Here is a 56,842-nt window from a genome sequence, read left to right as displayed (position 1 = left end):
TTTCGGCATCGCCTCTACCGGCTTCAACCTCGGTGGCATCGTCTCACCGCTGCTGTTCGGCTGGATCATGGATCAAAGCGCGCCGCACTGGGTGTTCGGCGCGTCCGTGATCTTCATGGTGGCGACGGTGGTGCTGTCGCCGTTCACGGAGCGCCGGCCGGCGAAAGCAAATTGAGCCGTCGGCATCGACACAAATTCAACTGTCGTTCCTGCGAAGGCTAACGAGGCAGCCGCTTACCCTCCCCTGGAGGGGTCCGGGACGAGCGTAGCTCGCCCGTGGTCGATCGCGCGCAGCGCGAGCGGGGTGGGGTGATCTCTCCTCTCGGGCACTGCTGGATGGGGAAACACCGTCACCCCACCCCGCTACGCATTCCGCTTCGCTACATGCGCAGCGACCCTCCCCCTCCAGGGGACGGTAAGAGAGAGCCGCGACTTACGTCGGCGACACTGCGCCCTTCAGCGCCGTGCCCTGCGCCGCCGCACCACGTGTCAGCCTGGCTTTCTCCGTGTTCGGCCACAACAGCAGCAGGCCAATGACGCCGGAGCCGATCATGACCACCGCGTTGATGGTGAAGCCCGTCAGGTAGCCATCGAGCATGCTGCTGGCGCGCTGGATCACGGTGCCCATCACGCTCGGCGCGATGATGCCTGAAAGCGTGTAGAGCGCGCCGTAGATCGCGAGCACTGCACCGCGCTGCGAGGCCGGCGTGAACTCGCCGAGCATCGGCGGGCAGACCACGTAGATCGCGCCGCAGAGTCCGGAGCCGAGGACGAGCAGCGCGATCTGCAGGCCGGCGCCCTCGACATGCGCCATCGCGGTGAGGATCAGGCCGCCGACGATGAGCGGCACCGAGCCGAGCACGCCGCGCGAGACGCGCGTGGTGTAGCCGCGGGCCATCATCACCTGCGAGATCCAGCCGGTGAGGAGAACGATGGTGGCGCCGAATACCCAGGGCAGGATCGAGATGAAGCCGGCCTGGCTCTGCGAGAAGCCGAGCCCCTTGACGATGAACGGCGTGAACCAGGTGAGGCCGAGCGACAGCGCCCAATAAGCGCCGAAGGTCGCGATCACGCAGCCGAGGAAGGTGCGCGAGGTCAGCAGCTGCACGTACGGAATCTTCGGCTCGGTGACGGCCAGGACCTCGGTATCCTCCAGCGGGCCTTCCTTGCCGAGCGCGAGCCAGGCTGCGACCCAGATCAGGCCGACGACCCCGAGCGCGCCGAAGGCGTAGTGCCAGGAATGGTTGACGATGATCCAGTTCAGCGCCGGCACCGCCAAGATGACGCCGAAGGCCGAGCCCTGTGACAGGATCGCGGTCGGCAGCGTGCGCTTCTCGTCGGGAAACCATTTGTAGATGGCGTGCGCGGCGACCGAGAAGGCCGGCCCTTCGCCCGCCCCCAAGACGATTCGGCAGATCAAGAGCGTGGTGAAGGAGACTGTGCCGACCATCGGGAACTGCGACACCGCCCAGATCACCGCCAGCGTCAACAACACCCAGCGCGTCGGCACCTTGTTGACGATGAAGCCGACCACGATGGCCGAGATCGAGAACAGGAAGAAGAACGAGGACCCGAGCAGGCCGAACTGCTCGGCGCTGAGCTTCATGTCGGTCATGATCGGCACGCCGGCGAGACCGACCACGATCTTGTCGGCGAAGTTCACCACCATGAAAAGAAAGAGGAGAAATGTAACAGTCCAGGCGCCCTTTGGCGTTTTGGTCGTCTTGGCCGCCACATTCGGCGTTTCCTGAGCGCTCATCATTCTCCCCGCATGTCGTTTCGGCACTTTCTTGATTTGGCCGTTTTGGAAGCTAACAGCGGCTTCAGGGCCAACGCAACCCCGGCATTTCCGCATCAGGTGTGCTAGGCAGCAATTCCGTTAATTCCGTCCGGCGCCGTCATCGTGCTGAGCATCCGAAACCTCTCAAAGACCTTCTCTTCGGCCGGCGAGCCCGTCCATATTCTGCGCGGCGTCGACCTCGATCTCGGGGCTGGCGAGCGCGTCGCGCTGACCGGTGAATCCGGCAGCGGCAAGAGCACCCTGCTGCACCTGATCGCCGGCCTCGACGCCGCCGATGGCGGCTCGATCCGGCTGGGTGACGCCGAGGTCACCACGCTATCGGATGCCGGACGCGCCAGCTTGCGGCGGAATCGCGTTGGCCTGGTCTTTCAGCAGTTCAACCTGATCCCGAGCCTCTCCGTCGCGGACAATCTCGCCTTCCAGGCGCGGATCGCCGGCCGGCATGATGCGGCCTGGACGAAAGAGCTTGTCGAGCGCCTCGGACTCGGCAGCCTGCTCAAACGGTATCCAGAGCAAATATCAGGCGGCCAGCAGCAGCGGGTCGCGATCGGCCGGGCGCTGGCGACAAAGCCCGCGCTGCTGCTGGCGGACGAGCCGACCGGCAATCTCGACGAAGCTACCGCCGAGGAGGTGCTGGCGCTGGCGCGCGACCTCGTCGCGCGCACCGGCTGCGGCTTCCTGATGGTGACGCACAGCCTGCATCTCGCCGCCACGCTCGACCGTCATCTCACGTTGCATGCGGGGCGCATTTCATGAAGCGCGCGCTCTGGGTTCTCGCCGTGCTGCTCAGCCATTGGCGGCGCCACAAGATGCAGTTCGCGACGCTGCTGATTGGCCTGATTGCGGCGACCGCGCTGTGGAGCGGGGTGCAGGCCATCAATCAGCAGGCCCGCAATGCCTATGACCGCGCTGCAGCGACATTCGGCGGCGTGCGCACCGCGATGCTGGTCGCTCCCAATGCGGCGACTTTCCCGCAGGAGCTGTTCATAAAGCTCCGCCGCGCCGGCTGGCCGGTGTCGCCGGTGCTGGAGGGGCGCGTCCAGATCAACGGGCATTCGGTGCGGCTGCTCGGCATCGAGCCGGTCACGCTGCCGGTCGATGTCGGCAACGCGCCACGCCTGGGTGCCACGGATCTCAGCAGCTTCGTTGCTCCGCCCGGCCAGACATTGGTGGCCCGGGAGACGTTGAGGGGCTTGCAGCAAGCAGAAGGCGCGGCCCCGGCGATCAGCAGCGGCGCAAGGCTGCCGCCGCTGCGGGTCCAGCCGCAGCTCGCACCCGATGTGCTCGTGGTCGATATCGGCGTGGCACAGCGGCTGCTGAGCAAGCCCGACCAGGTCTCGCGGCTGCTGATCGGCAAGCCGAGGGGCAAGCCCGCACCGCTCGCGAGCGTGGTCGGCGAGCAGCTAGAGCGAGTCGAGCCCAATGCGGAGACGGAGCTCGAGCGTCTCACCGACAGTTTTCATCTCAACCTCACCGCCTTCGGCCTGCTGTCGTTCTTCGTCGGCCTGTTCATCGTCAATTCGGCCGTCGGCCTTGCGTTCGAGCAGCGGCTGCCAATGCTGCGCACTTTGCGGGCCTGTGGCGCCTCGGCGCGGCTAGTCAATACGGTGCTGGTGGTCGAGCTGGTGGCGCTGGCGCTGGTCGCAGGCCTGATCGGGCTCGCGTGCGGCTATTTCATCGCAGCCGCCCTGCTGCCCGATGTCGCGGCCTCGCTGCGCGGACTCTATGGCGCGCAGATCCCTGGGCAGCTCAGCCTGCGGCCCGAATGGTGGCTCGCCGGCATCGGGATCAGCGTGGCGGGTGCGCTTGTGGCGGCGGCGACCAGCCTGATCAAGGCGATCAGGATGCCGGTGCTGGCGACGGCGCAGCCGGGCGCCTGGCAGCAGCGGCAACGCCGCTGGCTGATCCTGCAGAGCTGTGCGGCCTGCGGCGCGTTCGCCGTCGCGCTGCTGCTGCTCCACTACGGGCAATCACTGATCGCAGGGTTCGGCGTGCTGGCCGCGCTGATGTTCGGTGCGGCACTGATCCTGCCGGCCTTCCTCGACATCATCCTGCTCGTAGGCCAGCGCTTCGCGCGAGGCCCGCTCGTGCTGTGGTTCTGGGCGGACAGCCGGCAGCAGCTCTCCGGATTGTCGCTGGCGCTAATGGCGCTTTTGCTCGCGCTTGCCGTCAACGTCGGGGTCTCCACCATGGTGGAGACCTTCAGCCGCACCTTCATCGGCTGGCTCAACGGGCGGCTCGCCGCCGACGTCTACGTCAGCGCGTCCGACAATGCGCAAGGCGTCGCGATCCGGAACTGGCTGAAGGATCGCAGCGATGTTCAGGCGATCCTCTCGGGCGGGCGCGCGGAGGCGCAGGTTCAGGGCCAGCCGGTCGAGTTGCTCGGCCTGCCCGATCACGCGCTCTATCGCGAGCGCTGGCCGCTACTCGAGACCGCGCCGCGCGCCTGGACCCGCCTGGTACCGGGCAATGCCGCCTTCATCAGCGAGCAATTGAGCCGGCGGCTGAACGTGCAGATCGGCGACGTCGTCGAGGTGCCGGCGCCGGGCGGGACCTGGGAGCTCGACATCGTCGGCATCTATGCCGATTACGGCAACCCCAAGGGGCAGCTCACTGTGAACGTCGCCGCATTGATCCGGCAGTTTCCGCAGACGCCGCAGACGCGGATCGGCCTGATCGTCGCGAGAGAGAATATCCCCGGCCTGATTGCGGCTTTGCAGAAGCAGTTCGGGCTCGACGACCGCAGAATCGCCGACCAGGCGACGGTGAAGGCGGAATCGATCCGCATCTTCAACCGCACCTTTGCGGTGACGTCGGCGCTGAACGCCTTCACGCTCGGCGTCGCCGGAATCGCATTGCTCACGAGCCTGCTGACCCTGGCGAACTCCCGACTGCCGCAGCTTGCGCCGCTGTGGGCGATCGGCCTGACCCGGCCACGCCTTGCCGCAATCGAGCTGACCAAGACGCTCTCGGTCGCGCTGTTCACGGCACTGCTGGCCGTGCCGCTCGGACTGCTGGTCGCGTGGTGCCTGATTGCAATCGTGAACGTGAAAGCTTTCGGCTGGCGGCTGCCGTTCCACGTCTTTCCGTTGCATCTGGTGGAGCTGGTCGCGGTGGCGCTCTTCGCCTCGCTGCTTGCAGCGCTGCTCCCGATGGTGCGGCTGGCGCGGATGCAGCCGGCGAATCTCGTCAAGGTGTTTGCCAATGAGCGCTGAAGCCATCACGCGGCGCGCCTTCGCCGGTGGCATCGTCGCCCTCGCCCTCCCGCGCCGCGCCGGCGCGCAGGGCTATGCCGGACTCGCCGAGACCGCCGATGGGTTTACAAAGGTAACGCCGGGAAAGACATTCACCTTCCCCGAAGATCACGGACCGCATCCGCAGTTTCGTATCGAGTGGTGGTATCTCACGGCAAACCTCGTCGACGCGCGCGGCGCGGCGTGCGGCCTGCAATGGACGCTGTTCCGCCAGGCGGCGCAGCCAGGTCCGCAAGGCGAGGGCTGGGCCAATCAACAGGTGTGGATGGCGCATGCCGCGGTGACGCGCGCCGACACTCACCGCTTCTCTGAAACGTTTTCACGGGGTGGCGTCGGGCAAGCCGGCGTGACGGCAAAACCGTTCGATGCCTGGATTGACGATTGGGAGATGAAGAGTTTTGACCGCACCGATGACCGCGCTTTGGCGCCGCTGTCGCTGAAGGCAGCTGGCGCCGATTTCAGCTACGCACTGACGCTCGAGGCCGACCGGCCGGTCGTGCTGCAGGGCGATCGCGGCTTCAGCCGAAAGTCGGAGCGTGGGCAGGCCTCGTACTACTACAGCCAGCCGTTCTACCGCGCGCGCGGTACGCTCAGCATCGACGACAAGCCGGTCGATGTCTCGGGCCAGGCCTGGATGGACCGGGAATGGAGCAGCCAGCCACTCGACGCCGACCAGACCGGCTGGGACTGGCTGTCGCTGCATCTGTCATCCGGAGACAAGCTGATGCTGTACCGGCTGCGGCAGAAGGACGCCAGAAATTATCCGTTCGGCAATTGGATCAGCGCGGCCGGCGAGACGCAGATGATTGCAGGCAGCGACATCCAGATGATGCCGAAGGCGACGGCTGAGGTCGCGGGACGCAAGCTGCCGGTGCAATGGCAGATCGCGATCCCCGCTCGATCATTCTCGATCCTCTGCAAGCCGCTCAATCCGAACGCCTGGATGGGGACCGGCTTCTCGTACTGGGAAGGGCCGATCAGCTTTGCCGGCACACATGACGGCGTTGGCTATCTCGAGCTGACCGGCTATTGAGGCGCGATCTCTTCGAAGGAACGACGATGTATCATCTCACCGCCCTCGTCACGCTGCTGGCGATCGCGTTTTATTTCTTCACCTCCATCAACGTCTCGCGCTCTCGCACCAAGACCGGCGTGAAGGTACCTGCGATGTCGGGGCATCCGGATTTCGAACGGGCCTTCCGCATCCAGATGAACACGTTGGAATGGATGCCGATCTTCTTGCCGGCCCTTTGGCTGTTCGCGATCTATATCAGCGACGCCATCGCGGCGGCGATTGGCGCGATCTGGATCATCGGCCGGATCGTCTATTTCATCGGCTATTCGCAAGCCGTGGCCAAGCGCGGCACCGGCTTTGCGATCCAGGCGCTCGCCGCAATGGCGCTGTGGGTCGGGGCGCTCGGGGCGGTGGTGCTGCGGTTGGTGTGAGGCAATCCGTCGCCACACATTCCGCTGTCGTCCCGGACAAGCGTAAGCGCCGATCCGGGACCCATAACCACAGGAAGATGTCGTGATGCGAGCTGATCACTCCGAGTCCCCGTAACCACGCGTGCCTGTGGTTATGGGTCCATGATCGGCGCGCGCTTGAGGCGCGCTTGTCCGGGACGACAGCGAGGGTGTGGCGCTCGCTGTGCCACTTCCCTACTTCGTCAGCAGACAGCCGCTCTCCTTGGCGGTGAAGAAGGCCTTGTCGCCGGGGACGGTGGCGAGCAGCTTGTAATAATCCCAGGGCTTCTTCGATTCCGAGGGCTTCTTGACCTCGAACAGATACATGTCGTGGATCATGCGGCCATTCTCGAGCACCTTGCCGCCTTGCGCGAAGTCGTCGTCGACCGGCAGCTCCTTCAGCTTCTTGGCGACGGCATCCGGATCCTTGGTGCCGGCAGCCTTGACGGCCTTGAGATAGCTCAGCGTCGCCGAATAGGTACCGGCGTGGATCATGCTCGGCATCCGCCCGGTGCGCTTGAGGAAGCGCTCGCCGAGATTGCGCGTCCTGTCGTTGAGATCCCAGTAATAACCTTCGGTCAGCACCAGGCCTTGCGCGGCCTGCAAGCCGAGGCCGTTCACCTCGGCAAGCGTCATCAGGAGGCCCGCGAGCTTCTGGCCACTCGCGACGATGCCGAACTCGGACGCCTGCTTGATCGAATTGGTGGTGTCGAGGCCGGCGTTGGCGAGGCCGACGATCTTCGCCTTCGAGCTCTGCGCCTGCAGCAGGAAGGAGGAGAAGTCCGACGAATTGAGCGGAACGCGCACCGAGCCGAGCACCTTGCCGCCATTGGCGGTGACGATCTCGCTGGTGTCCTTCTCCAGCGCGTAGCCGAAGGCGTAGTCCGCGGTGAGGAAGAACCAGGTGTCGCCGCCGGCTTTGGTCAGCGCGCCGCCGGTGCCGACGCCGAGCGCGCGGGTGTCGTAGGCCCAGTGGAAGCCGTAGGGCTGGCAGGCATCGCCGGTGAGGCGCGATGTCGCGGCGCCGACGACGATGTCGATCTTCTTCTTTTCCTTGGAGAGCTCGTGGATCGCGAGCGCGACCGAGGAGGTCGTCAGCTCCGTGATCATGTCGACGTTCTCGACGTCATACCAGCGCCGCGCGATCGAGCTTGCGAGGTCAGGCTTGTTCTGGTGGTCTGCAGTGACGAGCTCGATCTTCTGGCCGAGTACTTCGCCGCCGAAATCCTCGATCGCCATCCTGGCCGCTTCGACCGACCATTTGCCGCCGTAATCGGCATAGACGCCGGACTGGTCGTTGAGGATGCCGATCTTGACTCCTTGCGCGGAGGCGGGAACCGCAATCAAAAGGGCCGAGGCCGCTGCGGCCCAAAGTGCTGATTTCATATGTTTAACTCCCGGCATTCTTCTGTGAAATCGCGCGGATAGTAGTGAAGAACCCCGCGCGCGCCCATCCATTTCATGTTGGTCGTTAGTATGGGATTCTGCGTGCCACATTCTCCACCGTCGTCCCGGGGCGTGCGCAGCGCGAGCCCGGGACCCATAACCACAGGATGGTGTTTGGCGAAGACTCGCCGCTGTCGCGCTAAACTCCTCCCTGTGGTTATGGATCCCCGCGTTCGCGAGGATGACAGCGGAGGATGTGGCGGAGTCTTTGGCCATCGAGAGAGACGTCAGGCCATCGCCTCCGGCTTCTTGTCGCGCCGCCCTTCCGCCAGGTTCCGCACCACGACGTAGAAGATCGGTGTGAACAGAAGGCCGAACAGGGTGACGCCGATCATGCCGAAGAACACGGCGACGCCGACGGCCTGGCGCATCTCCGAGCCAGAGCCGCTCGAGATCACCAGCGGCAAGACGCCGAGGATGAACGCGAACGAGGTCATCAGGATCGGCCGCAAGCGCAGGCGGCAGGCATCGATGACGGCCTCCAGCCGCGGCTTGCCTTCGTTCTCGATATCGCGCGCGAATTCGACGATTAGGATCGCGTTCTTCGCCGCCAGTCCCACCAGCACGACGAAGCCAATCTGGGTCAGAATGTTGACGTCCTGGCCCATGACGCGAACGCCGATGGTGGCGGCGAGCAGGCACATCGGCACGATCAGAATCACCGCGAACGGCAGCGTCCAGCTGCCATATTGCGCGGCGAGGACGAGATAGACGAACAGCACGCAGATCGGAAATACGTAGAGACCGGCATTGCCGCCGGTGACCTGCTGATAGGACAGGTCGGTCCATTCGAAGGTGAAGCCGCTCGGTAAAGTATCGTTCGCGAGCTGCTTGATGGCGTTGAGCGCGGTGGTCGAGCTCGTGCCCGGCGCCGGCTCGCCCTGGAGTTCGGACGCCGCATAGAGATTGTAGCGCGCGACGCGGTCGGGTCCCGAGACGTCCTTGAACTCGACCACGCTGCCGAGCATCACCATGTCGCCGGAAGCGTTGCGCGTGCGCAGGCGCGCAAGGTCGCTCGGTTCTTTCCGGAAAGGGAAGTCGGCCTGCGCGGTGACGTGGTAGGTGCGGCCAAACAGGTTGAAGTCGTTGACATAGGTCGACCCGAAATAGGTCTGGATCGTCTCGTTGATGTTGGAGATGGGCACGCCCAGCTTCTGCGCCTTGGTGCGGTCGATGTCGACGAAGAGCTGCGGCGTGTTGGCCGTGAACGGCGAGAACACCGAGGGGGCGAGCAGCGAGGGCGATTTGCGCGCGGCGGCGACAAGCTCGTCGGTGGCGGCTGCGAGCATTTCAGGCCCGCGGCCCTGGCGGTCCTGGATGCGGATGGCAAAGCCGCCGCCGGTGCCGATGCCGGGCACGGCCGGCGGCGGAATCACGATGATGAAAGCGCCCTGGATCGCGGACAGGCGCTTGCGCAGCTCGGCGGTGATGGCATTCGCGGACAGGCCCTTCTTCAGCCGCGCCTCGGGCTCGTCGAACACCGGGAACAGCGCCGCCGCATTGCCGGCCTGCGTGCGGGTGGCGCCGGAGAAACCGGCAAAGGCGGCGACTCGAACGATGCCCGGCGTTTCCAGCGAGATCCGCTCGATCTCGCGAACGACCTCGGTGGTACGCGCCAGCGACGCCGCGCCCGGCAATTGCACGGATATGATGACGTAGCCGCGATCCTGCGCCGGGATGAAGCCCTGCGGCGTGGTCACGATCAACCAGCCGGCGCCGCCGATCAGCACGACGTAGATCAGCAGCATCACCACCGAATGGCGAATCGCGAAATTGGCGAGGCCGGCATAGCCATGCGCCAGCCGGTCGAACACGCGATTGAACACGCCGGTGAACGCATTCCAGCCGCGCGCGATGATGTTCCAGGCGGCCGGCGGCCGCTTTTCTTCGTGTGGTGTGAGGATCTGCGAGGCCAGCGCGGGCGAGAGCGTCAGCGAGCAGAAGCAGGAGATCGCCGTCGCAACGGCGATGGTGACGGCGAATTGCTGGAAGAACTGCCCGGAGATGCCGCCGAGGAACGCGGTCGGGACGAACACCGCGCATAGCACCAGGGCGATCGAGACCAGTGCGCCGCCGACCTCCTCCATTGTCTTCAGCGCGGCATCGCGACGACTGAGGCCGTGCTCGAGATGGCGTTCGACATTCTCGACCACGACGATGGCGTCGTCGACCACGATGCCGACCGCGAGGACGAGCCCGAACAGGGTGAGATTGTTGATGGAGAAGCCGAGCGCCGCCATCACCGCGAACGTGCCGACCAGCGAGACCGGAATCGCGATGATCGGAATGATCGCGGGCCGCCATCCCTGCAGGAACACCAGCACGACGACGACCACGAGCAGCATGGCCTCGTAAATGGTCTTGATCAGCTCGTGGACCGACTGGGCGATGAACTCGGTCGGGTTGTAGCCGATATTGAAGTCGAGCCCCCTGGGAAAGCTCTCCTTGAGCCTCGTCATGGTGTCGGAGATGTTCTTTGCGGTCGCGAGCGCGTTCGAGCCCGGCCGCTGCGTCACCAGCATCGCGACCGCCGACTTGCGCAGCAGGAAGCTGTTGGTGCTGTAGGCCAGCGCCCCGAGCTCGATGCGGGCGACGTCGCGCAGCCGCACCGTGCGGCCGTCAGGGCCGGCCTTGATCAAGATATCCTCGAACTGCTTCTGGTCCTTCAAACGTCCGGTGAAGGTGAGATTGGGCTGGAAGGCCCGATCGGTGATCGGCGGCTCGGCGATCTGGCCGCCGGCGATCTGCACGTTCTGGGCGCGGATGGCCGCGAGCACCTCGGCCGAGGTCAGGCCGAGATTGGCGATTCTGTCAGGATCGAGCCACAGCCGCATCGAATAGTCGCGGGCGCCGAAGATCTGGATGTCGCCGACGCCGTCGATGCGCAAGAGCTGGTCGCGGACCTGGAGCAGCGCATAATTGGAGATGTAGAGCTGGTCGAACGTGTCGTCCGGCGACAGCATGAACACGACCATTAGGATGTCGGGCGAGTTCTTGCGGGTGGTGACGCCGTTGCGCTGCACTTCCTCTGGAAGGCGCGGCTGCGCGATGGCGACGCGATTCTGCACCAGCACCTGGGCCTTGTCGAGATCGGTGCCGAGCTTGAAGGTGACGGTGATGGTGAGCTGGCCGTTCGAGGTCGCCTGGCTGTAGAGATACAGCATGTCCTCGACGCCGTTGATCTCCTGCTCGATGGGAGCTGCGACCGTGTCGGACACGGTCTGGGCGGAGGCGCCGGGATATTGCGTCGTGACGACGACGGTCGGCGGCACCACTTGCGGATATTCGGAGACCGGCAGCGTGGTGTAGGCGAGTGCACCGACGATCAGGAGCACGATCGACAGCACCATCGCCAAAATGGGCTGGTTGATGGAGAGGCGGCCAAGATTCATGACTTGCCACCGGCCGGCGCTTGCGCGGTCTGGGGAGCGACCTTGGCGCCGACGCGGGCGCGCTGGATGCCGTTGACGATGACGCGATCGTCCGGCTTCAGCCCTTCACGGATCACGCGCAGGCCGTCGTCGAGCGGACCGAGCACGACGGGGCGTGCCTCGACCGTATCATCAGGCTTGACCACGAACACGATCTTGCGGGACTGGTCGGTTGCGATCGCAGCGTCCGGAATCAGCAGCGCCTCGTAAGGCGCGCTGCCGATCAGGCGGACGCGGCCGAACTGGCCGGGCAGGATCGAAAGATCCGTGTTCTTCACCACCGCGCGGCTGCGCAGCGTGCCGGTCGACACGTCCAGCCGATTGTCGAGGAAATTGACGGTGCCCTCGCGCGAGGGCTTGGTCTCGCCGGCCAGCGTCACTTGCACCGGGTTCGCGGTATCGCGCGAACTTGGCCGCCGTCCTTCGAACCACAATTTGCTGTATTTGATGAACGTCGCCTCATCCATGTCGAAATAGATGTAGATCGGATCGAGCGCGACGATCGAAGTCAGCAGCGTCGAGGTGCCGGTGTCGCTGCCCTGCACGAGATTGCCGGGGCTGACGAGATGGCGGCTGACGCGGCCGGTCAAGGGCGCTGCCACATGCGTGAACTCGATGTTGAGCTTGGCGGCCTTCAGCGCGCCCTCGGCCTGCATCTCGGCGGCGTGCGCAGCCTGCAAGGCCTGGCGGCGCTGATCGACGACCTGTTCGGAGACCGCGCTGGTCTGCACGAGGCTGAGACCACGGTCGAGCTCGCGCTTGGCGAGCTCCACTCGCGCCCGTGCGTCTGACAGCTGGCCCTCCGCCTGAGTGGCCACCGCCTCGAACGGGCGCGGATCGATCACGTAGAGCAGGTCACCCTGACGCACGATGGCGCCGTCCTGGAATTCGACCGAGTTGACGAAGCCGCCGACCCGCGGCCGCACCTGGACCTCCTCCACCGCCTCGAAGCGGCCGGTGAACTCGTCCCAATCGGTGACTGTGCGCTTGACCGGCTGGGCGACCGTCACCGCCGGCGCCGGCGGAGCCGCAGCCTGCGATGCCGGCTTGTCGCAGCCGGACAGGGCGAACGCGGCGGCGAGAAGCCCGGCGATTGCGCTGACCTGAACGAAATCGTGCTTTTTGATCAACTGCCTGCTTCCGTCCGGTCCGCTCATCCCCAGGTCCTCGCATCAAAGCCGCAGAAGATGCAGGGTACGCCTCTACCTGCGGGCGCCACAAGATGTGTTGCAAAGATGAACTCTTCAAGACCAATGCGCGCGCAATGCTCCGAACGGCGCCCTGACCGGATGACGGGTTGACAGAGAGAGAGAGAGAGAGACGGTGCCGGGCAAGGCAGTTGCGGCAAGCCGAACCCTGCCGTGAACGACGGGCACTCGGAATTGCGAGCTTTTCCCGGCGGCTGTCCTTCGAGACGCCCGCTTCAGGCGGGCCCATCCTGACAAAGAGAGCTACTTACGCAGCCTGGCCTTGGCGCCGGCGACGATCTGCATGGTGACGCCGGCAATCCAGCCGACCAAGACGAGCCAGGTCCAGGCCATGTGCGGATCGAGCCGGAGCACGATCACGGCGACCGAGGCGAAGGCGGTGAGCGTAGCGGAGAGCGTGCCGGCGGCGCTCATGAGCTCGGCGGCGTCGATCTGGCTGTGCGCATCGTCGAAAGGCATCTGCGGCGTGTCGATGCCGAGATAGAAGCCGATGCCGCCGAGCAGCATCATCAGCAGCAGGAAGCCCTGCGTGGTGAGGGTGGGGATCGCCGAGCCGACATAGGCGCCGACGAACAATCCGCACGCGGCCCCCGCCATGGCAAGGCCAACGCGCTCGAACACATGGGCAGTTTTACGAAAACGAAAGCGCATGGCCAGCCTCCGCGAGGCGTTGAGTATGGAGAGGTTAGGCCAGTTTTGGGGGGCATGGAAGGTGAGGAGGTTTACGGATGCGTGAGGGATCTAACTCCCTCTCCCCGTTCTTACGGGGAGAGGGTTGGGGTGAGGGGCTTCTCTCCACACATGAGATTTTCGCCGCACCTGTACCCCCTCACCCGGATTGCGCTCGCGCGCAATCCGACCTCTCCCCGCAAGCGGGAAGAGGTGAAGAGAGTCACCTCGCCCCGAACGTGGTCTTGCCGAACAGCGCCTTTTGCGTGGACGGCTGCGAGCGCCAGTATTGCGGCGGCGCCTCGACCACGCCGCCGAGCTCGGCGGCAGCGTGCCAGCCCCAGCGCGGATCGTAGAGCAGGCCGCGGGCGAGCGCGACCATGTCGGCCTTGCCCGACGCGACGATCTCCTCCGCGTGCTTCGACTCGGTGATCAGGCCGACGGCGATGGTGGGCAGGCCGGTCTCGCGCTTGATCGCCTCTGCAAACTGCACCTGATAGCCGGGGCCGAGCGGAATCTTCTGCAGCGGCGAGACGCCGCCGGACGATGCATCGATCCAGTCGACGCCGCGCGCCTTCAGCGCGTTCGCGAATTCGATGGTCTGTGCCAGATCCCAGCCGCCCTCGACCCAATCGGTCGACGACACCCGCATGCCGACCGGCTTGTCGGCGGGGAACGCGGCGCGCACCACGTCGAACACCTCCAGCGGAAAGCGCATGCGGTTCGCGAGGCTACCGCCATATTCGTCGGTGCGCTTGTTGGAGATCGGCGACAGGAATTGATGCAAGAGATAACCATGCGCGCCATGGACCTCGATGGCGTCGATACCGAGCCGCGCGGCGCGCTCGGTCGAATGGACGAAGGCCTCGCGGATGCGCTTCAGGCCTGCCGCATCCAGCGCCAGCGGGGCGGCCTCGCCCTCCTTGTGCGGCACCGCCGACGGCCCGACCGTCTGCCAGCCGCCCTGCCCTTCCGGAATCAATTGGCCGCCGTCCCAGGGGCGCGCGCTCGAGGCCTTGCGGCCGGCATGGGCGAGTTGCATCGCGATCGCGGTGGAGGAATGCTTGCGCACCGAATGCAGGATCGGCTTCAGCGCGGCCTCGCAGGCGTCGCTGTAGAGCCCGAGGCAGCCCGGCGTGATACGGCCGATCGCCTCGACATGCGTCGCCTCGATGCAGAACATCGCCGCGCCCGACAGGCTGAGATTGTTGATGTGGGTGAAGTGCCAGTCGGTGGCGACGCCGTCATCGGCCGAATATTGGCACATCGGCGACACCACGAGGCGGTTCTTCAACGTCAGGCCGCGCAGCTTGATCGGGGAAAACAGGGCGCTCATGCGAGGGTCCGGGGCTGGAGAAATGGAAGCGATTGCATGAAGTTTAGTGGGTGGGCGGCGAATTGCCAGCCGCACGGGCAGCATGGCGACCAGCAGCGGCATGCATTGCGCTGGAGATGCCGCGGCGAACATGTCTCCCTATTGTCGTCCCGGATCCGCGCTTCGCTTGTCCGGGACGATGGAGGAATGCGGGCGTAACCCGCCCCTACGGCTTGATGCCGGCGGCCTTGATCAGCTCCTGATTGGCCGCCAGCTCGCGCTTGACGAGGTCGTCCATCTCGGCGGGCTTCATCGGCCTCGGTTCGAGCCCGAGCTTTGTCAGGCTCACCTGCGTCGCCGACGTGGCCAGGACTTTCTCGGCGGCCGCGTGCAGCTTGTCGACGACCTCGCGCGGGGTCTTCGCCGGCACGAACACGCCGAACCAGATCTCGCTGTCGGCGTCCTTCAAGCCGATCTCGGCCGGCGTCGGCACATCGGGCAGCTCGGCAACGCGCTTCGATGTCGAGACCACCAGCGCGCGCACTTGGCCCTCGCGGATCAGCGGCAACGCGGTCGCCAGCGGGCAGAAATACAGATCGATGCGCCCACCGAGAATGTCGGCGATCACTTCCGGGCCGGCGCGATACGGCACATGAATAGCCTCGATGCCGGCGGCGTAGCGGAACTTCTCGCTCGAGATGTGCACGGCGCTGCCGATGCCGACCGAGCCGAACGAGATCGAACCGGGCTTTGCCTTGGCAGCGGCGATGAAGTCCTGGATGGTTCTCCAAGGGCGCTCCTTCGGCACGATCATCACATTGGCACCGGATCCGATCATGAACACCGAGGCGAGATCGCGGCTGGGGTCGAAGCTCGCATTCGGGAACATCAGGGGCGCAATGGTCAGCGCCGACGACTGGGCGAGCAGGCTGTAACCATCGGGATCGGACTTCGCGACCGCCGCCGAACCGACCACACCGCCGCCGCCGGCGCGGTTTTCGATCACGATCGGCTGACCGAGTTCGGCGGAGAGATGCTCGAACACCAGCCGCGGCACCACGTCCGCCGCGCTGCCCGGACCGAACGGAATGGTCGCCTTGATCAGTCGCGCCGGCCAGTCTTGTGCCTGGACTTGTGTTGCAGCGGCGATCCAGAAGGACGCATATAGACAAAACACGCGAAGGAACCTGGTCATCGAAATCTCCGGTCGACTCTCGCGATCGCTGCAAGAACCGTTCCGGCGCGATCTCTACTCCGCCAGCGTGAATTGCAGCAGCAAAGTCCGCTGCAGCATCGAGAAATTGTCGTCGGAGATCAGGGTCAGCACCGTCTCGCCGTCGGCGGTGACGTGGGCGTCGATGCCTTCCATGTTGTCGATCTCGTGGCCGAGATCGGCGGCGAACAGCGTCAGGCCGTCGACGACGGCGCCCGGCGCGATTCCCTTCAGCGGGATCGCGCGGATGCGGATGTTGACGCCGGTGAACCAGGAAAATTTACGTTCGAGGATGAGCAGATCGCCCGAGGGCAGCAGCACCGCGTCGCTGATGTCGAAATTCTCCGAGCGCCGCACGCTGAATTGGCCGGGCGTCGAGCCGCCGATCAGGAAAGCGAGGAGGTTGCCGTCGGCATCGAGCCCGCGCTCGGAAAAGGCAATCAGCGTGCCCGCGAGCGGCTGGGCCTGGCTCTTGCCCGCTCCCTGCGCTTTGGGCACGACGACCATCGCCTCCAGCCCCTTGTTGTAGGGCAGCTTGCGCAGGGCCGGTGGGACGGCGATCACTTCGCCGCGGGCGCCCGTGGCGCCCTTGGCGAAATCATAACGCAGGATCTGATTGACGCGTTCGAGCCCGACATAGACGAGGTTGCCGTCGCGCGCGAGCGACTCGGTATCGTACCAGAGCCGCTTCTCGGTGATCGGCCGCCCGTCGGCGCCCAGCACCGGCGCGGCCTCGACGTCGGCGAGCCCAATCATCTCACGGCCGGAATAGCGGATGCTGCCGGTGAACCAGCCGCCCTGATCGGAGATCGCGAGAAAGCGCTCGCCCTTGCCGTCGAGGAAGCGGAGGCCCGACAGCCCGCCGAAGCCGCGATAGGGCGAGGTCAGCACCAGGCCGCTGCGAAAATCCAGCGAGCCGAAGCGCGTGCGCGAGCGGTCGCGCGGCTCGAAATTGGGGATGGTGCGCGCGTTGACCTCGACGCTGACCGGCGCGGTGACGGCATGCTCGAGCTGGAGCGCGCGCGGCGGCGGCTCGGTCTTGGGCTGCAGCTGCGCCTGCGCCAAGCGCGGCAGCGCGAGAGTGGAAAATCCCGCCGCCGCGAGGCTGACGAAGCTGCGGCGGGATGGATGCGTGCTCACGAATGCAATTTGCGTCGCGGGCGACCGGCCGCTTGCGTTGGCGCCGTGTTGGTCTCGCTGAAGAGCTCGGCAAGCTTTTCGGTGATCGCGCCGCCGAGTTCTTCCGCGTCCACGATCGTTACCGCGCGGCGATAATAGCGCGTCACGTCATGGCCGATGCCGATCGCGATCAGCTCGACCGGCGAGCGGGTCTCGATCTCCTCGATGATGTGGCGCAGATGCCGCTCGAGGTAATTGCCGGGATTAACCGACAGCGTGGAATCGTCGACCGGCGCGCCGTCCGAGATCATCATCAGGATCTTGCGCTGCTCGGGCCGGCCGAGCAGGCGCTTGTGCGCCCAGTCCAGCGCCTCGCCGTCGATGTTCTCCTTCAAGAGGCCCTCGCGCATCATCAGGCCCAAGTTTTTCCGCGCACGACGCCACGGGGCGTCGGCAGACTTGTAGATGATGTGGCGGAGATCGTTGAGGCGGCCGGGATTGGCCGGCTTGCCGGCGGCAAGCCATGCCTCGCGCGATTGCCCGCCCTTCCAGGCCCGCGTGGTGAAGCCGAGAATCTCGACCTTAACGCCGCAACGCTCCAGCGTGCGCGCGAGGATGTCGGCACAGGTCGCGGCGACCGTGATCGGGCGGCCGCGCATGGAGCCGGAATTGTCGAGCAGCAGCGTCACTACGGTGTCGCGGAACGTCGCCTCCTTCTCGTGCATGAAGGACAGCGGGTGATAGGGATCGGTGACGACGCGCGACAGCCGCGCAGGGTCGAGGATGCCCTCCTCGAGATCGAACTCCCAGGCGCGATTCTGCTGCGCCATCAGGCGGCGCTGCAGCCGGTTGGCGAGACGGGCGACGATGCCCTGCAGATGTGCGAGCTGCTTGTCGAGATAGGCGCGCAGCCGCTCCAGCTCGTCATGGTCGCAGAGATCCTCGGCGGCGATGACCTCATCGAACTTGGGCGCGAAGGCGTGATATTCCGGCCCACGCGGCTCGTTCCTGCCGTGCTGGTTCGGGCGCGTCGCCTCGCCCGGCGTCTCGTCATCACCGAGCTCGCCATCGTCGAAGGTGTCGGAGGTGGAGGCCTGCGCGCTTTCCATCGCGCTCTCGCTCATCTCCTCGCTGGTTGCCTGCGCCTGGTCGGCGCTCATTTCCTGCGCGGCGTCGGAATCGGGCGAGCCTTCGGCGCCGGACTGGTCGTTGTCGCCGTCCTGGTTCTCCTCGTTCTCGTCATTGTCTTCGCTGTCGGCGTTGCGCTCGTCGCCGAGCTCGAGTGCCGACAGCAGGTCATGCACGGCATCGCCGAACTTGGTCTGATCCTCGAGCACGCCGTCGAGCCGATCGAGCCGCTTGCCGATCTTGTCTTCGAGGATCGGTCGCCAGAGATCGACCATCTTCTTGGCCGCCGTCGGCGGCGCCATGCCGGTGAGGCGCTCGCGCACCAGCATCGCCAGCGCGTCCGCCAGCGGCGCGTCGGCGCGGTCGGTGATCTCGTCGAACTTGCCGCGGTGGAAATGGTCGTCGAGCATCGCGGTGAGGTTCTTGGCAACGCCCGCCATGCGGCGCGCGCCGATCGCCTCGACGCGGGCCTGCTCCACCGCCTCGAACACGCCGCGCGCCTGCGGATTGCCGGGCATCAGCTTGCGGTGAACCTTGGGATCGTGACAGGCGATCTTGAGCGCGATGGAATCGGCATGGCCGCGCACGATCGCGGCGTCACGCTTCGTCATCTTGCGCGCGGGCTCGGGCAGCCGCGCCTTGCCGGGCGCAAGTCCCGGGCGCTCGGCCGCGAAGGAGACGTCGAGCTCGGGCGCCTTTGCGATCGCCTTCAGACAGGAGGCGACCGAGCGCTTGAACGGCTCGGTCGGTGCTTCCTTGTTGCTGCGGAATTTGGAGTTGGAGGTGGTCATCTGACCCTATCTGTCGTCCCGGCGAAGGCCGGGACCCATAACCACCGGCCGCTCTTGTGTCAGGAAACTATCAGCGTCGCTTCAATCGAGACATCACGCGGTATGGGTCCCGGCCTTCGCCGGGACGACACACCGTGAGAGATCAGCTCAGCGCGACGTTGACTGCCGATTCCGGCAGCTCCGCATTGAAGCAGCGCTGGTAGAACTCGGCGACCAAGGGCCGTTCGAGCTCGTCGCATTTGTTGAGGAAGGTGACGCGGAACGCAAAGCCGATATCGCCGAAGATGTCGGAGTTTTCCGCCCAGGTGATCACCGTGCGCGGGCTCATCACCGTCGACAGATCGCCATTGGCGAAGGCGTTGCGGGTGAGATCGGCGAGGCGCACCATCTTGTTGACGATGTCGCGGCCCTCCTGCGTGCGATAGTGCTTGGCCTTGGCCAGCACGATCTCGACTTCCTCGTCGTGGCTGAGATAGTTCAGCGTGGTGACGATCGACCAGCGGTCCATCTGGCCCTGGTTGATCTGCTGGGTGCCGTGATAGAGGCCCGAGGTGTCGCCGAGGCCGACGGTGTTGGCGGTGGCGAACAGCCGGAACGCCGGATGCGGCTTGATCACCTTGTTCTGGTCCAAGAGCGTCAGGCGGCCCGAAACCTCCAGCACGCGCTGGATCACGAACATCACGTCCGGGCGGCCGGCATCGTATTCGTCGAACACCAGCGCGACGTTGTTCTGCAGCGCCCAGGGCAGGATGCCGTCGCGAAATTCAGTGACCTGCTTGCCGTCGCGGACCACGATGGAGTCCTTGCCGACGAGGTCAATACGGCTGATGTGGCTGTCGAGGTTGACGCGCACGCAGGGCCAGTTCAGGCGTGCCGCGACCTGCTCGATATGGGTGGATTTGCCGGTGCCGTGATAGCCGGTCACCATCACGCGGCGGTTCCTGGCAAAGCCCGCGAGAATGGCCAGCGTGGTGGCGCGGTCGAAGCGGTAATCGGAATCCACTTCGGGAACATGAGGATCGACTTCGGAATAGGCCGGGACTTCGAGATCGCTGTCGATCCCGAACACCTGGCGCACCGACACCTTCATGTCGGGCAGGCCGGAAACTTCCTCAACTTTGGACAGGGCGGCGGTCGTCATCAATCCTCCGAGGTCCCGGGCGGTCCCGAAACCGGTTATTCGCACGTTGGCTGCGGCTGGGTGCTGAAAATCAACCTATCAGAGACAACGAGCCGGCAGAAGCCCGCCCACCAATCAAAGTTCCGTTGTCTTTTCATTTAGATAGGCAAGGAACGCAGTTTTTGGAGGGCTGCCTTGCGAATCACGCCGAAATTCGGGCGGGTCGGCCCCAATCCGTGCGAATGGTACTTTGGCCGTATGCAGTTACTTATGTAGGGTCCGAAGCCCTCATGCTCCAGCCCTTCAAGAGACGACGTGACGTCCTTCCTCGATCCCCTCATCGCCTTCGTTTCCGCCCATGCGTGGCTGGCCTATCTGACCCTGTTCCTGGCGGCGCTGCTCGAAGCCGTTCCGGTGGTGGGATCGGTGATCCCCGGCTCGACCATCATCCTGGCGCTGAGCGCCCTGATTCCCGGCGGCGAATTGCAGCTGCCATGGGTGCTCTTGGCGGCCGCAACTGGTGCCGTACTCGGCGACGGGGCGGCCTATTGGATCGGGCACAGGCGGCAGCGCGAGATCCTCAACACCTGGCCGCTGACCAATTATCCACGCGTGGTCGCGGAGAGCGAAAACTTCTTCAACCGCTTCGGCACCTGGGCCGTGTTCTTCGCCCGCTTCGTGCCGCCGATCCGCGCCTTCGTGCCCGTGACCGCCGGCGCGCTGGGCATGGCGCCCACGAAATTCTATGCCGTGAACATCCCGGCGATCCTGGCCTGGGCGCCCGCCCATGTGCTGCCGGGCGTCTTGGCCGTGTCGGCCCTGCATGAATATGCCGGGCTGCATCATCATGCGCATGTCGGCAAGCACATCTGGATGCTGACCGTTGCAGGGGTTGCGATCGTGCTGGGCGTGGGGATGTGGATCTATCGCCGACGGTATGGCGGCGCGACGGCCAAGCCGCAGGTTTAGGCAGACGCCACATCACAACCGTCGTCCCTGCGTTCGCAGGCACCGAGTTTGTGCGAGAGCATCGCACCCATGACATCCGTGTGATTGACCTGCTCCACCGCTAGCGGCACGTTGGCCCGGATCCTCGCGCCCGCCACCCCATGTTCACCATCGCCAGCCTCTGGATTCCCTTCACCATCGTTGCCGCGCTCGGGCAGGTCGCGCGCAATGCGATGCAGCGGTCGTTGACGAAGCCGCTGGGGACCTGGGGCGCGACCAATATCCGCTTCCTGTTCGGCTTTCCGTTCTCGCTGCTGTTCCTGGGGCTGGTGCTGCTCGCGACCGGCGATCATCTGAGCCCGCCGCCAGCCGTGTTCTGGCCATGGCTGCTGTTGGGCGCGCTCAGCCAGATCGTCGCCACCGGGCTGATGCTGCTCGCGATGAACGACCGCTCGTTTGTCGTGACGACGGCCTACCTGAAGACCGAGGCGATCCAGACCGCGATATTCGGCTTCGTCTTCCTCGGCGATCACCTGACCTGGCTGAAGGTGCTCGCGATCATGATCGCCACCGTCGGCGTCGTCATCACCGCGCTCCGCCCCGGCGGCGACAAGAGCTTTGCCGAGCTGAAGCCGACCATCACCGGCCTCGTTGCCGCGGCGGCCTTCGCGCTGTCAGCGGTCGGCTTTCGCGGCGCCATCATCAATGTGCCCGACGTGTCCTTCGTGACCGCGGCGTCAATTACGCTGGCGCTCGGCCTGTTCGTGCAGACGCTGGTGCTGACGATCTACCTGCTCTGGCGCGCGCCGGACGTGCTCCGAGGAATCCTCAGGTTATGGCGACCGTCGATGCTCGCGGGCTTCATCGGCGCCTTCGCTTCGCAATTCTGGTTCCTCGCCTTTGCACTGACGGCGGCCGCCAACGTCCGCACACTCGCCTTGATCGAGGTGCTGTTCGCGCAAGCCGTGGCGTATTACTCGTTCAAGCAGCCGATCGCGCCGCGCGAGCTTGCAGGCATTGCGCTGATTGTCCTGGGCGTCGCTGTGCTGGTGGGAGCTTAATTCCGGTCTTCCGGCAGCGTCGGTAGCGGTGAGACCTCGATGCCTTCGTCGATCAGCGACTTCGCCTCTTCGGGCGAGGCTTCGCCATAGATTGGGCGGTGCTCCTTGTCGCCGTAATGCATGGCGCGGGCTTCGTTGGCGAAGCGCTCGCCGACATTGTCGGCATTCTTAACGATGTGGTCGCGCAGCTCTTTCAGCTTGGCGCGCAGCTCGCGCTCCTGCGCCATCAGCAGCGAGGTCGGCCCTGACGGCGCAGCCTCGGGTGTGGTCGCGGCCACGGGCTCCGGCGGCGGCGTGGCGCGGCCGCGCCCCTTCTTGCCGACGATGCGCGGCGCCATGATCGCCTTGTCGACCTTGGCTGAGCCGCAGATCGGGCAGGTCACGAGCTTGCGCTTCACCTGCGAATCATAGGCCGACGAGCTCTGGAACCAACTTTCGAAGGCGTGATTGCGGTCGCAGTGGAGCGCGTAGCGGATCATGCCGAGCCCCGCACGAGGTGCAAATGGTCCGGCCCGGCCTTGGGATCGGAGACGCCGAAGCGGCGGCCGTGCTGGAGCGAGGGAATCGCCCGGCGCGCGGTCTCGACCTTGGCCGGGTCGATCCTGGCCATGATGATGCCCGGCTCGACATCGCCTTCGGCGAGGATCTCTCCCCAAGGATCGACGATCAGCGAATGCCCGTAGGTCTCGCGCTTGTTCTCGTGGGTGCCGGCCTGCGCCGCGGCGAAGACGAAGCAGCCGGTCTCGATCGCACGGGCTCGCAGCAGCACGTGCCAATGCGCTTCACCGGTCTTGCGGGTGAAGGCGGACGGCACGGTGATGAAATAGGCGCCGCTTTCTGCGAGCGCACGGTACAGCGCCGGGAAGCGCACATCGTAGCAGATCGTCAAGCCGATGCGGCCCCAGGGCAGATCCGAGATCACGGCGGTCTCGCCCGGCTGGTAATTGGCGGATTCGCGATAGCTCTCGCCGTCCGGCAGCTCGATGTCGAACATGTGGATCTTGTCGTAGCTCGCGAGCACATTGCCCTCGGGCCCGATCAGGAAGGAGCGGTTGACCGCCTTCTCCGGCGAGAAGCGCAGCGCCAGCGAGCCGACATGGAGGTGAATCTTCAGCTCCGCCGCGAGCGCCCGGTAGGCCTTCAGCGAGGCGTCGTCCTCTTCGCTCTGGAGATGCTCGAACAGCGCCTTGCGGTTCAGCTGCATCATGTTGCTGACTTCGGGTGTCTGCACGTAATCGGCGCCATCGGCCGCAGCCTGCCGGATCAGCTTCGTAGCCTGCTCGAGGCTCGGCCCGGGCATCAGGCCGGTGCGCATCTGCACCATGGCGGCCGTGAACGTGCGGTTCTCGCTCATGATACCGCCTTCACGCTTTCGAGCATGCCATCGAGCTTGCCTTCGCGATCGAGCGCATAGAGGTCGTCACAGCCGCCGACATGGGTGCCGCCGATCCAGATCTGCGGGAAGGTCGAGCCCTGGCCGGCGCGGCCGTACATTTCCTGGCGCCAGGACGGGTTCTTGGCGACGTCGAATTCGGTGAAGGTCGCCTTCTTGCGGGTCAGCAGTGACTTGGCGGCGGAACAATAGCCGCAGCCCGGCCGGGTGTAGATCTCGACAGCAGCAGTCATTCGTCTGGCGCTCTCATGTCATGAATTCATTGAATTATATGGGACGGGGCCCGCTCTCGACAACCCGGGCAAAGACCAGCACGTCGACCTGGGCCGCCTTGGCGCGGAGCAGGGCCCGCGCGCAGGTGTCGAGCGTAGCCCCTGACGTCAGGACATCGTCGATCAGGACAACGCGGCGGCCCTGGATCTCGGCCTGACGGTGGGGAGATACCTGGAATGCGCCTTGCACATTGGTGGCGCGCTGGGCCCGCGACAGGCCGATCTGCTGCTCGGTGGCGCGCACCCGCCGCAGCACGTCGCCCCGCACCTTGATCCCGCTCTGCCGCTCGATGACGCGCGCGAGCGCGCCGGACTGGTTGTAACGGCGCCGCCAGGCCCGCCGCCAATGCAGGGGCACGGGCACCAGCATGTCGGCGCCGGTCAGCAACTCGCCGCCCGCGCGCGCCATCCAGCGGCCCATGGCCGGCGCCAGATCGGTACGGTCCTGATACTTCAGCGCATGCACCAGCGTGCGCGCGACGTCGTCGTAGCGCACCGCCGCGCGAGCGCGCTGGTAAGCCGGCGGGCTCGCGATCGCCTCCATCGACAGCATCTCGGGGCCGGGGTCGTAGACGAAGGGAATGCCGAGCCGCGGGCAATAGGGCCGCTCGATGAACGACAGCCGCGCCCAGCAGGAAGCGCAAACGCCCTCGCCATCAACCGGCTCCCGGCACGATACGCACTGTGTCGGCAGGGCGATGTCGAGCGCGAGCCGCGCCGCCCGCGCCAGCACGTGGCGGCCGGCCGTCCACGCGCTCCGCAGCGGTGCGGCGATGGAACGGATGGGGGGAGCGTCGGCTTCCATGTGGGGAGGCTAACGCTGCACGCAGCGGATTGCCAGAACTGTGGAGATCGGCGTAACCAGCGGCATGGTCCGGACCGCTCAAATCCCGCCCGCCTTGTTTGATCGTGCCTTGCTGCAGAGGCGGCAGCAGCGCGCCCAGGCCCAAGGCGCGGTCACATTCCTGCTCGAGCGGGTCGCCGAGGACATGTCCGACCGCTTGGCAGCGGTGATGCGGGAGTTTCACGCTCCCGCCGACCTCTGGACGCCCGGCGCGGGACTGGCGGCGTTGCGCACGCGGCTTCCCTCCATCGAACACATCGCGCTCGACGCGGCCGGCGCGGAGAAGTTGCCCCTCGCGCCTGAGAGCCTCGATCTCGTCGTCTCGGCGCTGGCGCTGCAATACGTCAACGACCTGCCGGGCGTGCTCGCGCAAATCCGCCGGGCACTCAAGCCGGACGGGCTGCTGCTTGCTGCCATGATCGGCGGCGACAGCCTCACCGAGCTGCGGCAGGCCTTTGCCGCGGCGGAAGCCGAATGCGAGGGCGGTGTGTCGCCGCGCGTGGCGCCGTTCGCTGACCTTCGCGACATCGGTGCGCTATTGCAGCGGGCGGGCTTTGCGCTGCCGGTGACCGACGTCGACCGTGTCGTGGTGCGCTATGCCAATGCGTTCGCCTTGATGCAGGATCTCCGCCGCATGGGTGCGGCCAACGTGCTGATCGAGCGGCGGCGGACACCGACGCGCCGCGCGACGCTGCTGCGCATGGCCGAGATCTACGCCGAGCGTTTTGCCGATGCCGACGGCCGCATCCGCGCGACCTTCGACATCGTCTGGCTCTCGGGCTGGGCTCCGCATGCGAGCCAGCAGCAGCCGCTGAAGCCGGGGTCGGCGAAAGCGAGCCTGGCGGAGGCGGTGAAGAAGGCGGGGAAGGAGTGATCTTTCTCTTCCGTCATGGCCGGGCTTGTCCCGGCCATCCACGTCTTTCAGGCTGGCACGAAGGCCGTGGATGCCCGGGACAAGCCCGGGCATGACGCCAGAGAGCGGTACCCTTCGACCTCACATCAACAAATCGATCAGATGCGGGATCAGCGGAATGTCCGCGGGCGGCATCGGGTAATCGCGCAGCTTGTTGGCGCGGACCCAGGCAAGGTTCTGGCCCTCGCGTGCGGTGACCAACCCCTCCCAGCGCCGGCAGATATAGAGCGGCATCAGCAGATGGAAGGTCTCGTAACCGTAGCTGGCGAAGGTCAGCGGCGCGAGGCACGGCTCGGCGACGTTGATGCCGAGCTCCTCATGAAGCTCCCGGATCAGGCTCTGCTCCGGCCGCTCGCCCGGCTCGAGCTTGCCGCCGGGGAATTCCCACAGGCCGGCCAGGGCCTTTCCTTCCGGGCGCTGCGCGATCAGGACGCGTTTGTCGGCGTCGACGAGCGCGCAGGCCACCACCAGTGTCACTTTGAGATCGGCCATGCGTGTCTGTCGCTCGCTGAGATCGTCCGCAATGGTTTCTTAACCTCTTGCCGTCCAAGTTTCCAAAGTCGCCATAAGTCATATTTAATCCGCAGTTCCTAGAGTGGGAACTCTTTAAACCACTCCAGGCCAACCCATGCGCGCTGCGCTTTCGGCTCTCCTCCGCCGGTTCGTTGACGACCGGCGCGGCAATATCGCAGTGATTTTCGCACTCGCCTGCGTTCCCCTGATCAGTGCGGTCGGCTGCGCCATCGACTATTCGCGCGCGACGCTGATCCGGTCCAAGCTTCAGGCCGCGGCGGATGCCGCCAGTGTCGGCTCGATCGCCAAGGCTTCGCCCGCCTTCAAGGCCGCCGGCAACATGACTGCGGACGGCTCGATTTCGGTCGGCGTCACGGACGCCACGAACATCTTCAATGCCAATCGCGCCAGTCAGTCCGGCTACACGCTGACCGGCCTCACACCGACCGTGGTCAAATCCGGCTCGACCGTCACCGCGACGGTTTCGTTCACCGCAACTTTGAACACCATGTTCCTCGGCGTGATCGGCAAGTCGGTGCTGACGTTGAGCGGCACGTCGAAGGCGACGGCCAGCATGCCGCTCTATATCGATTTCTACCTGCTGCTGGACAATTCGCCGTCGATGGGCGTCGGTGCGACCCCGGCCGACGTGCAGAAGATGGTCAACAACACGTCAGACAAGTGCGCTTTCGCCTGCCACGATCTCAAGGACAAGAACAACTATTACGACCTTGCCAAGAAGCTTGGCGTGACCACCCGGATCGACGTGCTTCGGAGCGCCACCGAGTCCTTGATGGATACGGCAAACGCCACCGAGACCTATTCAAACCAGTTCAGAATGGCGATCTATGATTTCGGCGGCTCTGCAAGTTCGCTCGGCCTGCGCAGTCTGTTTTCGTTGTCGGCCTCTCTCTCCAGCGCCAAGTCGGCGGCCGGCAAGATCGACTTGATGTCGGTGAACGGCCAGAACGAGAATAACGATCAGGATACCCCATTCACCGCGGTCTTTCCCGCGATCAACGGCGAGATCAGCTCCCCCGGAAGCGGCACGTCGGCCAGTCCGCTCAAGTATCTGTTCTTCGTGTCCGACGGCGTGGCCGATGAGAGCAACACCGGATGCCTTAAACCGCTCTCGGGCAGCACGCGGTGCCAGTCGCCGCTCAACCCTGCGCTTTGCAAGACGATGAAGGATCGCGGCGTCAAGGTCGCGGTGTTGTATACGACGTATCTCGCGCTGCCGACCAACCCCTGGTACATGAAGTGGATCGATCCGTTCAATGCTGGCCCCTATGGCCCGTCGCCGAACAGCCAGATCGCACAGAACATGCAGAGCTGCGCTTCGCCGGGCCTGTATTTCGAGGTCAGCCCGACGCAAGGCATCGCGGACGCCATGAACGCGCTGTTCAAGAAGGCGGTCGCGGACGCGCGGATCTCCGGATGATGGCGCTCACCTCTCCCCGTAAGAACGGGGAGAGGAAGGCCTACGACCTGTAGTCCCCGTTGATCGCCACATATTCCTTGGTGAGGTCGCAGGTCATGACGCGGTCGCGGCCTTTGCCAAGGCCGAGCGAGACCAGAATCGCGATCTCCGGCGCCTTCATCGCTTCCGACACCTGCGCTTCGTCATAATCGGGATCGCGCGCGCCGCGCTTGGCGACGCGGATGCCGTTGAACGAGATCGACAGCTTGTCGCGATCGGCCGGCTCGCCGGCCTTGCCGACCGCCATCACCACGCGGCCCCAATTTGCGTCTTCGCCCGCGATCGCGGTCTTCACCAGCGGTGAGTTCGCGATCGACATCGCGATCTTGCGGGCGGAGGCCTTGGTCTTGGCGCCCTCGACGGTGATCTCGACCAGCTTGCGCGCGCCTTCGCCGTCGCGGGCGACCTGCTCGGCGAGATTGGCGAGCACCTGGTTGAACGCCTTGACGAAGGCCTTCAGGCGCGGGTCGCTGGCGCGGCTGATCTTCGGCGCGCCGTGCTCGGCGGCGGCGCCGGTCGCAAACGCCAGCAGCGTGTCGGAGGTCGAGGTGTCGCCGTCGATGGTCACGGCGTTGAACGTGTCCTCGACGCCGCTCTTGAGCAGAGCCTGCAGCGCGGCGGGCGCGATCGGCGCGTCAGTGAAGATGAAGGACAGCATCGTCGCCATGTCGGGCGCGATCATGCCGGCGCCCTTGGCCATGCCGTTGATGGTGACCTTGGCCTTGCCGAGCTTGACTGTCGCGGTCGCCACTTTCGGGAAGGTGTCGGTGGTCATGATCGCCTTGGCCGCGGCGAGGTAATCGCCGGGCTCGGCGGCTTCGGCGAGGCGGCCGAGCACGCCGTCGAACTTGGTGGCATCCAGCGGCTCGCCGATCACCCCGGTCGAGGCCAGGAAGATCTCGTTCTCGCTGCAGCCGACCGCCTTGGCCGCGATCTTCGCCGTCAGCGCGGTGGAGGCGCGGCCGGTCTTGCCGGTGAAGGCGTTGGCATTGCCGGAATTGACCACCAGCGCGCGCGCCTTGCCGCCCTTCAGCTTGGCGCGGCACCATTCCACCGGGGCCGAGGGACACTTTGACCTGGTGAAGACGCCGGCGACGGCAGTGCCCTTGTCCATCACCGCGAGCAGCACGTCGGTACGGTTCTTGTAGCGGATGCCGGCTTCAGCCGTCGCCAGACGGATGCCCGCGATCACGGGCATATCAGGGACGGTTTTGGGGGCGAGCGGAGAGACGGAGGAGGACATCGCGGGCGCCTTGGTAGGGTCTGGACATGCAGATGGCCGGGGGAGCCCCGGCCATTGCGACGTTAGATATACTTGGCGTCCGCGAAGTGACAGCGAATTCTTACTTCTTCGCCGGCGGCGCCATCTTGCTGTCGGACGGCTTCGCATCCGGCTTGGCGTCCTTCGACGCATCCGCCGCCGGCTGGTCCAGCCGCTCGACCTTGGCTTCGGTACGCAGCTTGGCGACATACTCGGCCTGGGCCTTGCGGGTCACGTACTGCTCGATCTGGGCCTTGACCTGCTCGAAATCGGGCGCCTTGCGGTTGCGCTTTTCCTCGACCTTGATGATGTGCCAGCCGAACTGCGACTTCACGGGGTCGGAGATCTTGCCGGGCTCCAGCGAGAAGGCCACGGCCGAGAATTCCGGCACCATCTGCTCCTTGGTGAAGAAGCCGAGGTCGCCGCCATCGGCGGAGCCGGGGTCCTTGGACTTCTTCTTGGCGAGCTCGGCGAAATCGGCCCCCTTCCCGAGCTCGGCCTTCACCGCCTTGGCCTCGTCCTCGGTTTCGACCAGGATGTGGCGGGCGCGCACCTCCTGCTCGCCGGTGATCTGCTTGGCGGCCTCCTCATAGACCTTCTTCATGGCGTCCGGCGTGGTGGCGGCCTTGCCCTCGCTGGCGAGCAGGCTGTCCATCAGAAGCCGGTTGCGGGCGAAGGCCAGGCGCTTCTTGAACTCCTCGCCGTCGGCGATTTTCCTGTCTTCGGCAGCCTTGCTGACGATCTTCATGTCGATCAGGAACGACAGGACGTTCTCGTCCTTGGTCGCTGGGTCCATCTGGGCGAGGCTCGGCCCGAGTTCCTCCTCGGCCATGGTGACGTCGCTCTTCTTGATTTCCGCGCCATTGACCTTCGCCAGCACCGGATCATCGGCGGCCCGGAGCGGGCCCGCAAACGCCAGGGACAGCGCCAGAGCGAGGCTGCCAGCCAGGGCGGACGCGGAGCGGAAGCGCTGGGTTGCCGGGAACGAGGTGGTCATGGAAAATCCTTATGTTGAAGCAGGGGGCTGCTCGAGCGGGGCGGACACTCGCCCAATCAGGGGGGCTTGGCAACGCGAAAAGTCTGTCAAAATGATGAATTAGCCGCACTGCGCCCGCCGTTGACAAGGCCCCGACCGGGCCATATCTCTGCGCGGTCGCGACCATGGCGATGGCGTTTATTTTGCTGCGTTTTTGGCCGTTGAACCCAGACTTGCCCAATTCCCACCCATATGGCGGATGTCCCCCGCAGTCCGGGCTCTGATGCCGCGAAGCGTCACGGTGAGTTGATAGGCGGGCGGGTGACAACTTCTTAGGCCCAACGCGGTTGAATCGCGAACACAGGAACCTGGCATGATCGGCGCGCTCGCCCGCAAGTTTTTCGGCTCCGCCAACGACCGGCGGGTGAAGGGATATCAGTCCCGCGTCAACGCGATCAATGCGCTGGAGCCCGAGGTCTCGAAGCTCTCCGACGAGGCGCTCAAGGCCCGCACCGCGGAATTCAAGCAGCAGCTCGCGAACGGCAAGACGCTGGACGATCTCCTCGTCCCGGCCTTCGCCACCGTGCGCGAGGCCGCCAAGCGCACGCTCGGCCAGCGCCATTTCGACGTCCAGCTGATCGGCGGCATGGTGCTGCACGAGGGCGACATCGCCGAGATGAAGACCGGCGAAGGCAAGACGCTGGTCGCGACGCTTGCGGTGTATCTGAACGCGCTCGCCGGCAAAGGCGTCCACGTCGTCACGGTCAACGACTACCTCGCCCGCCGCGACTCCGGCTGGATGGGCCAGATCTACGGCTTCCTCGGCATGACCACCGGCGTGATCGTGCACGGCCTCGACGATGCCGAGCGCAAGGCGGCCTATGCCTGCGACATCACCTACGGCACCAACAACGAATACGGCTTCGACTATCTCCGCGACAACATGAAGTACCGGCTCGAGGACATGGTCCAGCGGCCGCACTTCTTCGCCATCGTCGACGAGGTCGACTCCATTCTGATCGACGAAGCGCGCACGCCGCTGATCATCTCCGGCCCGCTCGACGACCGCTCCGACTTCTACAACACCATCGACGGCTTCCTGCCGAGGCTCGACAAGACCGACTACGAGGTCGACGAGAAGCAGCGCACGGTGACGCTGACCGAAGGCGGCATGGAGAAGATCGAGACGCTGCTGCGCGATGCCGGCCAGCTCAAGGGCGAGTCGCTCTACGACGTCGAGAACGTCTCCGTCGTGCACCACATCAACCAGGCCCTTCGCGCTCACACGCTGTTCACGCGCGACAAGGACTACATCGTCCGCGACGGCGAAGTCGTCATCATCGACGAGTTCACCGGCCGCATGATGCCGGGCCGCCGCTATTCGGAAGGCCTGCATCAGGCGCTGGAAGCCAAGGAGCACGTCCAGGTCCAGCCCGAGAACCAGACGCTGGCCTCGATCACCTTCCAGAACTACTTCCGCATGTACGAGAAGCTGGCGGGCATGACCGGCACCGCCGCGACCGAAGCGGACGAATTGTTCGACATCTACAAGCTCGAGGTCGTGGAGATCCCGACCAATCTGTCGATCGCGCGCCTCGACGAGGACGACGAGGTCTATCGGACCCAGAAGGAAAAATATCAGGCCATCCTCGCCGAGATCGAGCGCGCCAATGCGCGCCTGCAGCCGGTGCTGGTCGGTACCGCCTCGATCGAGAAGTCGGAGGTGCTCGCCGAATTCCTCAAGAAGAACGGCTACAAGCAGATCGATTTCGGCAAGGAGGGCGCGCTCGACAAGCTCTATGCCGCCGCCCGCGCCGGCAAGCCGGCGAAACTGTTCGCGGTGCTGAACGCGCGCTTCCACGAGCAGGAAGCCTACATCGTCGCCGAAGCCGGCGTGCCGGGCGCGATCACGATCGCCACTAACATGGCCGGCCGCGGCACCGACATCAAGCTCGGCGGCTCGCTGGAGATGCGCATCCAGCAGGAGACTGCTGATATCACCGACGAGGCCGAGAAGGCCAAGAAGATCGAGCAGATCAAGGCCGATATCGAGCACTTCCGCGACATCGTGCTGAAGGCCGAGGAGACCGTCGAGGTCGAGCCGGCCAAGGGAAGCAAGCCTGCCAAGACCGTGAAGAAGCCCGGCGGCCTCTACATCATCGGCTCCGAGCGCCACGAATCCCGCCGCATCGACAACCAGCTGCGCGGCCGTTCCGGCCGTCAGGGCGATCCCGGCCGCTCGAAGTTCTTCCTGTCGCTGGAAGACGACCTGATGCGCATCTTCGGCTCGGACCGTCTCGACAGCATGCTGCAGCGTCTCGGCCTGCAAGAGGGCGAGGCCATCATCCATCCCTGGATCAACAAGGCGCTGGAGAAGGCGCAGCAGAAGGTCGAGGCGCGCAACTTCGACATCCGCAAGAACCTGCTCAAGTTCGACAACGTCCAGAACGACCAGCGCAAGGTGATCTTCGACCAGCGCGTCGAGCTGATGAAGGACGAGAGCGTCGCCGAGACCGTCGCCGACATGCGCCACGCCTTCATCGACGACCTCGTCGCCAAGCACGTGCCCGAGCATGCCTATGCCGAGCAGTGGGACGTCGCCGGGCTCAAGGACGAATTGAAGCGCGTGCTCGATCTCGACCTGCCGGTCGACGAATGGGCCAAGGAAGAGGGCATCGCCGACGAGGAGCTGCTGACTCGCATCGAGACCAAGGCCGACGAACACATGGCGGCCAAGGTCGCGCAATGGGGTCCCGACGTGATGCGTTACGTCGAGAAGACCATCCTCTTGCAGACGCTCGACCATCTCTGGCGCGAGCACCTGATCATGCTCGACCATCTGCGCCAGGTCATCGGTCTGCGCGGCTACGGCCAGCGCGATCCCCTGCAGGAGTACAAGACCGAAGCCTTCAATCTCTTCCAGGAGATGAGCGCTCACCTGCGCGAGGCCGTCACGGCGCAGCTGATGCGCGTCGAGATCGTTCCGCCGGAGCAGGAAGCCCCGGTGCTGCCGCCGATGGAAGCGCACAAGTTCGATCCGAACACCGGCGAGGACGAGATGGCGCTCGCCAGCGTCACCCTGGGCGCCCAGGCCACGGATGCGTCGATGCGCGACCCGAAGAACCCGACCAGCTGGGGCAAGGTCGGCCGCAACGAGGACTGCCCGTGCGGCTCCGGCAAGAAGTACAAGCACTGCCACGGGCGGTATGCTTGATCGATGACCTCAAAACCCGGCGAACTCGCGGTGTTGTCTTTGCCCACGAGTTCGCCAGGCGTCGAATGCTTTCGATCCATATGATGCCTGCTGGTCTTCCGTTGCATCACGAATGGTAGGCGCACGCCATTGAGGATGGCTGGCGCACAGTAGTCAGACGGTCCTTTATCCGTCACGCGCGGCTGAGCACGCTTCAGCCAGCTGGCAACCCGCCTCACCGCCTGTTCCTGTGATCACTCCGGAGTGCTGCTGCTTCTGCAGATGGTCGGCGGCCACTCGCTCGCGCGGCTGCGTCGCTGAAGAACTCTTCGCCCGGAGAGCCAATGGTCAAAGCGCGGCATCGCGTCTCGGCGAACGCCCTCGGGTAGACCATCCAATTTTTTACCACTGCTCATTGTGATCTGGATCACCGCTACAGAGCTCAATCCGTGGTTTGATTGAATCACGAGACGTGGCCTGAAAATTGGGAGCCAGACAATGTCCAAACGCGCGCTGCCAACCGCCTTTTGTGTCCTTGCCCTGAGTTTTTACGCCTGCGGTTCCGCCCCTGCGAGCCAAGTGGGCGGATGGTGGGGCGGAACATGGTCGTGCAACATCGACGGCCGCCCCGCCCGGATGAAATGGGCCGCCGTCGATGACAGTCAGACAACCTGCAACGGCAACACTTGCACCAGCACTTCGGGAGCACGCTGGTCAGGCCGCTTCTCAGATAATGGCTCGCGATGGGTGAAGTTGACAAATCCACGCACCGGAACCCAGGGCGGCGTGTACTTCAACCATGCCGACGGCAACAAATGGTATCTAGCCAAGCCGGTCAGCAACAAGGCCGTGGGCTGGACGACATGGAATGGCCAACGCTATCGCCTCTCGTGCTGGCGATGATGCGCGAGTGCTTTCCTCTGGCTATGCATTGAAACGGCAGATGTGTGTGTGCGCTTCGCAAGGCGCCACGCTCCACTTCACGAGGTCTAATTCGAGCTGTCGATCAAGCTCTCCAGCAGCCGCTTGAGCTCGCTCGTCGACTTGTCGCCGTAGCTCTCCAGGATGTGCTCCTCCTGGTCGACCGCGAGCGAGTTGAGCTTCTTGCACAGCACCTTGCCGCGGTCGGAGATGAACATCAGCACCTTGCGGCGGTCGTTCGGGTCCTGCACGCGGTAGACCAGCGTGTCGGAGACCATGCGGTCGATCATCTTCGTGAGCGTCGGATGGTTGAGCAGCACGGCGTCCGCGAGCTCGCCCATCGAATGGCCCTCGCCGTCCGACAGCACTTTCAGGATGCGCCATTGCTCGACCGGCACGCCCTCCTTGCTCAACCTCAATTCGAGCTGCCGGTTGATTTCCCGGTTGGCTTGCGCGAGCAGGTAAGCGAGGTGTTCGGTGATCGGGGAATTTTGTTTCGGCGGTTTTGCCACGGCTGAGACTTCGCCTTGACCCAAATGAGTGAATGTCTTGCAATCGATGCTGCATCTATATGCACTTCAATTCTTGAATATTCAATATTTTCAAAATAAGATCATTGCCCAACAAAAGGGCGGAAGCCGCGGCCGCCTGCTCAATGTGCTTTCAGGTCTGGTCTCAGACAGGAGTTGGCGTGCGCGCGACGGTGAACTTCCCGGCTCACGGCGGCTCGGCGTTACCGCCGTCCTTGCTGTTCAGGAATCTGTCGTCTTCGGCAGCTGGCGGTGCCTTGTCGCCGCACGGTGACGCCTTGTTCAAGCGCCGCGGCGTCAACAAGCTGCGCGTCGGCGGCTTCATCTGCTGCACCGGCTCGCCTGGCGTGTGGGGCCCGTGTGCCACGAACAGCGCGCAGCTTGCCGTCGCCGAGATCAACAAGCGCGGCGGCATTCTCGGCCGCGAGCTCGAGCTGTCGATCTACGATGCCGGCGGGCCGCTGGATGAGGTTCTGGACCGCGCCGAGCAGGCAATCGCATTCGACGAGGTCGATCTGATCGTCGGATTGCACACCAGCGCGGTTCGCGTGGGCCTCCGCGACGTCACCACACGCCACCGCATTCCCTATATCTACACGCCGGTCTACGAGGGCGGCGAGCGCACGCCCGGCGTGATGGCGATCGGCGAGACGCCGCGCTGGCAGAGCCGCCCCGCCATCCATTGGCTCGCGGACGTCAAGAAGGCCAAACGCTGGTACCTGATCGGCAGCGACTACGTTTGGCCCTGGCAATCGCATCGCGCGGTGAAGAACTACATCAAGGAAACCGGCGGCCGCGTCGTCGGCGAAGAGTTCGTCCCGCTCGGCGAAGACAATCACGGGCCGCATCTGGCGCGGATCCGCGCCGCCAAGCCCGATGTCGTGTTGATCTCGCTGATCGGTACCGACAGCATCACCTTCAACCGGGCCTTCGGCGAATGTGGGCTAGGCGCCACGACGCTGCGGCTCGCGGGCGCGATGGACGATACCGTGCTACTCGGCATCGGCGCCGACAACAGCGAGAACATGTTCTGCGCTTCCGGCTACTTCACCGGCACCGGCGCGCGCGCCAATGACGACTTCCAGAGCCGTTATCACGCGATGTTCGGGCCGAATGCGCCGCCGATCGGCTCGGTGGGGCAATCGAGTTACGAAGGCCTGCGCTTCCTCGAAGCCGTTGCAAACAAGGCTGGTTCGCTGGCGATGCGGCCGCTGCTCGCGGCCGGCCGCAACATCGTCTACAGCGGCGCCCGCGGTCGGGTTACCGTCTGCAACGGGCACGTGCGGATGCCGATGCATCTCGCCGAGGCCGACGGTCTCGATTTCAAGCTGATCAAGCCGCTCTGACCGCCTCGCGGCTAGACCGGCCGGCGCATTTGCAAAATAATACTTGAAAAGGAAAATATTTCCGTTTTGAATGTTTCGGCGAGGCCGCGGGTGCGTGCGTCGCGCCGGGGCGGCCACGCGCAACGTTGCAAAGAACTTCAAGGAGAGCGCCGTGACAGTTGCCCTTCCCACGCCAGCCCAACTTCGCAGTGTCGCCGAGCAATGCGGTCTTTCGCTCACCGATGACGACGTCGCCTCGTTCCGCGGTCTCATGCAGGGCTCGATCGAAGCCTACAATCTCGTTGCCGCGATGCCGGACGAATTGCCCGAAGTGAAATATCCGCGCACGCCGGGCTATCGGCCCTCGGCGGAGGAGAACCCGCGCAATGCCTGGTATCGCAAGTCGACAGTGAAGGGCGCCGCCAGCGGCAAGCTCAAGGGCAAGACCATCGCGCTGAAGGACAACATCATGCTGGCCGGCGTGCCCATGACCAACGGCTCGTCGACCTTGGAAGGCTATGTGCCCGATTTCGACGCCACCATCGTCACGCGCATGCTGGATGCCGGCGCCGAGATCAAGGGCAAGGTGCATTGCGAGCATTTCTGCCTGTCCGGCGGCAGCCACACCGGCTCCTACGGGCCGGTGCATAATCCGCACAAGATGGGCTACTCGGCCGGCGGCTCGTCGTCGGGATCGGGCGTCGTGGTCGCGCTTGGCGAGGTCGACATGGCCATTGGCGGCGACCAGGGCGGCTCGATCCGCATGCCGTCGTCGTTCTGCGGCATCTACGGCATGAAGCCGACCTGGGGCCTCGTCCCCTACACCGGCATCATGCCGATCGAGATCTATGTCGATCACACCGGTCCGATGACGGCAACGGTCGAAGACAATGCGCTGCTGCTCGAGGTGCTCGCCGGGGACGACGGCTACGATCCGCGCATCAAGGCTCCGAAGGTCGAGGAATACACCAAGGCGCTAGGCCAGGGCGTCAAGGGCATGAAGATCGGCATCGTCAAGGAAGGCTTCGAGCAGCCGACCGCCGAGTCCGCCGTGAACGAAAGCGTGCGCGAAGCCGCAAAGCGCTTTAGGGATCTCGGCGCCACGGTCGAGACCGTCTCGATCCCGATGCACCTGATGGGCGGGGCGATCTGGACGCCGATCGGCACGGAAGGCCTGACCCAGACCATGATGTTCGGCGACGGCTACGGCCTCAGCCGCGGCGATCTCTATTCGACCTCGCTGATGGATTTCCATCGCGGCTGGCGTCGGCAGGCCGACTCGCTGTCCGAGACCACGAAGCTGTTCATGATGCTCGGCACCTACATCAACAACAATTTCGGCCCGCGCTTCTACGGCAAGGCCCTCAACATCTCGCGCCGGCTGACCGCGGCCTACGACAAGGCGTTTGGGGATTACGATCTGCTCCTGATGCCGACGACGCCGATGAAGGCGACCAAGCTGCCGGAGCCCAATGCCAGCCGCGAGGACTATGTCGCCCGCGCGCTCGAGATGATCTCCAACACCGCGCCGTTCGACATCACCCACCATCCGGCGATGTCGCTGCCCTGCGGCATGGTCGACGGCCTGCCCGTCGGCCTGATGCTGGTCGGCCGCATGTTCGAGGAATCCACGATCTACCGCGCCGCCCATGCCTTCGAGCAGATCGGCGACTGGAAGAAGATGTGAGGAAACCTTTGCTTCAACTCGGCGGAAACGCAACGCATGGCTAACGCGTTCGTCGCGGCGTTCGAGATCCTGAGCTTCGGCGCGATCATCGTCCTGATCGTGCTGGGGCTCGGGATCATCGCGAGCATGATGGGCATCTTCAACTTCGCGCAAGGCGAGTTCGTCCTGCTCGGCGCCTACATCACCTATCTCGCTTATGCCAAGGGCCTGCCGATCTGGGCAGGCATGGTTGCAGCGCCTTTCGTGGTCGGTGCGCTCGGCTTCGTGCTGGAAGCGCTGATTATCCGGCGATTCTATGCCGCGCCGATCGTCGCCATGCTCGGCACCTATGCGCTCGGCCTCATCATCCGCGAGGCCGTTCGCGGCCTGATCGGCGGCTTCTATCTCACCGTGCCCGAGCCGATCGGCGGCTCGATCGACATCGGCGCGATGCACATCTCGGCTTGGCGCTTCACCATCATCGTCATCACGGTGCTGGTGATGGGCCTCTGCTATCTCTTGCTGTCGCGCACGAGCTTCGGCCTGCGCGTGCGGGCGACGCTGGAGAACCCGTCGCTGGCGCGTGCGTCGGGCATTTCGACGCCGCTGATCTACGGCGCCACTTTTGCGTTCGGTGCAGCACTGGCGGGCCTTGCCGGCGCGCTGATCGTGCCGGTGTTCAGCCTGTTTGCCGATCTCGGCCTGCGCTTTCTGATCCAGGGTTTCGTCGCGGTCATGGTCGGCGGGGTCGGCTCCTTCATCGGCCCGGTCGCAGGCGCCGGCGTCATCGGCACGCTCAGCGCGGCGCTGCCTTGGGTGATGGCGCCCGTCGTTGCCGACGTGCTCGTCTTCGTGTTCGCCATCGTCTTCATCAAATTCCGTCCGCAAGGTCTCATCGCTGGAAAAGGGGTTTAATCACATGCTCGATCGTACTCAGCTCACGCGACGCCGCTTCCTGTCCAATTTCGCTTTCGCCTCCGGCGCGGTCGCAACCGGCGTCGGCAGCTGGGTGATCCCGGCGCCCTGGGCCAATGCGGCCGAGGCGCCGATCAAGGTCGGCATCGCCACCGATCTCACCGGCCCGATCGCCTATGCCGGCAACGCCGACGCCAACGTTGCGAAAATGGTGATCAAGGAGATCAACGCGGCCGGCGGCCTGCTCGGCCGCCCGCTCGAGCTCTACATCGAGGATACCGCGTCCAACGAATCGGTCGCCGTCGGCAACGTGCGCAAGCTGATCCAGCGCGACAAGGTCGACATGGTGCTCGGCGGCATCACCTCCTCGATGCGCAATGCGATCAAGGACCCGATCGTGGCGCGCGGCAAGACGCTCTACATCTATCCGCAGCTCTACGAGGGCAAGGAGTGCACGCCCTATCTGTTCTGCACCGGCCCGACTCCGGCGCAGCAATGCGACGAGTTCATCCCCTGGCTGATCAAGAACGGCGGCAAGAAGTTCGCGCTGCCGAGCGCCAACTATGTCTGGCCGCACACGCTCAACGTCTACGCGCGCAAGGTGATTGAATCCAACGGTGGCGAGGTCGTGTTCGAGGAATATTACCCGCTCGACCAGGTCGACTTCTCCGCAACCGTCAACCGCATCATCTCCAACAAGGTCGACGTCGTCTTCAACACCGTGATCCCGCCCGGCGTCGGTCCGTTCTTCAAGCAGCTCTATGAAGCCGGCTTCCTCAAGAACGGCGGGCGCCTCGCCTGCGTGTACTATGACGAGAACACGCTCAACATCAACCAGGCCGCCGAAATCGAGGGGCTCGCCAGCTGCCTCGACTATTTCAAGGTGCTGACCAAGGAGAACCCGTTCGACGCCAAGATCCAGGCGGCGTACGAGAAGGACTTTCCGGGTAATTTCCTGTTCGCCGCCGGCAGTGCCGCCACCGGCACCTACCGCGGCCTCAAGCTGTGGGAAGCCGCGGTCAAGGAAGCCGGCAAGATCGACCGCGAATCGGTTGCTGCCGCACTCGACCACGCCAAGATCGCCGAAGGTCCGGGCGGGCCCGCCGAGATGGTGCCGGGCAAGCGGCACTGCAAGATGAAGATGTACACCGCGGTCGCCAAGGGCGGAAACTACGAGATCGTCGCGCGCAGCAGCGGCCTCGTCGATCCCAAGGAATGCTGATTCTTCGCCTCTCCCCTCTTGGGGAGAGGTGAACCCCGCCGTGATTGACACGGCTGCCTCTGACGATGTTGAACTCGAAATGCTGAAGTCGATGAGTGTGGTAAGAGAGGCCATCGTCGCCGACGCGGACGACGAAGTGGACGGTGCGATGGCTGAGGGCGCAGCGGCGAAACGGGCCAATGACGAGGTCAAGGCAAGACGAAAAATCCTGCCTGTCATCGAGGGCCTCGTGCTCCTCGCGGCGCTACTCGCGCCGCTGGTGCTGCAGGACTATCTCACGGTCTTCGCGACGCGCGTGATCATCCTCGCGCTGTTTGCGCTGTCCTTCGACCTGGTCTGGGGCTATGCCGGCATCATGAGCTTCGGCCAGGCGCTGTTCTTCGGCTCGGCCGGTTACGGCGTCGCCCTGCTCGCGCGCGACCTCGACATCACCAACATCTTCCTGGTGTTGCCGGCAGGCACGCTGATCGGCCTCACCTTCGCGCTGCTGCTCGGCGGCTTCCTGCTGCTGGGACGGCATCCCTCCAGCGTGATCTTCGTCTCGCTCGGCACGCTGACCGGCTCCTACGCCGCCGATCGGCTCGCGCGCGGCTGGTACTATCTCGGCGGCCAGAACGGCATCCCCTCGATCGCGCCGATGTCGCTTGGGTCATACGACTTCACGGAAGGCCCAGCGTTCTATTATCTCGTGCTCGGCATCCTCGTCGTGGTCTATCTGCTCTGCCGCTTCCTGGTGCGCTCGCAATTCGGCCTTGCGCTCGCAGGCCTGCGCGAGAACGAGCAGCGCATCGCCTTCTTCGGCTACAAGGCGCAGCATCTCAAAGCCATCATCTTCACCATCGGCGGCGCCGTCGCAGGCCTCGCCGGCAGCCTCTATGCCTTCCACGAAGGCTTCGTCTGGCCCAACATGGTGGGCGTCGTGGTTTCGACCCAGGTCGTGCTCTATGTGCTGTTCGGCGGCTCCGGCACGCTGATCGGTGCCGTCGTCGGCGCTGTCATCGTCGAGGGCGTCAGCTTCTGGCTCTCGGACAATTACCGCGAGATCTGGCCGATCATCCTCGGCCTCCTGCTCCTGCTCGTGATCTTGTTCCGGCCGCTCGGCCTGATCAGTTTTGTGCTCGGCGAGCGCGAACGCGTCGGCAGCTTTGGCGCCAAGCAAAAGGAGAGGCGCAATGCTCCTTGAAGCGGCCGGCATCAAGAAGGTCTTCGGCAAGCTCACCGCGCTCGACGGCGCAGCCCTCACGGTCGGCGAGAATGAGTTTCACGGCCTGATTGGCCCGAACGGCTCGGGCAAGAGCACGCTGATGAAGTGCATCGCCGGCGCCGAAGTGCCGACCCAAGGCAAGGTCTCCTTCGTCAACACCGACATCACCGCGTTCACGCCGACCGAACGTGCGCGCGCCGGCATGAGCCTGAAATTCCAGATCACATCCGTGCTGCCGTCGCTCACGCTCTACGACAACATCCTGCTCGCGCTGCAGGCGCAGTCCTCGCTGTTCGACCTCGTGTTCTCGCGCACGCGCGGTGCGTTGCACGACCAGGTCATGTCCATGCTGACGCAGTTCCGTCTCGCCGACCGCGCCTTCGATGCGGCCGCTGCGCTGTCGCACGGCCAGCAGCAATGGCTGGAGATCGCGATGGCGCTCGCCGGCAAGCCGAAGCTCCTATTGCTCGACGAGCCCACCGGCGGCATGAGCCTGGAAGAGCGCCGCGTCACCGGCGAGCTGCTGCAGCCGATCAAAAAACATTGCTCGCTGGTCATCGTCGAGCACGACCTCGATTTCATTCGCGACATCTGCGATCGCCTCACCGTGCTCGACCAGGGCAAGGTGCTGGCAACAGGCACGGTGTCCGAGATCCAGGCCAACACATCCGTCCAGGAGATCTATCTGCGCCGTGCCTGAATTTTTGGACATCAAGCATCTCGATGCCGGCTACGGCCGCAGCCAGGTCCTGTTCGACGTCAGCCTCGGCATTCCCTGGCGCGGCGGTGTTGCCGTGCTCGGCCGCAACGGCGCCGGCAAGACCACGCTGATGAAGACCATCGTCGGCGAGCTGCCGGCATGGAAGGGCGAGGTCGCCTTCGACGGCCGCGACATCAGTCGCCGCGCCACCCAGGAGCGCGTCCGCGCCGGCATCGGCTACGTGCCGCAGGAGCATTCGGTGTTCGCGCGCCTGTCGGTGCGCGACAATCTCGCCGTCGGCTCGCTGGCTAAGAAGGATTCCTCCGCCATCGACCGCGTGCTGGCGATCTTCCCAAAGCTCGGCCAGCGCCTCGACCAGCCCGCCGGCACGCTTTCCGGCGGCGAGCGCAAGATGCTCGCGATCGGCCGCGCCATGCTCGGGGATCCAAAACTGCTGCTGCTGGATGAGCCCACCGAGGGCGTCTGGATCGGCGTCATCGAGGAGATCACCGAGCGCCTGATCGAGCTTGCCAAGAGCATCGCCGTCATCATCGTCGAGCAGCACCTCGACCTCGCTTTGCGAGTCGCCGACTACGCCTATGTGCTCGACCGCGGCCGCGTCGCGCTGCAGGGCGACGCCGGCGAGGTGAAAGGCAGTCCGGAGCTGATGCGGTATCTGGCGCCTTAGCGCGCGGCGCCCCTCGCACTGCGAAATATTCGGGTTGTTCAAGAGCTTCGCGGCATTCCATCGATTTTATTTCAGATCGGAACGAATCTGTCGGGCCGCGTTGAATCCCGCATGTGTGCCGTTGCGTTGCGTCAGTCGGGACTATCGCGCCTAGCCGGCGCGCGGAAGATTCCGATTCCATCATACATCGTGCCATGCGATCCCACGCTACGCGAGAACCCGCCGCAAGGCAGCGGCTGGATGTTCGAGATAAAAGCCGACGGCTATCGCGCGCAACTTCACCTGCAGGCGGGCGCGGCGACGGTCTATTCGCGCGCCGGATACGATTGGACCGGGCAGTTCTCGTCGATTGCAGCCGGCGCGCGAAAGCTCAGAGCCGGGAGTGCGATCATTGATGGCGAGGCCGTCGTCTACGGCAGTAATGGCCTGCCGGATTTCCAGCAGCTGCGGCGCGAGCTCGGCGCCAGGCAGAGCCGCCGCATTCGCTATCACGCGTTCGATCTGTTGTACCTTGACGGATACGATTTGCGCGCCGTCGCCTTTGTCGAGCGCAAGCAGCTGCTGCGGCGGCTTCTGAAAGAAGCGCCCGAGACTTTCATCTACGTCGAGCACGTCGAAGCCGACGGCGAGCAAATCCTTCGACATGCTTGCAAGCTTGGCCTTGAAGGGCTGCTGGCCAAGCGCGCCGACGCACCTTATCGCTCCGGACGGCAGGAAACCTGGCTCAAGCTGAAATGCAAGAAGAGCGAGACGTTTCCGATCGTGGCATTCGTCGAAAAGCTGGGCGCGCGCCCGCGCAAGGTGGCTTCACTTTATGTCGGGCGTCACGAGGATGAGCGCCTGCTTTATGCCGGCAAGGTCCGCACCGGATACACCGAGGCGACCGCGCGTGAATTGCGTGAACGGCTTGACCCACTGATCCGGCGCGATTCTCCGCTCGATCTGCCGGTAAAGAAGCCCAAGGCTACGTGGGTTGAGCCCGTGGTGAATGCCGAGGTGGAATATGGCGCCCTGACCGACGATGGCCTGCTGCGTGAAGCCGTATTCAAGGGCCTGCGCGACGATCTTGCGCCGCGGAAGGTCAGGGCGCCCCGGTTGGTGCCTTCATCGGTCAGACGGCCGAAGCTCGGCGTTCCCAAAGAGAATATCCTGCAGCTGCTGCCCGATGCGATCGTGCCGTCCAAGGAAGAGCTCGCGCGTTACTGGAAGCGCGTCTGGAAGAAGGCGCTGCTGCATCTAGGACATCGACCGCTCAAGCTGGTGCGGCACGTGCACGGCACGACGTTCTATCACAAGGGGCCGCTGCCGAAGGACATTCCGCAAGCGGTGCACCAGCTACGCATCCGAAAGCGCGAAGGCGGCGAAGGCACGCGGCTTTGGGTGGACAGCCTTGACGGTTTCCTGGGACTCGTCGAGATCGGCGCAGTCGAATTGCATCCCTGGAATTCGACTGTTGAGGATTTCGAGCACGCCGATCGCATCGTGATCGACCTTGATCCCGGCGAGGGCGTCGAATGGGATGCTGTGATCGAGACCGCCCTGGAACTTCGCGCGCTAATGAGCCGTGAGGGGTTTGCGACTTGGCCCAAGCTGACCGGTGGCCAGGGCATTCATCTGACGGCGCCGCTTGAGGTGGCAATGCTGCACGATCAGGCGCATCGCGTGGCGCGCAGTCTCGTGGCCGATTTCGCATTGCGTCGGCCGGACCGCTACGTCCTCGCGGCCCAGGCCAGGCGCAGCGGCCGCATTTTTCTCGACTATTTGCGCAACGGCCGCGGTACCACCGCGATCGGCACCTTCTCGCCGCGGGCACGCGAGAACTTTCCCATTGCTGCACAGGTGACATGGAAGCGGATCGAAAGCGGCATAGTGCCCGACGCGTTCACGATTCACAGTCCCTACCGTGCGGTGCGGAGGAAAGAGCGATAATTGCGCGCTCGGGCGCTAGCCTACTTCACCGCCGAGAATCGGCTGTCGAACGAGTTCGACTGCACCACCGGCGCGGCGCCGGATATCATCGGGGTGCTGTCGCCCGCGCCTTCGCTCACCGATGGCTTCAGCGCCGGACGCGTCGCGGCGAGGCGGGTGTCGGGCTTCGGCGGCTCGGCCGGCTTGGCGGCTGCGACGGCCGGCTTCGGCGTATCCTTCGCCGCCTCCTTGGACCTGTCATGCCCCGGCACGAAGCGGGTCACGGCGGCCTTGAGTCGCGAGGCGGCCGTGGCCGGCGTCGTGGACGTCTGGGCGCCCGGGGCCACGGACGCGGTGGCTTGCGGCGCAGGCGTCGCGGTCGCGGTCGCGGTGGTGTCGGCGGTGCCGAGCCCCATCTTGCGGCCGAGATTGGAGAAGAAGCCGCCGCTTTCAGATTTCGCAGCGGGCGACGCCGCGGCAACGCGGGTGCTCGCGGCAGGCGCGCTGACGGCGACCACCGGCTCTTCCCGCGGCGCCGGCGCACTTGCCACCGCATCGAGGTTCGGCTTGGGCGGGTTGACGTGGCCGGGGATCGTGCCCGGCGCCTTCGCCATGGCCAGCATCTGCAGCGTGGTGCCTTCGGCACTCTCGGACAGGCCGGTCGAGCCTTCCGGAATTTTGGCGGCGAACACCTTGTGCATGCCGCCGTCAATGCCGGTGTTCATCCGCGCCACCGGCGTGCCCTTGGCGACGAGCCTTGCATATTCCGTCTCGTCCTTGGCCTGCTTCTCGCGGACCGCGCTGGCGATCTCTTCGGGGATCACATAGGCCGGACATCTGGCGGAGGCGTCGAACACCAGATCGCGCTTGGCGTCCGCAGGCTTGGCGGCGTCGAACACGTATCTCTTCTCGCAGAAATCGACCTTCGGCTCCTGCCGCGTCACCTCGAAATGATCATAGCCTTCCTTGATCATCTTCCAGAACGGCATGTTCGGATTGTTCCGGTGCCTGGCCATGTTCACCGGCGTCATCTTGAACGGATAGGCCTGCAGCTGGAACGCCTTCTGGCCGCCGAAGAAGGACTCGCGGCCGAGCGAATAGATCTCCGCGATCTGCTCGTCCGTCATCGCGTAGCAGCCGCGCGACGAACAGTCGCCGTGCACCATCAGCTGCGAGCCGGTGCGGCCCAGCGCCTTGTCGAACGCGTTCGGGTAGCCGGTGTTGAACGAGAGGTAATAGGACGATTGCGGATTCATCTGGCTCGGATTGATCGAGTAGAATCCCTCCGGCGCCTGGCGGTCGCCTTCGCGCACCTTGGGGCCGAGATCGCCCGACCAGCGGCAGATCGGATAGGTCTTGAGCAGCGCGAACTGGCCCGAGCGGGTCTGCTTCCAGACCTCGAGCTCGGCCTCCTGCTTGAACAGGCGGACCAGGATCGGCGATTGCAGGTCCATGTCCTTCTCGGCCATCGCGGCGATCAGCTTCGGCGGCACCGGCTGATTGGCCTTGGCGTTGGTCGCAAGCGAGACCTGATCGGTGTTGCAGCCGGCGAGCAGGCCGCCGGCCGTCATCAGCGCAACCGAAACCAAGAGCGCGCGAGCAAGCGAACGAGAAATCAAGATGGACCCCACACCGTGCCGGGCATCGAAGCGCGAACCCCAATTATTCCGAAGCGCAATCCGACCGGTAAACCGACCCGCCGAGACGGGCCCGGTCAGACCCCGCTCCAGCGCTTATGCCCTGAAGCCATTGATTAAAATTCTAACCTCTGGGTCATGTGGTCGCAACCCGAGCGGGGATCACGAGGGCGTTGGCCCAGTGGCATGGTCAACGAAGACTAAATGGACGCGACTTGGGACGGAACTTGGGCTTTCGGGCCGAGGGGACTCAGATCGCCGATTTGGGCAAAAAAAGGGTTAAGGCGGGGTTACCGGGGGCTGCTCGAAAGGCCTGGTAGGGTGGGCAAAGGCGCGAAGCGCCGTGCCCACGAGCCGTTCGTACAGCCGGGATTGGTGGGCACGCTTCGCTTTGCCCACCCTACGAGAGCGGAATCGAGGCGAATCAGCCCAGTTTGCGGCCGATATCGAGGAATTTCTGCCGCCGCTGCTTGCGGATGGCATCCCCATCAAAGTTCCGGAGCTCGTCGAACGCCTTGGCGATGGCCTCGCCCGTGGTGGCGATCATGGCGGCGGGGTCGCGGTGGGCGCCGCCGACCGGCTCCTTCAGGATGGCGTCGATCACGCCGAAGCGGAGCATATCCTGGGCGGTGATCTTCATGTTGTTGGCGGCTTCCTGCGCCTTGGTGCCGTCGCGCCAGAGGATCGAGGACGCCGCCTCCGGCGAGATCACGCTGTAGATCGCGTGCTCGAGCATCAGGACCTTGTTGGCGGTGGTGATGGCGATGGCGCCGCCCGACATGCCCTCGCCGGTGATGATCGCGACGTTGGGCACGGTCAGCGCCAGGCACGCATCGGTCGAGCGCGCGATGGCTTCCGCCTGGCCGCGCTCCTCGGCGCCGATGCCGGGATAGGCGCCGGCCGAATCGGCGAGCGACAGCACCGGCAGGCCGAACCGCTCGGCCATCTCCATCAGCCGCACGCATTTGCGATACCCTTCCGGCCGCGCCATGCCGAAATTGTGCCGGATGCGGCTCTCGGTGGAATCGCCCTTTTCCTGGCCCATCACGCAGATCGGCTCACCGCGGAAGCGGCCGAAGCCGGCGACCAGCGCCTCGTCCTCGCCGAACTTGCGGTCGCCGGCGAGCGGGGTGAATTCGGTGATCAGGCCCTTGATGAAGTCGTTGAAATGCGGCCGCTGCGGATGCCGCGCCACAAGCGTCTTCTGCCACGGCGTCAGGTTCGCATAGAGGTCGGCCAGCGCCTGCGCCGCCTTGTCCTCGATCCGCCCGACCTCGTCGCTGATGTCGGTGCCGGTGGCGGCGAGCGCGCGCAATTCGTCGACCTTGGAGTCGAGCTCGGCGACGGGCTTTTCGAAGTCGAGATAGCTGCGCATCTGGTCTAGCATCAACTCAATATAGGGGGACGGGGCGCGAGAAGCGAAGCAAGTTGGGGCGGCGGAAAGAAGTGTAGCGTCTTCAATGGTTTGGCTTGTGTGCTGGTGCAGTCGGCCAAATCAGCCGTGAGACCCCGGCTCTTTCCGCGGAGATGTGGCCGAAGTCAAGGCGGTTTCACCCTTTACCCGTAGCCCGGATGGAGCGCAGCGCAATCCGGGAAGGTCTGGCCGCGAGGAGGCGGCCCCGGATTACGCGTCGCTCCATCCGGGCTACCAGCAGCAACTACTTCTCCGCCAGCGGGTGCAGGTCGCGCACCAAGCTCTTCAGCCGCTCCTCGACCACATGGGTATAGATCTGGGTGGTCGAGATGTCGGTGTGACCGAGCAGGGTCTGCACGATGCGCAGGTCCGCGCCGTTGTGCAGCAGATGGCTGGCAAAGGCGTGGCGCAGCACGTGCGGGGAGACCAGGCGGGCCTGCAAGCCGGACGCAACCGCGAGCTCCTTGAGGTCGCGGGCAAAATGCTGGCGCGTCAGATGTCCGCTCTCGCCGAACGAGGGGAACAGCCATTTCGACGCGGCCACGCTGTTCTTCCTGTCGGCCTTTGCCGCTTCCGTGGCGGCGAGATAGTCCGCCATCGCCTGCCGCGAGGCGTCGTTGAGCGGTACCAGCCGTTCCTTGTTGCCCTTGCCGCGCACCACGATCATGCGGGCGTCGCGCTTGGCCGCCGAGCGCGGCAGCGCCACCAGCTCGGAGACGCGCAGGCCCGTGGCGTAGAGCACCTCGAGCAGGCAATAGAGCCGCAAGGCACGCAGCCGTTTCGACCGCGAGGCATCTTCCGCCTCGCTCAATTCCCTGGCGCGGCGGAGCATGCGGTCGACGTCGGCGATCGACAACACTTTCGGCAGGCCGCGGCCGCGCTTCGGACCTGACAGGATCGCGGCGGGATCGTCACCGCGGATGCGCTCGTTCAGCAGGAAACGGTAGAGGTGCCGCATCGCGGACAGCCGGCGGGCCACACTGGTGGATTTGAAGCCGCGGGTGTCGAGATCGGCAAGGTAGTCGCGCAGCGTCTGGGTCTCGGCATCCACGAATGTATGGCCGACGCGGCCCAGAAATTCCGAGAAATCGCTGAGGTCACGGCGGTAGGCATCGAGCGTGTTGGGGCCGGCGCCCTGTTCCGCGGCGAGCATGTCGAGGAACAGGCCGATGAGCCTGGTGTCTGAGGGTTTGGCGGGCATGCCCGGGAGGCTAGCTCCTATTTCTTGAGAAACTTGTCCGGCGGGATCGTCACCGTCATTTCCCGCGGCTTCGGGTTGACGAAGTTCGCCAGCGCGAAGACCACGCCATAGACGATGCCGCCGATCACGGCGACGACCGTCAGGAAGCGGAACAGGCTCGGCATCGTTCTGGGGTCTCGGGTCGGGGCGCGGCAGCCAAATTAACCAATGAAATCATCCAACATGTTCGCCGTTTCGTGGCAAGAGTCCTCTGGCGAGGGCCCCCATGGGGTCGTATAGGTGGCCAAAGCCATGCCGCATCTGGCGGCAGTTCGAGCGAGATCCAGTCGAGCGAGACGATGTCCGACGCCGCGTTGCCGCTTCCTGCTTCGCCCGAGGCCGACATCCTGTCGGCGCTCGGGGCGCGCTCGATCGTGCTCGTCGGCATGATGGGGGTGGGCAAATCCACCATCGGCCGCCGCCTCGCGGCCCGGCTCAGGCTGCCCTTCATCGATGCCGACACCGAAATCGAGGTGGCCCATGCCGGCATGACCATCCCGGAGATCTTTGCGGCCCATGGCGAGCCCTATTTCCGCGACGGCGAGGCCCGTGTGATCGCGCGGCTGCTCGAGGGCGGGCCGATCGTGCTGGCGACCGGTGGCGGCGCTTTCATGCGCGAGGAGACGCGCGCACGCATCGCGGCGAAGGCCATCTCGATCTGGCTGAGGGCGGACCATGACGTCATCATGCGCCGCGTGCGGCGCCGTGCCGACCGTCCGCTGCTTCAGACCGCCGATCCCGAAGGAACCGTGACGCGCCTTCTCGCCCAGCGCGAGCCGATCTATGCCAATGCCGACCTCACCATCGCCTCGCGCGACGTGCCGCACGACAGAATCGTCGAGGAATGCATCGAGGCGCTGCACGCCCGTCTCTGCGGCGGAGAGCCAGCCCAACCGCCTGCCGACATTGCGAGTGCGTCAAGATGACTGCGCCGTTGAAACATTCCGATCCCATCAAGGTCGACGTCGCACTCGGTGACCGCGCCTATGACATCGTCATCGGCCGCGGCGTGCTGGCCTCGCTCGGCGAGCGTGTCGCCGCTCTGCGTCCCGGCGTGCGCACGGCCATCGTGACCGACCGCACCGTCGCGAAATACTGGCTCGAGCCCACTGAGGCGTCGCTCGCAGCCAGCGGTATTCCGACCTCGCGCATCGTCGTCGAGGAAGGCGAGATCTCGAAAACCTATGCCGGGCTCGAAAAGGTCAGCGAGGCCCTGATCGCAGCGAAGATCGAGCGCAACGATCTCGTCATCGCGCTCGGCGGCGGCGTGGTCGGCGATCTCGCCGGCTTTGCCGCGGCGATCCTGCGCCGCGGCGTCGATTTCGTGCAGGTGCCGACCTCGCTTCTCGCGCAGGTCGATTCCAGCGTCGGCGGCAAGACCGGCATCAACTCGCCGCAGGGCAAGAATCTGCTCGGGGCCTTCCACCAGCCGGTGCTCGTCATCGCCGACACCGCCGTGCTCGACACGCTGTCGCCGCGCCAGTTCCGGGCCGGCTATGCCGAGGTCGCCAAATACGGCGTGCTTGGCGACGAGGCCTTCTTCAGCTGGCTGGAGAAGAACCATGCCGACATCTCGAGGGGCGGATCGGCCCGCGAGCATGCGATCGCGACCTCCTGCCGGGCCAAGGCCGCAATCGTCGCGCGCGACGAGCGCGAGACCGGCGAGCGCGCGCTGCTCAATCTCGGCCACACCTTCGGCCACGCGCTGGAGGCTGTGACCGGCTTCTCCGACCGCCTGTTCCACGGCGAGGGCGTCGCCATCGGCATGACGCTGGCAGCGCAGTTCTCCGCGAAGCTCGGCATGATCGGCGAGCGTGAGGCGGCGCGCATCGAGCGCCACCTGATCGAGGCAGGCCTGCCGACGCGCCTGCAGGACATCGCCGGCTTTGCGCAGGAAGGGCTCGCCGATGCCGACGCGCTGATGGCGCTGATGGCGCAGGACAAGAAGGTCAAGCGCGGCAAGCTCACCTTCATCCTACTGGAGGCCGTGGGCCGCGCGGTGATCGCAAAGGACGTCGAGCCGGCGCCGGTGCGCGACTTCCTGAAAGAGAAGCTCGCGCAGTGATAACGGGACCGTTCAGATCGGCCGCGCGCGAAACGGCGAGGAACGCCGGGGCGGTCGCGAGGCAAACATGAGTTCGATCTCGATCAATCTGCTGCTTGCGGCCCTCCTGCTCGCCGCCAACGCGTTTTACGTGGCGGCGGAATTTGCGCTGGTGAAGAGCCGCGGCTTCCGCGTCAAGGCCATGGTCGAGCAGAACCGCTTCGGCGCGCGCCTGCTGCAGACGATGATGGGGAACATCGAATCCTATCTCGCCTGCTGCCAGCTCGGCATCACCATGGCCTCGCTCGGTCTCGGCTGGATCGGTGAGCCGACGGTGTCTGCGCTGCTGAGCCCCGTCCTCAGCCCGCTCGGAATGTCGGAGGCCACGCTGCACTTCACCTCGTTCGTGGCGGGTTTTCTGGTCTTCTCTTCGCTGCACATCGTCATCGGCGAGCAGGTGCCGAAGACGCTTGCGATCAGGGAGCCGATGCCAGTGTCGCAGTGGATTGCCTATCCGCTGCATTTTTCCTACCTCCTGTTCTACCCGCTGAGCTGGTGCCTCAACACGGCGTCGAGCGCGATCCTCCGTCTGATGGGGGTGCAGGAGTTCTCGCAACACGAAATCCTGACGGATTCGGAGATCGAGGGCCTGGTCGAGGAATCGGCCGTGCACGGCAAGATCGAGAGCGGCGAGGCCGAGTACATTCACAACGTCTTCCGTCTCGGCGAGCTGACGGTGTCTGACGTGATGGTCCACCGCACGGCCATGGTGATGATCAACGCCGACCTGCCGCCGGAGGAGCTGGTGCGGGAGGTGCTGGCCACCGAATACACCCGCATTCCGCTGTGGCGGGACAAGTCGGAGAACATCATCGGCATTCTGCACGCCAAGGATCTGTTGCGCGCGATCCGCGCATCGGAGGGCGACACGTCGCGCATCGACGTCACCACCATCATGCTGCCGCCCTGGTTCGTGCCGGAGATGCGGCCGATATCCCAGCAGCTCAAGGCGTTCCGCCGCCGCAAGACCCATTTCGCACTCGTCGTCGACGAGTATGGTGAGGTCGAAGGCCTCGTGACGCTGGAAGACATTCTGGAGGAGATCGTCGGCGACATCTCCGACGAGCATGACGTGGTGGTCGCCGGCGTGCGCCGTCAGCCGGACGGCTCCGTCGTGGTCGACGGGTCGGTGCCGATCCGCGACCTCAACCGCGCCATGGACTGGCATCTGCCCGATGAAGAGGCAACCACGGTCGCCGGTCTCGTCATTCACGAGGCGCGCTCGATCCCCGACCGCGGCCAGAGCTTCACCTTCCACGGTTTCCGCTTCCGCGTCCTCCGCCGCGAGCGCAACCGCATCACCGCGCTCCGTATTTCACCGGTGACGCGCGAGGCCGAGCTCGAAGAGGCAAAGCCGAGACGGGCCGGGACGTCGTTCTAATTTTTCCCTTACCCTCCCCTGGAGGGGTCCGGGACGAGCGTAGCTCGCCCGTGGGTCGCTACGCATGAAGAGCAGCGCAATGCGTAGCGGGGTGGGGTGACGGTCTTCCCACATCCAACAGTACCCGAGTGGAGAGATCACCCCACCCCGCTCGCGCTGCGCGCGATCGACCCTCCCCCTCCAGGGCAGGGTCAGAGAATTCAACCTTCCCCCGGCGCCTGCGCATTGATCGCCAGCGCGTGCACGCTGCCGGCGAGTTCCGCGGCGAGCGCTGAATTTATCATGCGATGACGGTCGATCCGGCTCTTCCCTTTGAAGGCGGCAGACACGATATACACACGGAAGTGCGTCTCGCCGCCTGCTCGGTGGCCGGCGTGGCCCTCATGCAAATGTGACTCGTCGACGACTTGCAGGCTTTCCGGCGTGAAAGCTTCCTGCAACTTGTTGCTGATAGTGTCTTTCATAGCCATGTGTGCCATTAAGGTGCGCGCTCGCATCCCGTCAATACCCGGACGTCCAAGCTCGTCGCGACCGGGTGCTCAGCGAATTGCAATGTCAAGACTTGAAGGTTTTTGCATTGCGTAGTCAAAGTCAGCCATGCCGATCGATTCATCAAAATTCTTCGACTCCATCCGCGTGAAGCCGCGGGGCAAGCAGCCGGAAGTGAAGCCGCGCGACACCGCGGTCAATTGCGAATGGGCGGGCTGCGCCAACAAGGGCTCGCACCGGGCGCCGAAGGGCCGCGAGAACCAGCGCGAGTACTGGCACTTCTGCCTCGACCACGTGCGCGAGTACAACCAGAACTACAATTTCTTTTCCGGCATGAATGCCGAAGCCGTCGCGCGCTATCAGAAGGATGCGCTGACCGGTCACCGTCCGACCTGGAAGATGGGCGCCAATGGCGGCAAGAAGGGCGCGGAAGAGATCGACATGGCGGCCGATCCTTTCAGCATGTTCAGCGAGATCAACGGCCGCGCCAGCTGGCGCAAGGGCCCCGAAGCGGAGCCCAAGGCCGAGACGCGCAAAGTGATGAACGCCGAGCGCAAGGCGCTTCAGGTCATGGGCCTCGGCCCCAGCGCGACGCTTGCCGACGTCAAGACCAAGTACAAGGCGCTGGTGAAGCAGCACCACCCCGACGCCAATGGCGGCGACCGCTCGACCGAGGACCGCCTGATCGAGATCATCAAGGCGTATAATTATCTGAAGACGGTCGTGCGCGAGGCGTAGGGGCCCGCGGTCTTCTCCGCTGTTTTCCGCGCTCTTGCGGCGACGACAGTGTCGTAGGGTGGGCAAAGCAAAGCGTGCCCACCTTTTTTTCGATCGAGAGAGATGGTGGGCACGGCGCAAGTGCGCCTTTGGCTACCCTACGATTCCGGTCTCGCGGAGGCATCCGCTCTCAAACTTCCGGCATCGCCCCGACATATGACGAACTCGGCCTGATTAACCGCCCCGTCCGCTGCTGCTCGCGGGCATGCGCGGTCCAGCCCGCGCTGCGCGCGATCGCGAAGATCGGCGTGAACGCCTGCCGCGGAATCGCCAGCGCATCGAGCAGGATCGCGGTGAAGAACTCGACGTTCGTCTCCAGCGGCCGCTCCGGATTCTTCTTGCGCAAGGCGCTGCGGATATAAGCCTCGACCTCGCCGGCAAACGGCAAATCGGTGCCATTGGACGCAAGCGCCTCGACCGCGGTCTTGAGCACGTCGGCGCGCGGATCGCGGACGCGATAGACGCGGTGACCGAAACCCATCATGCGCTCGCCGCGCGCCAGCGCCGCGTCGACCCAGGACTGAATGCGCTCGCGCGAGCCGATCGCGTCCAGCATTTCCAGCACCGGCTCCGGCGCGCCGCCATGCAGCGGACCGGTCAGCGCGCAATAGCCGGCGGTGACGGCCGCGAACAGGTCGGCCTGCGTCGAGGCCACCACGCGCGCGGCGAAGGTCGATGCGTTCATGCCGTGGTCGCTGGCGGTGACGAGATAGGCGTCGAGCGCCGTGACCTCGCGCGTTGCAGGCGAACGGCCGTGCAACATGCGCAGCGTGTCGGCGGCATGGCTCACGGTAGGATCGGGCGCGACCGGCTCGAGCCCCTTGGCGCGCCTGACCAGCGCGCCCGCGATCACCGGAAACGCGCCGACGATCGTCGCCTCGTGCTCCAGCCCGTGCTCGGCGCGAAGTCCGGCGACGGCGGCACGAAACCCGTCGATGATGCCCATGCCGCGCGTCGCCGGCAGCAGGTCCGGCAGCCGCGCGAAGGCGCGCTCGCGCGCCACGCCCAGGTTTGAGCGCACATTGGCTTCGGTGAGGGTGGTCTTGCTGGCGCCATTCCAGAGCCGGGCGGTAACGCCTTCGAAGCTCGAGATGGCGGCGAGCCGCCCGACGTGCTCCCCGGCGATGATGAGCTCGCCGCGCTCGCCGTCGACATGGCTCAGCACGGTCTCGGCCGCGGGAACGCCGTCCAGCCCGATCTGGCTTTTGGTGAGGTGGATGTTCATGACCCAAATCTCCTGTTCACGGAGAACAAGGTCAGGCCTCTCGACACATTGATCAATCTTGATTACATAAATCCATATGAAAAATTCTGATGGGCTGTACCTCTCCGCTCGGGAAGCCGCCGCCGAGCTCGCGATCTCTCCGGCCACCCTCTACGCCTATGTCAGCCGCGGCCTGATCCGCTCCGAGCCGACGCCGGACTCGCGAAAGAACCGCTATCGCGCCGAGGACGTTCGGGCGCTGAAGGAGCGCCGTGTGCCATCGCCGGAGCCGCGCGGCCTGCGCAGCTTCGATGCCGATCTGCCGGTGATGGACACGGAGATCTCGACCATCACCGAGGAGGGCGCCATCTATCGCGGCGTCAATTGCGTCGATCTTTCCGAGAGTGACACGCTGGAGCACGCCGCGACGCTGCTGTGGGATGTCGCCGACGTCGATCCGTTTGCCCCCGACAATCAACCGGAACTCTCCGAGGAAATGCGCGTGATCGCGAAGGCCGCGCGCCGGGCCGCACCGATCGACCGCGCCATCGCCGTGCTCGCACTGGCCGCCAGCGTCGATCCCCGCGCCTTCACCCGGGCACCCGATGGCCGCGCTATGGTCGGCGCGCGCATCGTCCGCCTGCTGGTTGCGACCATGCTCAATGCGGACGCCTCGGCCGAGCCGCTGCATCAGCAGGTCGCGCGCGCCTGGGCGGCGGACAACAAGCACGCGCCCGACCTGATCCGCCGCGCGCTGGTACTGCTCGCCGATCACGAGCTGAACGCGTCGACCTTCACCGCGCGCTGCGCTGCCTCGACCGGCCTCAACCTTTATGACTCCGTCATCGCCGGGCTCGCCGCGTTGAAAGGGCCGAAGCATGGCGGCGCCGGCGTCCTGGCCTCACAGCTCGTCAAGACGCTGGTCGACCGCGACGTCGAGCCTGTCGTGCGCGAGCGTGTCGCCCTCGGTGAACGCTTTGCCGGCTTTGGCCACGGCGTCTACAAGCACGGCGACCCCCGCGCGCAGTCGCTGCTGAACGCGCTGTCGCGCTCCGGCGCGCCGCGCAAATTCACCAGGGAAGTGCCAGAGCGGATCGCGGAAGCCACCGGCGAGTTCGTCAATATCGACTACGCGCTCGCCGTGCTGGTCCACGCACTGCGCCTGCCCGCCGGCAGCGAGCTGGCGCTGTTCGCGATGGCCCGCAGCGTCGGCTGGATCGCGCATGCCAGCGAGCAATTGCAGTTCGGCAAGCTGATCAGACCGAGGGCAAGATATGTGGGGCCTGCGCCGGGACGCAGGGCGGGGGCTGCCGGTTAGAACCTCTGTCAGTGCGGCAATCTCCGCTGTCGTCGCTGCGAACGCAGGAGGACAGCGTTCCTGGAATGACGGCTCGCACTCACCCTGGGCAGTTCACACCATCGCTTCCGCGACCACCATATAGTTCACGTCCATATCCGACGACAGAGACCATTTGTCGGCGAAGGGCGAGTAGACGACGCCGGTCTGCTCGGTGATGACAAGACGGTTGTCGAGCAGGTATTTCGTCAGTTCGTCGGGCGTGACGAACTTGTTCCATTCATGCGTGCCGCGCGGTAGCCAGCGCAGGACGTATTCGGCACCGACGATGGCGAGGGCAAAGCTCTTCCAGTTGCGGTTCAGCGTCGAGACCACCATCAGGCCGTTCGGCTTCAGCATCGCGGCGCAGCGCTTCAGGAACATGCCGACGTCGGTGACGTGCTCGACCACCTCCATCGCCAGCACGATGTCGAAGCGCTCGCGCGGGTCGATCTCCTCCACCGTGGTGCAGCGATAGTCGATCGCCAGATGGCTCTTGTCGGCGTGCAGCTTCGCCGCCGCGATGTTGCTCGCGGAGGGATCGATGCCGATGACCTGCGCTCCGAGGCGCGACAGCGGCTCGCAGAGCAGGCCGGCGCCGCAGCCGATGTCGAGCACGCGCAAGGACCCAAGACAATTGAGGCTGCGCACGTTGCGCTCGAACTTGCGGCAGGCGGCGTCGCGGATATAGCCGAGCCGCAACGGGTTGATCCGGTGCAGCGGCGCCATCTTGCCCTTGGGATCCCACCATTCCGCCGAGAGTTTCGAGAATTTCGCGATCTCGGCGGCGTCGACGCTCGAGCCGAGCTGGGCGGAAAGAGAAGTATTTTGCTGCATGCTCATGGTTGGGCGCGGTCCTACCGCGTGGTGATCGAACTACGGAAGGCGAGCGGCGAGGCGATGGTCTTGATCGTCTCGATACCCTCGCCGACGCCGCGAATCGTCACGTCGCCGTAGTTGAGAATACGTCCAAGAATGGTCTGGTCGACATCGACGCTCTCGACCTTGTCCAGCGCCATCTCGAAGGTTCGGCGCTTGATGAAGCCGGTCTTGTGCACGACCCTGAGGTTGGTGACGTCGGTCTCGGTGGTGAAACGATGGAACCAGCCCTTCACGGTCCAATACAGGGCCGCCAGAGCCGCGAGACCCGCGGCCCCGAGGCAAAGCAGAACGAGCCAGTCGACGGTCGCCTGCCGCGACAGGATGAGCAGGGCCAGCGCCGCGATCCAGGCCACGATGGCCGGAAAGTAGAAGATCCAGTGCGCATTGGTCGAATACAGCACGCGCTCGCCGGGCTGCAGGATCTCGTCGATGTAACGCGCCATGATCTAGCTTAACCCACTACCCCACCCTGCCCCCGCAGGAACC

51 protein-coding genes (1 of these 51 cut by a window edge) are annotated in these 56,842 nt (G+C 65.1%); 25 read left to right on the top strand and 26 right to left on the bottom strand.

The genetic code is table 11. From position 1 onward, the window contains the following. Positions 1 to 175, top strand: partial view of an MFS transporter gene (locus I6F24_RS32640; protein WP_036026276.1) — the final stretch only. It extends 1,034 nt beyond the left edge of the window; only the last 175 of its 1,209 coding nucleotides appear in the window; the start codon falls outside the window, past its left edge; the stop codon is at positions 173 to 175. Positions 176 to 433: 258 nt separating this feature from the next. Here I6F24_RS32640 and I6F24_RS32635 read toward each other — a convergent pair whose 3' ends face one another. After that, entirely contained in the window at positions 434 to 1,759 is a 1,326-nt protein-coding gene (locus tag I6F24_RS32635) for an MFS transporter (protein ID WP_225150740.1), read from the bottom strand. 144 nt (positions 1,760 to 1,903) lie between these two features. Here I6F24_RS32635 and I6F24_RS32630 point away from each other — a divergent pair, with 144 nt between their 5' ends. The 4 genes from I6F24_RS32630 to I6F24_RS32615 are packed head-to-tail and all read left to right on the top strand — an operon-like array spanning position 1,904 to position 6,501. Beyond that, on the top strand, positions 1,904 to 2,557 hold the full coding sequence (locus I6F24_RS32630) for an ABC transporter ATP-binding protein (RefSeq protein ID WP_225150738.1): 654 nt from the start codon (positions 1,904 to 1,906) through the stop codon (positions 2,555 to 2,557). Beyond that, positions 2,554 to 5,016 carry an FtsX-like permease family protein gene (locus I6F24_RS32625; protein ID WP_225150736.1) on the top strand — a complete coding sequence of 821 codons (2,463 nt, stop codon included), beginning with the start codon at positions 2,554 to 2,556 and terminating at the stop codon, positions 5,014 to 5,016. The genes I6F24_RS32630 and I6F24_RS32625 overlap by 4 nt, the downstream gene beginning before the upstream one ends. Continuing rightward, a complete protein-coding gene (locus I6F24_RS32620) occupies positions 5,006 to 6,088 on the top strand; it encodes a lipocalin-like domain-containing protein (RefSeq protein WP_225150734.1) in 1,083 nt (360 codons plus the stop codon). Before I6F24_RS32625 ends, I6F24_RS32620 begins: the two co-directional genes overlap by 11 nt. Positions 6,089 to 6,114: 26 nt before the next feature. Next, the gene (locus tag I6F24_RS32615) at positions 6,115 to 6,501 is read left to right on the top strand and encodes an MAPEG family protein (protein WP_225148484.1); all 387 of its coding nucleotides are present in this window, start codon (positions 6,115 to 6,117) and stop codon (positions 6,499 to 6,501) included. Positions 6,502 to 6,714: 213 nt separating this feature from the next. Here I6F24_RS32615 and I6F24_RS32610 read toward each other — a convergent pair whose 3' ends face one another. The 9 genes from I6F24_RS32610 to cobS all read right to left on the bottom strand — a co-directional run bounded on the left by I6F24_RS32610 (position 6,715) and on the right by cobS (position 19,980). Then, entirely contained in the window at positions 6,715 to 7,905 is a 1,191-nt protein-coding gene (locus I6F24_RS32610) for an ABC transporter substrate-binding protein (protein ID WP_225150732.1), read from the bottom strand. A gap of 287 nt (positions 7,906 to 8,192) precedes the next feature. Beyond that, entirely contained in the window at positions 8,193 to 11,357 is a 3,165-nt protein-coding gene (locus I6F24_RS32605; protein ID WP_225150730.1) for a multidrug efflux RND transporter permease subunit, read from the bottom strand. Further along, positions 11,354 to 12,553 (bottom strand): efflux RND transporter periplasmic adaptor subunit, encoded by a 1,200-nt coding sequence (locus I6F24_RS32600; protein ID WP_036026265.1) that lies wholly within the window; start codon positions 12,551 to 12,553, stop codon positions 11,354 to 11,356. Before I6F24_RS32600 ends, I6F24_RS32605 begins: the two co-directional genes overlap by 4 nt. A 294-nt stretch (positions 12,554 to 12,847) precedes the next feature. Beyond that, positions 12,848 to 13,255 (bottom strand): hypothetical protein, encoded by a 408-nt coding sequence (locus I6F24_RS32595; RefSeq protein ID WP_036026263.1) that lies wholly within the window; start codon positions 13,253 to 13,255, stop codon positions 12,848 to 12,850. A 241-nt stretch (positions 13,256 to 13,496) separates the two neighbouring features. Further along, positions 13,497 to 14,609 carry an NADH:flavin oxidoreductase/NADH oxidase gene (locus tag I6F24_RS32590; protein ID WP_036026261.1) on the bottom strand — a complete coding sequence of 371 codons (1,113 nt, stop codon included), beginning with the start codon at positions 14,607 to 14,609 and terminating at the stop codon, positions 13,497 to 13,499. A gap of 205 nt (positions 14,610 to 14,814) precedes the next feature. After that, positions 14,815 to 15,783, bottom strand: a complete 969-nt coding sequence (locus I6F24_RS32585) for a tripartite tricarboxylate transporter substrate-binding protein (RefSeq protein WP_036026258.1) — start codon at positions 15,781 to 15,783, stop codon at positions 14,815 to 14,817. Between the two features lie 54 nt (positions 15,784 to 15,837). Then, a complete protein-coding gene (locus I6F24_RS32580) occupies positions 15,838 to 16,941 on the bottom strand; it encodes an esterase-like activity of phytase family protein (RefSeq protein WP_036026255.1) in 1,104 nt (367 codons plus the stop codon). Beyond that, entirely contained in the window at positions 16,938 to 18,839 is a 1,902-nt protein-coding gene (gene cobT / locus I6F24_RS32575) for a cobaltochelatase subunit CobT (protein WP_036026252.1), read from the bottom strand. The genes I6F24_RS32580 and cobT overlap by 4 nt, the downstream gene beginning before the upstream one ends. Before the next feature lie 142 nt (positions 18,840 to 18,981). Beyond that, positions 18,982 to 19,980, bottom strand: a complete 999-nt coding sequence (cobS, locus tag I6F24_RS32570) for a cobaltochelatase subunit CobS (protein WP_025032652.1) — start codon at positions 19,978 to 19,980, stop codon at positions 18,982 to 18,984. 294 nt (positions 19,981 to 20,274) lie between these two features. Here cobS and I6F24_RS32565 point away from each other — a divergent pair, with 294 nt between their 5' ends. Both I6F24_RS32565 and I6F24_RS32560 read left to right on the top strand, forming a co-directional pair. Continuing rightward, positions 20,275 to 20,928 carry a DedA family protein gene (locus I6F24_RS32565; protein WP_036026250.1) on the top strand — a complete coding sequence of 218 codons (654 nt, stop codon included), beginning with the start codon at positions 20,275 to 20,277 and terminating at the stop codon, positions 20,926 to 20,928. A 140-nt stretch (positions 20,929 to 21,068) separates the two neighbouring features. Continuing rightward, positions 21,069 to 21,968, top strand: coding sequence for an EamA family transporter (locus I6F24_RS32560; protein ID WP_036026248.1), 900 nt, complete (start codon positions 21,069 to 21,071; stop codon positions 21,966 to 21,968). Here I6F24_RS32560 and I6F24_RS32555 read toward each other — a convergent pair. From I6F24_RS32555 to I6F24_RS32540, 4 genes are read right to left on the bottom strand one after another with little or no spacing between them, the layout of a single operon-like run. After that, complete coding sequence (locus I6F24_RS32555; RefSeq protein ID WP_036014648.1) at positions 21,965 to 22,447, bottom strand: DUF1178 family protein; 483 nt, start codon at positions 22,445 to 22,447, stop codon at positions 21,965 to 21,967. The two genes, I6F24_RS32560 and I6F24_RS32555, sit on opposite strands and share 4 nt — an antisense overlap. Then, positions 22,444 to 23,322 (bottom strand): carbon-nitrogen hydrolase family protein, encoded by an 879-nt coding sequence (locus I6F24_RS32550; RefSeq protein WP_036014649.1) that lies wholly within the window; start codon positions 23,320 to 23,322, stop codon positions 22,444 to 22,446. The genes I6F24_RS32555 and I6F24_RS32550 overlap by 4 nt, the downstream gene beginning before the upstream one ends. Beyond that, a complete protein-coding gene (grxC, locus tag I6F24_RS32545) occupies positions 23,319 to 23,594 on the bottom strand; it encodes a glutaredoxin 3 (protein WP_036026245.1) in 276 nt (91 codons plus the stop codon). Before grxC ends, I6F24_RS32550 begins: the two co-directional genes overlap by 4 nt. A gap of 34 nt (positions 23,595 to 23,628) precedes the next feature. Next, positions 23,629 to 24,438, bottom strand: coding sequence for a ComF family protein (locus I6F24_RS32540; RefSeq protein WP_225150728.1), 810 nt, complete (start codon positions 24,436 to 24,438; stop codon positions 23,629 to 23,631). A 64-nt stretch (positions 24,439 to 24,502) separates the two neighbouring features. On the opposite strand from I6F24_RS32540, the gene I6F24_RS32535 reads away from it, so the two are divergent. Next, positions 24,503 to 25,351 carry a methyltransferase domain-containing protein gene (locus I6F24_RS32535; RefSeq protein ID WP_109141735.1) on the top strand — a complete coding sequence of 283 codons (849 nt, stop codon included), beginning with the start codon at positions 24,503 to 24,505 and terminating at the stop codon, positions 25,349 to 25,351. A 120-nt stretch (positions 25,352 to 25,471) separates the two neighbouring features. Here I6F24_RS32535 and I6F24_RS32530 read toward each other — a convergent pair whose 3' ends face one another. Beyond that, on the bottom strand, positions 25,472 to 25,882 hold the full coding sequence (locus I6F24_RS32530; RefSeq protein ID WP_036042579.1) for a (deoxy)nucleoside triphosphate pyrophosphohydrolase: 411 nt from the start codon (positions 25,880 to 25,882) through the stop codon (positions 25,472 to 25,474). Between the two features lie 136 nt (positions 25,883 to 26,018). On the opposite strand from I6F24_RS32530, the gene I6F24_RS32525 reads away from it, so the two are divergent. Next, a complete protein-coding gene (locus I6F24_RS32525; RefSeq protein WP_225150726.1) occupies positions 26,019 to 27,344 on the top strand; it encodes a TadE/TadG family type IV pilus assembly protein in 1,326 nt (441 codons plus the stop codon). Positions 27,345 to 27,384: 40 nt separating this feature from the next. Here the strand turns inward: I6F24_RS32525 and argJ are convergent, their stop codons facing one another. Continuing rightward, complete coding sequence (gene argJ, locus I6F24_RS32520) at positions 27,385 to 28,626, bottom strand: bifunctional glutamate N-acetyltransferase/amino-acid acetyltransferase ArgJ (protein WP_057030150.1); 1,242 nt, start codon at positions 28,624 to 28,626, stop codon at positions 27,385 to 27,387. 100 nt (positions 28,627 to 28,726) lie between these two features. Beyond that, positions 28,727 to 29,641, bottom strand: coding sequence for a peptidylprolyl isomerase (locus I6F24_RS32515; RefSeq protein ID WP_109141737.1), 915 nt, complete (start codon positions 29,639 to 29,641; stop codon positions 28,727 to 28,729). Positions 29,642 to 29,993: 352 nt separating this feature from the next. Here I6F24_RS32515 and secA point away from each other — a divergent pair, with 352 nt between their 5' ends. Together secA and I6F24_RS32505 are read left to right on the top strand one after the other, a co-directional pair. Then, positions 29,994 to 32,834, top strand: a complete 2,841-nt coding sequence (gene secA / locus I6F24_RS32510) for a preprotein translocase subunit SecA (RefSeq protein ID WP_225137542.1) — start codon at positions 29,994 to 29,996, stop codon at positions 32,832 to 32,834. 477 nt (positions 32,835 to 33,311) lie between these two features. After that, positions 33,312 to 33,716, top strand: a complete 405-nt coding sequence (locus I6F24_RS32505) for a DUF6006 family protein (RefSeq protein WP_074448072.1) — start codon at positions 33,312 to 33,314, stop codon at positions 33,714 to 33,716. An 86-nt stretch (positions 33,717 to 33,802) separates the two neighbouring features. Here the strand turns inward: I6F24_RS32505 and I6F24_RS32500 are convergent, their stop codons facing one another. Further along, complete coding sequence (locus I6F24_RS32500; RefSeq protein WP_025032676.1) at positions 33,803 to 34,246, bottom strand: MarR family transcriptional regulator; 444 nt, start codon at positions 34,244 to 34,246, stop codon at positions 33,803 to 33,805. Positions 34,247 to 34,283: 37 nt separating this feature from the next. Between I6F24_RS32500 and I6F24_RS32495 the strand changes: the two genes are divergently transcribed. The 9 genes from I6F24_RS32495 (at position 34,284) to ligD (ending at position 43,913) form a co-directional block, all read left to right on the top strand. Continuing rightward, positions 34,284 to 34,538, top strand: a complete 255-nt coding sequence (locus I6F24_RS32495) for a hypothetical protein (protein WP_162130848.1) — start codon at positions 34,284 to 34,286, stop codon at positions 34,536 to 34,538. Then, complete coding sequence (locus I6F24_RS32490; RefSeq protein WP_036026234.1) at positions 34,426 to 35,610, top strand: substrate-binding domain-containing protein; 1,185 nt, start codon at positions 34,426 to 34,428, stop codon at positions 35,608 to 35,610. Before I6F24_RS32495 ends, I6F24_RS32490 begins: the two co-directional genes overlap by 113 nt. Positions 35,611 to 35,761: 151 nt before the next feature. Continuing rightward, positions 35,762 to 37,276 (top strand): amidase, encoded by a 1,515-nt coding sequence (locus tag I6F24_RS32485; RefSeq protein ID WP_036026291.1) that lies wholly within the window; start codon positions 35,762 to 35,764, stop codon positions 37,274 to 37,276. A gap of 36 nt (positions 37,277 to 37,312) precedes the next feature. After that, on the top strand, positions 37,313 to 38,170 hold the full coding sequence (locus I6F24_RS32480; RefSeq protein WP_225150724.1) for a branched-chain amino acid ABC transporter permease: 858 nt from the start codon (positions 37,313 to 37,315) through the stop codon (positions 38,168 to 38,170). 4 nt (positions 38,171 to 38,174) lie between these two features. After that, positions 38,175 to 39,392 (top strand): substrate-binding protein, encoded by a 1,218-nt coding sequence (locus tag I6F24_RS32475; protein ID WP_225150722.1) that lies wholly within the window; start codon positions 38,175 to 38,177, stop codon positions 39,390 to 39,392. A 79-nt stretch (positions 39,393 to 39,471) separates the two neighbouring features. Next, positions 39,472 to 40,575, top strand: coding sequence for a branched-chain amino acid ABC transporter permease (locus tag I6F24_RS32470; protein WP_036026230.1), 1,104 nt, complete (start codon positions 39,472 to 39,474; stop codon positions 40,573 to 40,575). After that, positions 40,565 to 41,296 carry an ABC transporter ATP-binding protein gene (locus I6F24_RS32465; protein ID WP_036014683.1) on the top strand — a complete coding sequence of 244 codons (732 nt, stop codon included), beginning with the start codon at positions 40,565 to 40,567 and terminating at the stop codon, positions 41,294 to 41,296. Before I6F24_RS32470 ends, I6F24_RS32465 begins: the two co-directional genes overlap by 11 nt. Beyond that, positions 41,289 to 41,984 carry an ABC transporter ATP-binding protein gene (locus tag I6F24_RS32460; RefSeq protein WP_036014686.1) on the top strand — a complete coding sequence of 232 codons (696 nt, stop codon included), beginning with the start codon at positions 41,289 to 41,291 and terminating at the stop codon, positions 41,982 to 41,984. Before I6F24_RS32465 ends, I6F24_RS32460 begins: the two co-directional genes overlap by 8 nt. Before the next feature lie 111 nt (positions 41,985 to 42,095). After that, on the top strand, positions 42,096 to 43,913 hold the full coding sequence (ligD, locus tag I6F24_RS32455; protein WP_225150720.1) for a DNA ligase D: 1,818 nt from the start codon (positions 42,096 to 42,098) through the stop codon (positions 43,911 to 43,913). Positions 43,914 to 43,933: 20 nt separating this feature from the next. Here ligD and I6F24_RS32450 read toward each other — a convergent pair whose 3' ends face one another. From I6F24_RS32450 to I6F24_RS32435, 4 genes are all read right to left on the bottom strand, one after another. Next, entirely contained in the window at positions 43,934 to 45,511 is a 1,578-nt protein-coding gene (locus I6F24_RS32450; protein WP_249787416.1) for a murein L,D-transpeptidase family protein, read from the bottom strand. Positions 45,512 to 45,953: 442 nt separating this feature from the next. Then, positions 45,954 to 46,916, bottom strand: coding sequence for an acetyl-CoA carboxylase carboxyltransferase subunit alpha (locus I6F24_RS32445; RefSeq protein WP_036014693.1), 963 nt, complete (start codon positions 46,914 to 46,916; stop codon positions 45,954 to 45,956). A 271-nt stretch (positions 46,917 to 47,187) separates the two neighbouring features. Beyond that, complete coding sequence (xerD, locus tag I6F24_RS32440) at positions 47,188 to 48,144, bottom strand: site-specific tyrosine recombinase XerD (protein WP_225145182.1); 957 nt, start codon at positions 48,142 to 48,144, stop codon at positions 47,188 to 47,190. Positions 48,145 to 48,161: 17 nt separating this feature from the next. After that, positions 48,162 to 48,308: a hypothetical protein gene (locus tag I6F24_RS32435; RefSeq protein ID WP_036026218.1), complete on the bottom strand. Its 147-nt coding sequence runs from the start codon at positions 48,306 to 48,308 to the stop codon at positions 48,162 to 48,164. 174 nt (positions 48,309 to 48,482) lie between these two features. Between I6F24_RS32435 and I6F24_RS32430 the strand changes: the two genes are divergently transcribed. From I6F24_RS32430 to I6F24_RS32420, 3 genes are all read left to right on the top strand, one after another. Next, positions 48,483 to 49,109 carry a shikimate kinase gene (locus I6F24_RS32430; protein WP_036042618.1) on the top strand — a complete coding sequence of 209 codons (627 nt, stop codon included), beginning with the start codon at positions 48,483 to 48,485 and terminating at the stop codon, positions 49,107 to 49,109. Next, a complete protein-coding gene (aroB, locus tag I6F24_RS32425; RefSeq protein ID WP_036014703.1) occupies positions 49,106 to 50,248 on the top strand; it encodes a 3-dehydroquinate synthase in 1,143 nt (380 codons plus the stop codon). The genes I6F24_RS32430 and aroB overlap by 4 nt, the downstream gene beginning before the upstream one ends. Before the next feature lie 67 nt (positions 50,249 to 50,315). Next, a complete protein-coding gene (locus tag I6F24_RS32420) occupies positions 50,316 to 51,668 on the top strand; it encodes a hemolysin family protein (protein WP_036014704.1) in 1,353 nt (450 codons plus the stop codon). 200 nt (positions 51,669 to 51,868) lie between these two features. On the opposite strand, the gene I6F24_RS32415 is transcribed toward I6F24_RS32420, so the two are convergent. Next, positions 51,869 to 52,138: a BolA family protein gene (locus I6F24_RS32415; RefSeq protein ID WP_050995968.1), complete on the bottom strand. Its 270-nt coding sequence runs from the start codon at positions 52,136 to 52,138 to the stop codon at positions 51,869 to 51,871. A gap of 127 nt (positions 52,139 to 52,265) precedes the next feature. Here I6F24_RS32415 and I6F24_RS32410 point away from each other — a divergent pair, with 127 nt between their 5' ends. Beyond that, entirely contained in the window at positions 52,266 to 52,895 is a 630-nt protein-coding gene (locus I6F24_RS32410; protein ID WP_036014711.1) for a DnaJ domain-containing protein, read from the top strand. Positions 52,896 to 53,064: 169 nt separating this feature from the next. Here the strand turns inward: I6F24_RS32410 and I6F24_RS32405 are convergent, their stop codons facing one another. Continuing rightward, positions 53,065 to 54,159, bottom strand: coding sequence for a citrate synthase/methylcitrate synthase (locus I6F24_RS32405; RefSeq protein ID WP_225115169.1), 1,095 nt, complete (start codon positions 54,157 to 54,159; stop codon positions 53,065 to 53,067). Positions 54,160 to 54,235: 76 nt separating this feature from the next. Here I6F24_RS32405 and I6F24_RS32400 point away from each other — a divergent pair, with 76 nt between their 5' ends. Beyond that, entirely contained in the window at positions 54,236 to 55,456 is a 1,221-nt protein-coding gene (locus I6F24_RS32400) for a citrate synthase family protein (protein ID WP_036014714.1), read from the top strand. Between the two features lie 93 nt (positions 55,457 to 55,549). Here I6F24_RS32400 and ubiG read toward each other — a convergent pair whose 3' ends face one another. After that, the gene (gene ubiG / locus I6F24_RS32395; protein WP_036026212.1) at positions 55,550 to 56,317 is read right to left on the bottom strand and encodes a bifunctional 2-polyprenyl-6-hydroxyphenol methylase/3-demethylubiquinol 3-O-methyltransferase UbiG; all 768 of its coding nucleotides are present in this window, start codon (positions 56,315 to 56,317) and stop codon (positions 55,550 to 55,552) included. A 14-nt stretch (positions 56,318 to 56,331) separates the two neighbouring features. After that, positions 56,332 to 56,799, bottom strand: coding sequence for a PH domain-containing protein (locus I6F24_RS32390; RefSeq protein ID WP_036014717.1), 468 nt, complete (start codon positions 56,797 to 56,799; stop codon positions 56,332 to 56,334). Positions 56,800 to 56,842: the final 43 nt, after the last annotated feature.

The organism is Bradyrhizobium sp. BRP23, from assembly GCF_020194135.1.
GTDB lineage: Bacteria > Pseudomonadota > Alphaproteobacteria > Rhizobiales > Xanthobacteraceae > Bradyrhizobium > Bradyrhizobium yuanmingense.
This window is presented reverse-complemented; position numbering and strand designations above follow the sequence as displayed.

Excerpts from the sequence above, each read along its gene's own strand:
- I6F24_RS32430 (WP_036042618.1), top strand. The coding sequence starts at position 48,483 with ATGTCCGACGCCGCGTTGCCGCTTCCTGCTTCGCCCGAGGCCGACATC.
- I6F24_RS32475 (WP_225150722.1), top strand. The coding sequence starts at position 38,175 with ATGCTCGATCGTACTCAGCTCACGCGACGCCGCTTCCTGTCCAATTTC.
- I6F24_RS32415 (WP_050995968.1), bottom strand. The coding sequence starts at position 52,138 with ATGGCTATGAAAGACACTATCAGCAACAAGTTGCAGGAAGCTTTCACG.
- grxC (WP_036026245.1), bottom strand. The coding sequence starts at position 23,594 with ATGACTGCTGCTGTCGAGATCTACACCCGGCCGGGCTGCGGCTATTGT.
- I6F24_RS32550 (WP_036014649.1), bottom strand. The coding sequence starts at position 23,322 with ATGAGCGAGAACCGCACGTTCACGGCCGCCATGGTGCAGATGCGCACC.
- I6F24_RS32465 (WP_036014683.1), top strand. The coding sequence starts at position 40,565 with ATGCTCCTTGAAGCGGCCGGCATCAAGAAGGTCTTCGGCAAGCTCACC.
- I6F24_RS32505 (WP_074448072.1), top strand. The coding sequence starts at position 33,312 with ATGTCCAAACGCGCGCTGCCAACCGCCTTTTGTGTCCTTGCCCTGAGT.
- I6F24_RS32390 (WP_036014717.1), bottom strand. The coding sequence starts at position 56,799 with ATGGCGCGTTACATCGACGAGATCCTGCAGCCCGGCGAGCGCGTGCTG.
- cobT (WP_036026252.1), bottom strand. The coding sequence starts at position 18,839 with ATGACCACCTCCAACTCCAAATTCCGCAGCAACAAGGAAGCACCGACC.
- ligD (WP_225150720.1), top strand. The coding sequence starts at position 42,096 with ATGTGTGCCGTTGCGTTGCGTCAGTCGGGACTATCGCGCCTAGCCGGC.
- ubiG (WP_036026212.1), bottom strand. The coding sequence starts at position 56,317 with ATGAGCATGCAGCAAAATACTTCTCTTTCCGCCCAGCTCGGCTCGAGC.
- argJ (WP_057030150.1), bottom strand. The coding sequence starts at position 28,626 with ATGTCCTCCTCCGTCTCTCCGCTCGCCCCCAAAACCGTCCCTGATATG.
- I6F24_RS32435 (WP_036026218.1), bottom strand. The coding sequence starts at position 48,308 with ATGCCGAGCCTGTTCCGCTTCCTGACGGTCGTCGCCGTGATCGGCGGC.
- I6F24_RS32620 (WP_225150734.1), top strand. The coding sequence starts at position 5,006 with ATGAGCGCTGAAGCCATCACGCGGCGCGCCTTCGCCGGTGGCATCGTC.
- I6F24_RS32605 (WP_225150730.1), bottom strand. The coding sequence starts at position 11,357 with ATGAATCTTGGCCGCCTCTCCATCAACCAGCCCATTTTGGCGATGGTG.
- I6F24_RS32590 (WP_036026261.1), bottom strand. The coding sequence starts at position 14,609 with ATGAGCGCCCTGTTTTCCCCGATCAAGCTGCGCGGCCTGACGTTGAAG.
- I6F24_RS32540 (WP_225150728.1), bottom strand. The coding sequence starts at position 24,438 with ATGGAAGCCGACGCTCCCCCCATCCGTTCCATCGCCGCACCGCTGCGG.
- aroB (WP_036014703.1), top strand. The coding sequence starts at position 49,106 with ATGACTGCGCCGTTGAAACATTCCGATCCCATCAAGGTCGACGTCGCA.
- I6F24_RS32600 (WP_036026265.1), bottom strand. The coding sequence starts at position 12,553 with ATGAGCGGACCGGACGGAAGCAGGCAGTTGATCAAAAAGCACGATTTC.
- I6F24_RS32585 (WP_036026258.1), bottom strand. The coding sequence starts at position 15,783 with ATGACCAGGTTCCTTCGCGTGTTTTGTCTATATGCGTCCTTCTGGATC.
- cobS (WP_025032652.1), bottom strand. The coding sequence starts at position 19,980 with ATGACGACCGCCGCCCTGTCCAAAGTTGAGGAAGTTTCCGGCCTGCCC.
- I6F24_RS32400 (WP_036014714.1), top strand. The coding sequence starts at position 54,236 with ATGAAAAATTCTGATGGGCTGTACCTCTCCGCTCGGGAAGCCGCCGCC.
- I6F24_RS32445 (WP_036014693.1), bottom strand. The coding sequence starts at position 46,916 with ATGCTAGACCAGATGCGCAGCTATCTCGACTTCGAAAAGCCCGTCGCC.
- I6F24_RS32560 (WP_036026248.1), top strand. The coding sequence starts at position 21,069 with ATGTTCACCATCGCCAGCCTCTGGATTCCCTTCACCATCGTTGCCGCG.
- I6F24_RS32405 (WP_225115169.1), bottom strand. The coding sequence starts at position 54,159 with ATGAACATCCACCTCACCAAAAGCCAGATCGGGCTGGACGGCGTTCCC.
- I6F24_RS32625 (WP_225150736.1), top strand. The coding sequence starts at position 2,554 with ATGAAGCGCGCGCTCTGGGTTCTCGCCGTGCTGCTCAGCCATTGGCGG.
- I6F24_RS32480 (WP_225150724.1), top strand. The coding sequence starts at position 37,313 with ATGGCTAACGCGTTCGTCGCGGCGTTCGAGATCCTGAGCTTCGGCGCG.
- I6F24_RS32635 (WP_225150740.1), bottom strand. The coding sequence starts at position 1,759 with ATGAGCGCTCAGGAAACGCCGAATGTGGCGGCCAAGACGACCAAAACG.
- I6F24_RS32470 (WP_036026230.1), top strand. The coding sequence starts at position 39,472 with ATGCTGAAGTCGATGAGTGTGGTAAGAGAGGCCATCGTCGCCGACGCG.
- xerD (WP_225145182.1), bottom strand. The coding sequence starts at position 48,144 with ATGCCCGCCAAACCCTCAGACACCAGGCTCATCGGCCTGTTCCTCGAC.
- I6F24_RS32615 (WP_225148484.1), top strand. The coding sequence starts at position 6,115 with ATGTATCATCTCACCGCCCTCGTCACGCTGCTGGCGATCGCGTTTTAT.
- I6F24_RS32525 (WP_225150726.1), top strand. The coding sequence starts at position 26,019 with ATGCGCGCTGCGCTTTCGGCTCTCCTCCGCCGGTTCGTTGACGACCGG.
- I6F24_RS32410 (WP_036014711.1), top strand. The coding sequence starts at position 52,266 with ATGCCGATCGATTCATCAAAATTCTTCGACTCCATCCGCGTGAAGCCG.
- I6F24_RS32595 (WP_036026263.1), bottom strand. The coding sequence starts at position 13,255 with ATGCGCTTTCGTTTTCGTAAAACTGCCCATGTGTTCGAGCGCGTTGGC.
- I6F24_RS32530 (WP_036042579.1), bottom strand. The coding sequence starts at position 25,882 with ATGGCCGATCTCAAAGTGACACTGGTGGTGGCCTGCGCGCTCGTCGAC.
- I6F24_RS32515 (WP_109141737.1), bottom strand. The coding sequence starts at position 29,641 with ATGACCACCTCGTTCCCGGCAACCCAGCGCTTCCGCTCCGCGTCCGCC.
- I6F24_RS32535 (WP_109141735.1), top strand. The coding sequence starts at position 24,503 with ATGGTCCGGACCGCTCAAATCCCGCCCGCCTTGTTTGATCGTGCCTTG.
- I6F24_RS32555 (WP_036014648.1), bottom strand. The coding sequence starts at position 22,447 with ATGATCCGCTACGCGCTCCACTGCGACCGCAATCACGCCTTCGAAAGT.
- I6F24_RS32610 (WP_225150732.1), bottom strand. The coding sequence starts at position 7,905 with ATGAAATCAGCACTTTGGGCCGCAGCGGCCTCGGCCCTTTTGATTGCG.
- I6F24_RS32420 (WP_036014704.1), top strand. The coding sequence starts at position 50,316 with ATGAGTTCGATCTCGATCAATCTGCTGCTTGCGGCCCTCCTGCTCGCC.
- secA (WP_225137542.1), top strand. The coding sequence starts at position 29,994 with ATGATCGGCGCGCTCGCCCGCAAGTTTTTCGGCTCCGCCAACGACCGG.